General features: G+C 58.3%; 67 protein-coding genes (2 of these 67 running past the window's edge). 20 read left to right on the forward strand and 47 right to left on the reverse strand.

Translation table 11 applies throughout. The features are described from left to right. A protein-coding gene (locus HF945_RS12365) for a SelT/SelW/SelH family protein (protein ID WP_290522899.1) crosses the window boundary here: on the forward strand, positions 1-167 show its 3' portion. 109 nt of this gene lie to the left of the window's left edge; only the last 167 of its 276 coding nucleotides appear in the window; its start codon lies off the left edge, out of view; it ends in the stop codon at positions 165-167. Between the two features lie 150 nt (positions 168-317). Here HF945_RS12365 and HF945_RS12370 read toward each other — a convergent pair whose 3' ends face one another. From HF945_RS12370 to HF945_RS12380, 3 genes are read right to left on the reverse strand one after another with little or no spacing between them, the layout of a single operon-like run. Further along, positions 318-512 (reverse strand): CPXCG motif-containing cysteine-rich protein, encoded by a 195-nt coding sequence (locus HF945_RS12370; protein WP_290522900.1) that lies wholly within the window; start codon positions 510-512, stop codon positions 318-320. Continuing rightward, complete coding sequence (locus tag HF945_RS12375; RefSeq protein WP_290522901.1) at positions 509-919, reverse strand: HIT family protein; 411 nt, start codon at positions 917-919, stop codon at positions 509-511. The genes HF945_RS12370 and HF945_RS12375 overlap by 4 nt, the downstream gene beginning before the upstream one ends. A gap of 26 nt (positions 920-945) precedes the next feature. Continuing rightward, positions 946-1,962 (reverse strand): AraC family transcriptional regulator, encoded by a 1,017-nt coding sequence (locus HF945_RS12380; RefSeq protein WP_290522902.1) that lies wholly within the window; start codon positions 1,960-1,962, stop codon positions 946-948. Between the two features lie 163 nt (positions 1,963-2,125). Here HF945_RS12380 and HF945_RS12385 point away from each other — a divergent pair, with 163 nt between their 5' ends. Both HF945_RS12385 and HF945_RS12390 read left to right on the forward strand, forming a co-directional pair. Further along, positions 2,126-2,959 (forward strand): NAD(P)-dependent oxidoreductase, encoded by an 834-nt coding sequence (locus tag HF945_RS12385; protein WP_290522903.1) that lies wholly within the window; start codon positions 2,126-2,128, stop codon positions 2,957-2,959. A 161-nt stretch (positions 2,960-3,120) separates the two neighbouring features. Beyond that, positions 3,121-3,327 carry a hypothetical protein gene (locus HF945_RS12390; RefSeq protein WP_290522904.1) on the forward strand — a complete coding sequence of 69 codons (207 nt, stop codon included), beginning with the start codon at positions 3,121-3,123 and terminating at the stop codon, positions 3,325-3,327. 6 nt (positions 3,328-3,333) lie between these two features. Here HF945_RS12390 and HF945_RS12395 read toward each other — a convergent pair whose 3' ends face one another. Beyond that, positions 3,334-3,714, reverse strand: coding sequence for a hypothetical protein (locus HF945_RS12395; protein WP_290522905.1), 381 nt, complete (start codon positions 3,712-3,714; stop codon positions 3,334-3,336). A gap of 290 nt (positions 3,715-4,004) precedes the next feature. On the opposite strand from HF945_RS12395, the gene HF945_RS12400 reads away from it, so the two are divergent. Beyond that, positions 4,005-4,433, forward strand: coding sequence for a hypothetical protein (locus HF945_RS12400; RefSeq protein WP_290522906.1), 429 nt, complete (start codon positions 4,005-4,007; stop codon positions 4,431-4,433). 332 nt (positions 4,434-4,765) lie between these two features. After that, positions 4,766-6,103, forward strand: a complete 1,338-nt coding sequence (locus tag HF945_RS12405; RefSeq protein ID WP_290522907.1) for an AarF/ABC1/UbiB kinase family protein — start codon at positions 4,766-4,768, stop codon at positions 6,101-6,103. Between the two features lie 149 nt (positions 6,104-6,252). On the opposite strand, the gene HF945_RS12410 is transcribed toward HF945_RS12405, so the two are convergent. Further along, the gene (locus HF945_RS12410; RefSeq protein ID WP_290522908.1) at positions 6,253-6,804 is read right to left on the reverse strand and encodes a porin family protein; all 552 of its coding nucleotides are present in this window, start codon (positions 6,802-6,804) and stop codon (positions 6,253-6,255) included. Between the two features lie 205 nt (positions 6,805-7,009). Between HF945_RS12410 and HF945_RS12415 the strand changes: the two genes are divergently transcribed. Further along, a complete protein-coding gene (locus HF945_RS12415; protein ID WP_290522909.1) occupies positions 7,010-9,424 on the forward strand; it encodes a hybrid sensor histidine kinase/response regulator in 2,415 nt (804 codons plus the stop codon). On the opposite strand, the gene HF945_RS12420 is transcribed toward HF945_RS12415, so the two are convergent. From HF945_RS12420 to HF945_RS12445, 6 genes are all read right to left on the reverse strand, one after another. Next, positions 9,421-10,812: a VWA domain-containing protein gene (locus HF945_RS12420; protein ID WP_290522910.1), complete on the reverse strand. Its 1,392-nt coding sequence runs from the start codon at positions 10,810-10,812 to the stop codon at positions 9,421-9,423. The genes HF945_RS12415 and HF945_RS12420 overlap by 4 nt on opposite strands. Continuing rightward, complete coding sequence (locus HF945_RS12425) at positions 10,812-11,741, reverse strand: MoxR family ATPase (RefSeq protein WP_290522911.1); 930 nt, start codon at positions 11,739-11,741, stop codon at positions 10,812-10,814. The genes HF945_RS12420 and HF945_RS12425 overlap by 1 nt, the downstream gene beginning before the upstream one ends. Positions 11,742-11,880: 139 nt before the next feature. Next, positions 11,881-12,249, reverse strand: a complete 369-nt coding sequence (locus HF945_RS12430) for a putative quinol monooxygenase (RefSeq protein ID WP_290522912.1) — start codon at positions 12,247-12,249, stop codon at positions 11,881-11,883. Positions 12,250-12,324: 75 nt separating this feature from the next. Then, a complete protein-coding gene (locus tag HF945_RS12435; RefSeq protein ID WP_290522913.1) occupies positions 12,325-13,002 on the reverse strand; it encodes a nitroreductase in 678 nt (225 codons plus the stop codon). A 118-nt stretch (positions 13,003-13,120) separates the two neighbouring features. Further along, positions 13,121-13,447, reverse strand: a complete 327-nt coding sequence (locus HF945_RS12440) for a hypothetical protein (RefSeq protein WP_290522914.1) — start codon at positions 13,445-13,447, stop codon at positions 13,121-13,123. A 127-nt stretch (positions 13,448-13,574) separates the two neighbouring features. After that, positions 13,575-14,207: a TetR family transcriptional regulator gene (locus HF945_RS12445; RefSeq protein ID WP_290522915.1), complete on the reverse strand. Its 633-nt coding sequence runs from the start codon at positions 14,205-14,207 to the stop codon at positions 13,575-13,577. A 213-nt stretch (positions 14,208-14,420) separates the two neighbouring features. On the opposite strand from HF945_RS12445, the gene HF945_RS12450 reads away from it, so the two are divergent. From HF945_RS12450 to HF945_RS12465, 4 genes are all read left to right on the forward strand, one after another. Continuing rightward, positions 14,421-16,475 (forward strand): SDR family oxidoreductase, encoded by a 2,055-nt coding sequence (locus tag HF945_RS12450; RefSeq protein WP_290522916.1) that lies wholly within the window; start codon positions 14,421-14,423, stop codon positions 16,473-16,475. A gap of 346 nt (positions 16,476-16,821) precedes the next feature. Next, positions 16,822-18,780, forward strand: coding sequence for a GMC family oxidoreductase (locus tag HF945_RS12455; RefSeq protein ID WP_290522917.1), 1,959 nt, complete (start codon positions 16,822-16,824; stop codon positions 18,778-18,780). Continuing rightward, positions 18,777-19,217 (forward strand): hypothetical protein, encoded by a 441-nt coding sequence (locus HF945_RS12460; RefSeq protein ID WP_290522918.1) that lies wholly within the window; start codon positions 18,777-18,779, stop codon positions 19,215-19,217. The genes HF945_RS12455 and HF945_RS12460 overlap by 4 nt, the downstream gene beginning before the upstream one ends. Beyond that, on the forward strand, positions 19,217-20,194 hold the full coding sequence (locus tag HF945_RS12465) for a hypothetical protein (protein WP_290522919.1): 978 nt from the start codon (positions 19,217-19,219) through the stop codon (positions 20,192-20,194). Before HF945_RS12460 ends, HF945_RS12465 begins: the two co-directional genes overlap by 1 nt. Positions 20,195-20,273: 79 nt before the next feature. On the opposite strand, the gene HF945_RS12470 is transcribed toward HF945_RS12465, so the two are convergent. Beyond that, complete coding sequence (locus HF945_RS12470) at positions 20,274-20,774, reverse strand: nucleoside triphosphate pyrophosphohydrolase family protein (RefSeq protein WP_290522920.1); 501 nt, start codon at positions 20,772-20,774, stop codon at positions 20,274-20,276. Beyond that, positions 20,755-21,726: an alpha/beta hydrolase gene (locus tag HF945_RS12475; RefSeq protein ID WP_290522921.1), complete on the reverse strand. Its 972-nt coding sequence runs from the start codon at positions 21,724-21,726 to the stop codon at positions 20,755-20,757. Before HF945_RS12475 ends, HF945_RS12470 begins: the two co-directional genes overlap by 20 nt. Positions 21,727-21,898: 172 nt before the next feature. Here HF945_RS12475 and HF945_RS12480 point away from each other — a divergent pair, with 172 nt between their 5' ends. Together HF945_RS12480 and HF945_RS12485 are read left to right on the forward strand one after the other, a co-directional pair. Then, positions 21,899-23,392: an adenylate/guanylate cyclase domain-containing protein gene (locus HF945_RS12480; protein WP_290522922.1), complete on the forward strand. Its 1,494-nt coding sequence runs from the start codon at positions 21,899-21,901 to the stop codon at positions 23,390-23,392. Next, entirely contained in the window at positions 23,376-24,392 is a 1,017-nt protein-coding gene (locus HF945_RS12485) for a hypothetical protein (protein WP_290522923.1), read from the forward strand. Before HF945_RS12480 ends, HF945_RS12485 begins: the two co-directional genes overlap by 17 nt. 379 nt (positions 24,393-24,771) lie before the next feature. Here the strand turns inward: HF945_RS12485 and gspD are convergent, their stop codons facing one another. The 5 genes from gspD to HF945_RS12510 all read right to left on the reverse strand — a co-directional run bounded on the left by gspD (position 24,772) and on the right by HF945_RS12510 (position 30,570). Beyond that, positions 24,772-26,844: a type II secretion system secretin GspD gene (gene gspD, locus HF945_RS12490; RefSeq protein ID WP_290522924.1), complete on the reverse strand. Its 2,073-nt coding sequence runs from the start codon at positions 26,842-26,844 to the stop codon at positions 24,772-24,774. A 12-nt stretch (positions 26,845-26,856) separates the two neighbouring features. Continuing rightward, positions 26,857-27,711, reverse strand: coding sequence for a type II secretion system protein N (locus tag HF945_RS12495; RefSeq protein ID WP_290522925.1), 855 nt, complete (start codon positions 27,709-27,711; stop codon positions 26,857-26,859). Positions 27,712-27,843: 132 nt separating this feature from the next. Continuing rightward, the gene (gene gspN, locus HF945_RS12500) at positions 27,844-28,575 is read right to left on the reverse strand and encodes a type II secretion system protein N (protein ID WP_290522926.1); all 732 of its coding nucleotides are present in this window, start codon (positions 28,573-28,575) and stop codon (positions 27,844-27,846) included. Positions 28,576-28,584: 9 nt separating this feature from the next. Continuing rightward, the gene (gene ssb / locus HF945_RS12505; protein ID WP_290522927.1) at positions 28,585-29,106 is read right to left on the reverse strand and encodes a single-stranded DNA-binding protein; all 522 of its coding nucleotides are present in this window, start codon (positions 29,104-29,106) and stop codon (positions 28,585-28,587) included. A 96-nt stretch (positions 29,107-29,202) separates the two neighbouring features. Next, positions 29,203-30,570, reverse strand: a complete 1,368-nt coding sequence (locus tag HF945_RS12510) for an MFS transporter (RefSeq protein WP_290522928.1) — start codon at positions 30,568-30,570, stop codon at positions 29,203-29,205. A 336-nt stretch (positions 30,571-30,906) separates the two neighbouring features. Between HF945_RS12510 and HF945_RS12515 the strand changes: the two genes are divergently transcribed. The 5 genes from HF945_RS12515 (at position 30,907) to HF945_RS12535 (ending at position 37,199) form a co-directional block, all read left to right on the forward strand. Beyond that, the gene (locus HF945_RS12515) at positions 30,907-31,557 is read left to right on the forward strand and encodes a response regulator transcription factor (RefSeq protein ID WP_290522929.1); all 651 of its coding nucleotides are present in this window, start codon (positions 30,907-30,909) and stop codon (positions 31,555-31,557) included. Positions 31,558-31,676: 119 nt separating this feature from the next. Then, positions 31,677-34,502, forward strand: coding sequence for an excinuclease ABC subunit UvrA (gene uvrA, locus HF945_RS12520; RefSeq protein ID WP_290522930.1), 2,826 nt, complete (start codon positions 31,677-31,679; stop codon positions 34,500-34,502). Between the two features lies 1 nt (position 34,503). After that, entirely contained in the window at positions 34,504-35,304 is an 801-nt protein-coding gene (locus HF945_RS12525; RefSeq protein ID WP_290522931.1) for a hypothetical protein, read from the forward strand. A 113-nt stretch (positions 35,305-35,417) separates the two neighbouring features. Next, positions 35,418-36,683 (forward strand): glycerophosphodiester phosphodiesterase family protein, encoded by a 1,266-nt coding sequence (locus HF945_RS12530; RefSeq protein ID WP_290522932.1) that lies wholly within the window; start codon positions 35,418-35,420, stop codon positions 36,681-36,683. Positions 36,684-36,821: 138 nt separating this feature from the next. Continuing rightward, positions 36,822-37,199 carry a hypothetical protein gene (locus HF945_RS12535; protein WP_290522933.1) on the forward strand — a complete coding sequence of 126 codons (378 nt, stop codon included), beginning with the start codon at positions 36,822-36,824 and terminating at the stop codon, positions 37,197-37,199. A 9-nt stretch (positions 37,200-37,208) separates the two neighbouring features. On the opposite strand, the gene HF945_RS12540 is transcribed toward HF945_RS12535, so the two are convergent. From HF945_RS12540 to rpsJ, 29 genes are all read right to left on the reverse strand, one after another. Next, positions 37,209-37,544: a DOPA 4,5-dioxygenase family protein gene (locus HF945_RS12540; RefSeq protein ID WP_290522934.1), complete on the reverse strand. Its 336-nt coding sequence runs from the start codon at positions 37,542-37,544 to the stop codon at positions 37,209-37,211. A gap of 199 nt (positions 37,545-37,743) precedes the next feature. Next, positions 37,744-38,127: a 50S ribosomal protein L17 gene (rplQ, locus tag HF945_RS12545; RefSeq protein ID WP_290522935.1), complete on the reverse strand. Its 384-nt coding sequence runs from the start codon at positions 38,125-38,127 to the stop codon at positions 37,744-37,746. 50 nt (positions 38,128-38,177) lie between these two features. After that, positions 38,178-39,185 carry a DNA-directed RNA polymerase subunit alpha gene (gene rpoA / locus HF945_RS12550; protein WP_246974353.1) on the reverse strand — a complete coding sequence of 336 codons (1,008 nt, stop codon included), beginning with the start codon at positions 39,183-39,185 and terminating at the stop codon, positions 38,178-38,180. A 20-nt stretch (positions 39,186-39,205) separates the two neighbouring features. Then, positions 39,206-39,832 carry a 30S ribosomal protein S4 gene (gene rpsD / locus HF945_RS12555; RefSeq protein WP_022986473.1) on the reverse strand — a complete coding sequence of 209 codons (627 nt, stop codon included), beginning with the start codon at positions 39,830-39,832 and terminating at the stop codon, positions 39,206-39,208. A gap of 16 nt (positions 39,833-39,848) precedes the next feature. After that, on the reverse strand, positions 39,849-40,247 hold the full coding sequence (gene rpsK / locus HF945_RS12560; RefSeq protein ID WP_161316869.1) for a 30S ribosomal protein S11: 399 nt from the start codon (positions 40,245-40,247) through the stop codon (positions 39,849-39,851). A gap of 35 nt (positions 40,248-40,282) precedes the next feature. After that, a complete protein-coding gene (gene rpsM / locus HF945_RS12565) occupies positions 40,283-40,639 on the reverse strand; it encodes a 30S ribosomal protein S13 (protein ID WP_161316867.1) in 357 nt (118 codons plus the stop codon). A gap of 115 nt (positions 40,640-40,754) precedes the next feature. Continuing rightward, positions 40,755-40,871 (reverse strand): 50S ribosomal protein L36, encoded by a 117-nt coding sequence (gene rpmJ / locus HF945_RS12570; protein ID WP_008928865.1) that lies wholly within the window; start codon positions 40,869-40,871, stop codon positions 40,755-40,757. A gap of 17 nt (positions 40,872-40,888) precedes the next feature. After that, positions 40,889-42,271, reverse strand: coding sequence for a preprotein translocase subunit SecY (gene secY, locus HF945_RS12575; protein WP_290522936.1), 1,383 nt, complete (start codon positions 42,269-42,271; stop codon positions 40,889-40,891). 11 nt (positions 42,272-42,282) lie between these two features. Then, positions 42,283-42,717, reverse strand: a complete 435-nt coding sequence (gene rplO / locus HF945_RS12580; RefSeq protein WP_290522937.1) for a 50S ribosomal protein L15 — start codon at positions 42,715-42,717, stop codon at positions 42,283-42,285. A gap of 2 nt (positions 42,718-42,719) precedes the next feature. Further along, a complete protein-coding gene (rpmD, locus tag HF945_RS12585) occupies positions 42,720-42,902 on the reverse strand; it encodes a 50S ribosomal protein L30 (protein ID WP_022986478.1) in 183 nt (60 codons plus the stop codon). Between the two features lie 23 nt (positions 42,903-42,925). Continuing rightward, positions 42,926-43,423: a 30S ribosomal protein S5 gene (rpsE, locus tag HF945_RS12590; RefSeq protein WP_290522938.1), complete on the reverse strand. Its 498-nt coding sequence runs from the start codon at positions 43,421-43,423 to the stop codon at positions 42,926-42,928. Positions 43,424-43,435: 12 nt separating this feature from the next. After that, entirely contained in the window at positions 43,436-43,786 is a 351-nt protein-coding gene (rplR, locus tag HF945_RS12595; protein ID WP_035234276.1) for a 50S ribosomal protein L18, read from the reverse strand. A 17-nt stretch (positions 43,787-43,803) separates the two neighbouring features. After that, positions 43,804-44,337 (reverse strand): 50S ribosomal protein L6, encoded by a 534-nt coding sequence (gene rplF, locus HF945_RS12600; protein WP_290522939.1) that lies wholly within the window; start codon positions 44,335-44,337, stop codon positions 43,804-43,806. A gap of 31 nt (positions 44,338-44,368) precedes the next feature. After that, a complete protein-coding gene (rpsH, locus tag HF945_RS12605; RefSeq protein WP_290522940.1) occupies positions 44,369-44,761 on the reverse strand; it encodes a 30S ribosomal protein S8 in 393 nt (130 codons plus the stop codon). A 37-nt stretch (positions 44,762-44,798) separates the two neighbouring features. Then, positions 44,799-45,104: a 30S ribosomal protein S14 gene (gene rpsN, locus HF945_RS12610; RefSeq protein ID WP_290522941.1), complete on the reverse strand. Its 306-nt coding sequence runs from the start codon at positions 45,102-45,104 to the stop codon at positions 44,799-44,801. An 11-nt stretch (positions 45,105-45,115) separates the two neighbouring features. After that, entirely contained in the window at positions 45,116-45,655 is a 540-nt protein-coding gene (gene rplE / locus HF945_RS12615) for a 50S ribosomal protein L5 (protein ID WP_290522942.1), read from the reverse strand. A 12-nt stretch (positions 45,656-45,667) separates the two neighbouring features. Continuing rightward, positions 45,668-45,976, reverse strand: a complete 309-nt coding sequence (gene rplX / locus HF945_RS12620; RefSeq protein WP_290522943.1) for a 50S ribosomal protein L24 — start codon at positions 45,974-45,976, stop codon at positions 45,668-45,670. Positions 45,977-45,991: 15 nt separating this feature from the next. After that, positions 45,992-46,360, reverse strand: a complete 369-nt coding sequence (rplN, locus tag HF945_RS12625) for a 50S ribosomal protein L14 (protein WP_022986486.1) — start codon at positions 46,358-46,360, stop codon at positions 45,992-45,994. A gap of 50 nt (positions 46,361-46,410) precedes the next feature. Then, positions 46,411-46,674: a 30S ribosomal protein S17 gene (rpsQ, locus tag HF945_RS12630; RefSeq protein ID WP_161316849.1), complete on the reverse strand. Its 264-nt coding sequence runs from the start codon at positions 46,672-46,674 to the stop codon at positions 46,411-46,413. A gap of 2 nt (positions 46,675-46,676) precedes the next feature. Beyond that, positions 46,677-46,868, reverse strand: coding sequence for a 50S ribosomal protein L29 (gene rpmC, locus HF945_RS12635; protein ID WP_290522944.1), 192 nt, complete (start codon positions 46,866-46,868; stop codon positions 46,677-46,679). A gap of 3 nt (positions 46,869-46,871) precedes the next feature. Continuing rightward, positions 46,872-47,285, reverse strand: coding sequence for a 50S ribosomal protein L16 (gene rplP / locus HF945_RS12640; protein ID WP_290522945.1), 414 nt, complete (start codon positions 47,283-47,285; stop codon positions 46,872-46,874). A gap of 13 nt (positions 47,286-47,298) precedes the next feature. Beyond that, positions 47,299-47,997 carry a 30S ribosomal protein S3 gene (rpsC, locus tag HF945_RS12645; protein WP_246974369.1) on the reverse strand — a complete coding sequence of 233 codons (699 nt, stop codon included), beginning with the start codon at positions 47,995-47,997 and terminating at the stop codon, positions 47,299-47,301. A gap of 4 nt (positions 47,998-48,001) precedes the next feature. Beyond that, positions 48,002-48,346, reverse strand: coding sequence for a 50S ribosomal protein L22 (rplV, locus tag HF945_RS12650; RefSeq protein WP_022986491.1), 345 nt, complete (start codon positions 48,344-48,346; stop codon positions 48,002-48,004). A gap of 10 nt (positions 48,347-48,356) precedes the next feature. After that, a complete protein-coding gene (gene rpsS / locus HF945_RS12655) occupies positions 48,357-48,632 on the reverse strand; it encodes a 30S ribosomal protein S19 (protein ID WP_290522946.1) in 276 nt (91 codons plus the stop codon). Positions 48,633-48,654: 22 nt separating this feature from the next. Next, positions 48,655-49,479 (reverse strand): 50S ribosomal protein L2, encoded by an 825-nt coding sequence (gene rplB / locus HF945_RS12660; protein ID WP_290522947.1) that lies wholly within the window; start codon positions 49,477-49,479, stop codon positions 48,655-48,657. Positions 49,480-49,497: 18 nt separating this feature from the next. Further along, on the reverse strand, positions 49,498-49,794 hold the full coding sequence (rplW, locus tag HF945_RS12665) for a 50S ribosomal protein L23 (protein WP_290522948.1): 297 nt from the start codon (positions 49,792-49,794) through the stop codon (positions 49,498-49,500). After that, positions 49,791-50,393 carry a 50S ribosomal protein L4 gene (rplD, locus tag HF945_RS12670; RefSeq protein ID WP_290522949.1) on the reverse strand — a complete coding sequence of 201 codons (603 nt, stop codon included), beginning with the start codon at positions 50,391-50,393 and terminating at the stop codon, positions 49,791-49,793. The genes rplW and rplD overlap by 4 nt, the downstream gene beginning before the upstream one ends. 14 nt (positions 50,394-50,407) lie before the next feature. Next, the gene (rplC, locus tag HF945_RS12675) at positions 50,408-51,043 is read right to left on the reverse strand and encodes a 50S ribosomal protein L3 (RefSeq protein ID WP_290522950.1); all 636 of its coding nucleotides are present in this window, start codon (positions 51,041-51,043) and stop codon (positions 50,408-50,410) included. Between the two features lie 45 nt (positions 51,044-51,088). Further along, positions 51,089-51,400: a 30S ribosomal protein S10 gene (gene rpsJ, locus HF945_RS12680; RefSeq protein ID WP_022986497.1), complete on the reverse strand. Its 312-nt coding sequence runs from the start codon at positions 51,398-51,400 to the stop codon at positions 51,089-51,091. Between the two features lie 400 nt (positions 51,401-51,800). On the opposite strand from rpsJ, the gene HF945_RS12685 reads away from it, so the two are divergent. The 3 genes in view from HF945_RS12685 to HF945_RS12695 are tightly spaced (each overlapping or abutting the next) and all read left to right on the forward strand, a layout consistent with a single transcriptional unit that may run on beyond the window. Further along, positions 51,801-53,234, forward strand: coding sequence for a mannose-1-phosphate guanylyltransferase/mannose-6-phosphate isomerase (locus tag HF945_RS12685; RefSeq protein WP_290522951.1), 1,434 nt, complete (start codon positions 51,801-51,803; stop codon positions 53,232-53,234). Next, complete coding sequence (locus tag HF945_RS12690; RefSeq protein WP_290522952.1) at positions 53,231-54,595, forward strand: phosphomannomutase CpsG; 1,365 nt, start codon at positions 53,231-53,233, stop codon at positions 54,593-54,595. The genes HF945_RS12685 and HF945_RS12690 overlap by 4 nt, the downstream gene beginning before the upstream one ends. Then, positions 54,592-54,847: the 5' end (the start) of a right-handed parallel beta-helix repeat-containing protein gene (locus HF945_RS12695; protein ID WP_290522953.1), read on the forward strand. Its footprint extends 1,043 nt past the window's final position; only the first 256 of its 1,299 coding nucleotides appear in the window; its start codon is at positions 54,592-54,594; its stop codon lies beyond the right edge, outside the window. The genes HF945_RS12690 and HF945_RS12695 overlap by 4 nt, the downstream gene beginning before the upstream one ends.

Below are 54,847 nucleotides of genomic sequence, written 5' to 3' on the forward strand. Positions count from 1 at the left end.
CACTGCAACCGGGAACCGGCGGCGTTTTCCGCATCACCGCCAACGACCAGTGCATCTGGGAACGCAAAGAAGAGGGTGGCTTTCCAGAGATTACCGAGCTGAAGCGGCGGGTCCGGGACGCCCTTTTCCCGGAGCGGGATCTGGGCCACATCGACCGCAAGGGCTGAGTTGAAAGTTTAAAGTTCAAAGTTTAAACGCGGAGTCTGCCCCAGTTTTTTGAATGCCGTGCCCGCGCTTGCCGGTAATGGCGCGGGCACGGCGGCTTAGAACCCAAGCAGCTCTGGCGCGCTTTTCAACTTTGAACTTTAAACTTTGAACTACTCATTCTCCGGCCTCACATCGACTACCGGCTCATCACCGCCAAACGGCACCTGCACCGTAAATAGCAAAGGCCGGCAGCAGACCTGACAATCCTCCACGTACTCCTGCTCGTCCACCGACGTATCGATCAGCACCTCGATGGTTTCCCAGCAGCACGGGCATTGCACAGACAGCGGATACAGGCCGCTCACAGACCCTCCAGTGCCGACAGATCCAGCTTGTCCAGCCAGCCCGGCTGTTCACCCTCCGCCCAGGGCTCCGGCTGTCCCTGCCCCCATACGGGCCCGGGCCAGCACGGGTCGCCCTCGAAACGGGCAATGACGTGAATATGCAGCTGGGGCACCATATTGCCAAGCGCGCCGATATTGATCTTGTCGGCCCCGGTCACCCTTTCCAATTGGCCCGCCAGGGCATTCACCTGCGTCAGCAACTGGCGCTGCTCGTCCGTGGGCAGATGATGCCACTCACGGAGCCCATCACGTTTGGGCACAATGATCAGCCAGGCAAAGCGCTGGTCATTCATCCAGCGCAACCAGCACAGGCCGGTCTCTCCAAGTGCTCGGGTATCCGCGGCCAGGCGGGGGTGGAGTGAGGGCATGTTGATCTCCATAGGCAGGCAGGTCGCTATGTCCGGTAATCGGAAGGGCTGCGGCTGGTCCAGCGCCGGAAGGCACGCGCAAAGTTTGAGGCATCGGAGTAGCCCAACGACATGGCAATCTCGTCGACCGTGTGATCAGACTGGGTAAGAAACTCCACCGCCAGCCCTTTGCGCAAGCCATCGAGGATTTCCTGATAGCTGGTCCCCAACTGCTGGAGCTTGCGCTTCAGGGTCCGTGAGGACATGTGCAAATCACTGGCAACTTCTTCAACACTGGGAAAACGTCCACCACCGGCAAGAATAATCCGGCGCACCTGCCCCAACAGTGCCGGCGGCGCCTTGATAGTGGCCATCTCCTGCTCACACTGGTCCGCCGCCATCCGTGCAAGACGGGGGTCCGCAAACTGCAATTCACGGTCCATCCGCTCCACCGGAAAGCGCATCTGGTTGTAGGCACAATCAAAATATACCGGCACCGGCATCAACGGCCGCATACGGTCAAAGTAATCCGGCTCGGGATAGGAAAAACGCAGCTCCCCCAGCACATCCAGCCCGGGCAACAACTTCTGTCCCATGAAATGAAAGCTGGAGAACAAGCTCTCCATGGTCAGCGGCGTAAGCGCCCCCAGGGAGAGCAGCTCATTGACCTGCAACACCGCCATGTCGCCTTCCTGGAAGGTTTCCAGCTGCACCATGGTGCTGCGGGTACGAAAATACTTCACCGCCAGCTCCAGGGCTTCGCCCAGGGTAGCGCTGCTCATGGCAGCGTAGCCAAGAAAGCCGTGGGAGGAGAGCGTCATGGACGCGCCCAACTCCCAGCCGATCCAGGGCTCGCCCGTCATGCGGATCGCACGGCTGGCCACCCTTTCGAAATCCTGGGCAGACACTCTTGCCTTCGGGTCGCGCCAGCAACCGGCATCGATCTGGGTGCCGACCAGCAGCTCTTCGCTGGGAATACCGCGCCGCGCCATCACTTCCAGCATCAGGGAAAGATATTCCGCAGAGACCGAATACTCCGCCGGGTCCATCTTCAATATTGTCATCGCTATTATCCTGATCAGGCCACCATGGCCCCAAATGACCGAGCAAGACACCTTAGCCTGCCATTCCTTTTGTGACAAGTGACCACAGGACACTGCCACAAGGCGCTATTGCCAATAAACCAAGCGCTTGGTAGGTTTGCAGCCTGATTCACGGGAGAGCACCATGACCAACCCACTGCACAACAAGACCCTGTTCATTTCCGGCGCCAGCCGGGGCATTGGCAAGGCCATCGCCCTCAAGGCCGCCCGGGATGGCGCCAATATCGCCCTGTTTGCCAAGACCACCGAACCTCACCCCAAGCTGCCCGGCACTATCTACACTGCCGCCGAGGAAATACGCGAGGCTGGCGGCAATCCGCTGGTCTGCGTGGGTGACATCCGCCATGAGGACCAACTGCTGGCTGCGGTGGACAAGACCGTTGAGACCTTCGGCGGCATCGACATCCTGGTCAACAACGCCAGTGCCATCGCCCTCACCGGCACCGAAGCCACCAGCATGAAGTCCTACGATTTGATGCACCAGATCAACAGCCGCGGCACCTTCATGGCCAGTAAACTGTGCCTGCCGCACCTGAAAAAGGCGGATAACCCACACATCCTCAACCTGGCACCACCACTCAATATGGCCCCCCACTGGTTTGGTCGGCATGTGGCCTACACCATGGCCAAGTACGGCATGAGCCTTTGCGTTCTGGGTATGGCCGACGAGTACAAGGGCAAGGTGGCAGTCAATGCGCTGTGGCCAAAGACCGTGATCAATACCGCCGCCGTACAGAACCAGCTGGGCGGCGTCCCGGCGGTACAGGCCGCCCGCCAACCCTCCATCATGGCTGATGCGGCCTATGCGATCCTCACCCGGCCCGTGTCCGCCGCCAGCGGACAATTCTTCATTGATGAAGACATTCTGCGAGATACCGGGACCACGGATTTCAGCGCATACCGGGTCGACCCCAATCTGGAAGATGACAAACTGTTGCCGGACTTCTTCCTCGACTGAGGCGGGTTACAAAAATTGTCACATGCTGCCGAGCGCCGGCCCCCTGTCCGGCGCCCAGCCGGCAGAAAAAACATAACCCACTGAAAACAAAAAGAAAAAACATCCTTCCCAAGCTGGCACGGTTCTCGCTTTTGAGTGCTTAGACACACGGGGATCGCATCATGAGCAGGATACTGACACTCAGCACACTTCGGCCGGAAACCGCACTGGAGAATCTGAACCGACTTACCGGACTGGATTTTCAGGAATGGCCACAATCGCTATTAAATGAGCCGGTGGCCTCAGGGGCAGGCATGAACGAACAACAAGATCCCGCCCGGGACATGACCGGGCAGAATCTGGAGATTAAGTGCCGTCAGCAGGGCTGACCGCGTTCAGAAATTGGAAATCAGCTTGTCGGAGGCGCCCAAGGCAGAACCACGGCGCTGCATGAACAGTTCTTCCACCACGAAGTTCATGGCCGGATCCGACAGACGCAGGGATACCTGCACCTGCTCCACATCCGCACTCAGGCGCAGCATGACCGAGCCTGAAAGCAAGGCACTGCCTTCCCCGGTCACCTCGGCCGTATCCACCAGCACAGCGCGGTCATTGCTTTTGTCCACATAACGCACCACCAGCTGGACCTGCCCGGAGGCCCCGGCCACTCTTACCCAGGACGCCACATTGAATTCAGCTTCCCATTGTCTGGCTTTGCCGGGACGGCCTTCTGCCCAGATCCGCGACGGCACTTTCGCGATGAACTTTTCTAGCATTCTTCTCTCTCTGTCTCACGAACCCCAAAATATGAACGTCTTGCTCCAGGACTTCCACAGCCCTTTCTTGCCAGTGTACGCATGAGAAAAAAGCACGACCATGCGGTGATTGGCTTACTGACTTTGATGGATATCACACCTTGAAGCATGAACACCATCCGCCCTGTGTATAATTGTCTGACAAATAAGGCGCCTCCGCCCCGCAATCCCTCTTACTCTTCTCATCACGCAGCGCCAATTTACCGCTGCACTTTTTTCTCACACCGGACAAATTGAAGGAAGCAAGCATCATGGGCGAGCTGAAAGATCTGCGTGAACAAAGCGAATCTCTGGTTAACCGTGCCAAGGACCTGGGTAACAAGCTTTACCTGGCCGGCCTGGGTGCCTATGACAAGGCAGAGGAAAACTCTGAAGAGCTGCTGAACAAGTATGTGGCTGCAGGCACCGAGGCCTTTGGCGAAGACGCTGAAAGCAAGCCGAAAGCCCTGCTGGCCGGCCGTGGCGCCCTGCAGGCTGCCCGCGAACTGCTGGACAGCGCGCCGGAGAAACGCCAGGAAATCTACGAGAAACTGGTAGAAGCCGGCAAGAAAGAGCGTGGCGAGAAAGCCGACGCAACCAACGAATTCGTGCTGGCCGGCCTGGGCGCCGTTGCCACCGCACGCGAAGAAGGCGAGAAACTGTTCAACGAACTGGTTTCTGCCGGTCAGAACCGTAGCTGATTCTGAACCCTTTTTGTTGTTACTCTCCTTTCGGGGGCCTTCTTGGCCCCCTTTCTTTTGTTGCCGCTCTGCGGCCGCAACAGGCAACAACCAGAACCCTGCTTGAAGCCATCAGATAGCGGCACCACTCTGCTTTGGCCTCTTTGACCCTTTCGATTTTCGCCTCTCGCGCCTCGTGACCCGCCCCTGAATGGCCGGCTGACCGCTCCTGTCGACCATTGAGACGGGAACTGTCCCTTTCTACCCTGTACAGCCTTCACTCCGCAGCGCTAAGTTAACGGCTACAACACTCAAAATATAAATAACACCACTACAGCGCTACGAGAGAGATCATGGCCGAGAAACGCCGTCGCAAACGCCCCACCACCACTACCGGGCGCCTTTTTCGCCTTACCGGCATGACCACCTCCATTGCCACTCGGGTAGCTGGCCACCAGGTAAAGGGGCTGTTCCAGTCAGACACCGCCAAGGCTGCAGACAGGGAAAAACTGATGCAGCACATCGGCAAGGAAGTGGCGGCCACCTTGGGAGAAATGAAGGGGGCCGTGATGAAAGTGGGGCAGATTGCCTCACAGATGCAGGACATCCTGCCGCGAGAAATCAGTGAGCAACTCAAGGTCCTGCAGAACGCCTCGGCGCCCATGCCATTTCACGTGATTCGCCGTCAGCTGGAAAAGGAACTGGGGGACAGTATCGATGCCCTGTTCGCCCAGTTCGAGGACACCCCTTTCGCGGCTGCGTCCATTGGCCAGGTGCACCGGGCCACCACCCATGAGGGCGACGAGGTCGTGGTCAAGGTACAGTATCCGGCGGTAAAGGAATCCATCGACTCGGACATGAAACACCTGCGCCGTATCCTCCGCCTTGGCAGCCTGCTTAAAGTGGATGAAGCCGCGCTGGACGGCGTCTTCCTTGAAATTCGCAACCAGCTGGAAGAAGAGCTGGACTACCATCAAGAAGCCAGCAACCTGAACCAGTTCCGGGAATTTCACCAGCACCAACCCTGGCTGATCATCCCCCGGGTTTACCCGTCACTGTCCAGTGAGAAAGTGCTCACACTAAGCCTGGAGCGGGGCACACCACTGGAGCAGACCAATGATGAAAATGGCTTCGACCAGGACACCCGCAACCTGCTGGGCACGCGCCTGTTTGATGCCATTGGCGAACAGATCTTCCGCTTTCGCACCGTTCACTGTGATCCCCACCCGGGGAACTTTGCCTTTCGCACCGATGGCAGCATCGTGATGTATGACTTTGGCGCCGTGAAACGCCTGCCGGACGACGATGCGGAATTGCTTCGCAGCATCGTGAAAGCCGCTCTACAGGAAAACTGGGGACAACTGGACAACCTCCTGCAAACCCTGGGCGCTCGCAAACCGGATAGCCAGGTCAGCGATCAGTTCTATGCCACCTGGATCGAAATGCTGCTGCGCGCCTTTTCCAGTGATCCCTTTGACTTTGCCCAGTCCCGACTGCATACCGACATCATGAAGCAGGTCCGCAAGACGCCATTGGAACAGATGATGAAGTTTCAGCCCTCACCGCGCTCGCTGCTCATTGAGCGCGTAGTCAGCGGCCACTACTGGACCCTGATGAACTTGGGGGTCAATGCGGCCTTTCGCCCCAATCTGGAAAGGGCCCTGAACAGTGAAGAACGGGCCAGCGCCTGACGGCCAGGGAGCCTGGCGCAGGGTGCCGATCAAGACTCCAGAGAGCCTCCGGCACCCCGCAGGAAATCAGCCCCTTGAGTGGTTTTTCGCAATACAAGAGGCAGGATTTTGCGGCCTCAGCGTCAAGCATTGGGCGCTACCCAAGGTAATCAGAATGCAGAGCGCAGCCCCACACTGATACCTGAAATTTCCTCTTCATCGGTATCGATGTAGCGCATGTACTCCAGATTGGCACCCAGCGTATCGGTGATATTGAAATCCAGACCGGCGCCGTAAGATTCATCCTCAAAGTTTTCACTATCGCTGAAGGAGTAGCTGACACCGGCCACATCACCCTCCGCCGATACGGTTCCCTTGGCCTTGGTGTAACCACCAATCACATAGGGGCGCAGGGTCTCGCCGATGGGCGCACCCAACTTCAGGTAACCGCCATAAAGGTGATCCAGCTCAAAATCGGCAATGCCTTGGGAGTCTTCATCGAAACCCATTCCACCCCGGGCCTCCAGGGCGATAAATTCGGAAAACTCAAAACCCGCGCTCACCGTGGCAGCATCAATTTTCAGGGTATCCGTATCGAACTCTTCGTTGTCATACTGAATCTGGCTGTAGTTACCGCCAATGTACGGACCTGCTGCCCAGGCTCCCGGCGCAGCCAGCATTGAACAGGACAACATCAGTGCACCACGCATCATGACTTTCATTCGAGACTCCTTTTCCAATTAAGTCAGGTATTTGGAGATGCGGTCAGGCGAAATGTTCCTGTTATTCCGGTAAATTCTGTAAAATCAGCCAAGAAGAGGGCTCCGAGGCCGCAAACCGCCAGCCACACCGGCGCCAACTCCGACACCCAAGGTCTCGGCACCGCTGACCAGCAGGTCCACATAACAGCGAAAAACAGGATCGGGAATGAGAAAGGGACGCCGCTTGCCAATCGGGCTTGTAGTGATGGCACTATTACTGCCGTTGCTGGGCCACTGCCTTACCCTGACGGAGGACCAGCAGGAGTATCAGGCCGCTTCGGGCATGCAATGGCTGCCGGACCCGGACCACAGCCTGACCCCCAGCTCCGCCCTCAAGGCCCTGCAAGACGGCAAAGGCACCACACTGACCTCACGCTACCCTTCACAGGGCTTCCGGGATGGCCTGCAATGGTTTCTGGTGACGCTGGACAACAACACCCGCTTTCCCAACTGGTTCCTGCGCATCAGCCGCCCTCATCTGGATTTTCTGGACATTTACCTGTTTGACCGGGATGGCAATGCCATTGACCACCAGCGTATGGGCGATCGCATCCCCTTCAGCCAGCGGGAATTTCGCCATTATCACCTGATCAGCCTGCAGAGCTTCCCCCCCCAGGACCGCAGCTACCTGCTGATCCGAGCCCAGGGCGACAACGTCATCGAAATGCCCGTCAGCATCAAAACGCCAGTGGCTTTCAGCCAGCAGGACAACCAGATATCCCTGCTCTACGGCATCTACTATGGCGCCATCATCGCCATGTGCATCTTCAACCTGATGATCTTCCTGTCCATCCGTGAACCCAGCTATCTGCTTTATGTGCTCTATCTGGGCACCTTTGGACTCAATCTGTTCACCCGGGAAGGCTTGAGCTATCAGTGGTTATGGCCTGACTCCCCCATGTGGAATCATTACTCCCTGCCCATCTTCAACTTGCTTACCCTGGCATTCTCGATGCTGTTCGTGCAGCACTTTCTTGAACTTCGCACCCGTTTACCGTTCATGAACCGGGTGATCACCATCGTCACCGTGCTGGCCCTGCTCGCCATCCCCTTCACCCTGATCAGCTTCCACTACAGCATCCAGATCACCACGGCGGCGGTGCTTCCCTGGCCCTTCATCATGCTGGTGCTGTCCCTTTGGCTGATTTATCAGGGTTACAGCCCTGCCCGCTATTTCCTGCTTGCATTCCTGTCCGTGGCGGTGACCACCACGATTTTCATCCTCAAGGCATTCGGGGTCGTGGAAGGCAGCTGGCTGATCGAGAACATCATGCAATTGGGCACCTTCCTGGAAGCCGTACTGCTCTCCTTTGCACTGGCCCACCGCATGACGGTACTGAAAAGCGAGAACGCCCGTATTCAGCGCGAGGCCACAGAGGCCCTCGAACAACGGGTGGAAGAGCGGACCCAGGAACTGAACAGTGCCCTCAGTGCCCGCAGTGAATTCCTGGCCGTAATGAGCCACGAAATCCGCACACCGCTAAACGGCATTATCGGCACCGTGGACATGCTCAAGACATCACCGCTGAACAACGAACAGCAGCACAACCTCAATATCATTGAGCAATCCGGCAACAGCCTGCTCAACCTGATCAACGATATCCTGGATTACTCCCGGATCGAGGCTGGCAAGATGCCCATCGAGCAGACCCGCTTTGATCTGCATGAACTGGTCAATGACTCCCTCGGCCTGTTCCAGCACAAGGCCCGTGTGCAATCCAATTTGCTCACCCGTGAAATGGGCAAGGACCTGGGGCACTATTGCGTGGGTGACCCGGTGCGATTGCGTCAAATCATTGTCAATCTGATCAGCAACGCCGTGAAATTTACCGATAACGGCACCATCACCCTGGCGGCCACTCGCGATAGCGACAATCCCGACTATGTGCTGTTCGAAGTCATCGACACCGGCATCGGCATCAGCCCGGAGCAACTGACCAACCTGTTTGACTACTTCCAGCAGGGAGACAGCTCCACCAGCCGCCGCTATGGCGGCACCGGTCTGGGGCTGGCCATCTGCAAGCAGCTGGTGGAGATCATGGGCGGCGAGATCGGTGTCGACAGTCGCCGCAATGAAGGCTCCCGATTCTGGTTCCGCCTGCCGCTGCCTAAAACCGATGCCAGCGCTAACCTGCCTTCCATCCACGACGACATTGACGATCTCACCCATTCCGGCGGAAGGCTGCTGATCGTGGATGACAACCACATCAATCTGATGGTGGCCGAGGGGCTCTGTAAAAAGCTGGGCTATGCCACGGAAGTGGCAGAGAGCGGCATGGAAGCCATTGCCGTGTTGCTCTCGGCCGACGAGCCTTTTGACCTGATATTGATGGACTGCGAAATGCCGGAAATGGACGGCTTCGAAACCTCCCGCTCCATCATCAAGCTGCAGAAGGAAGGGCGGCTGGTCAAGGTGCCAATCATTGCGCTCACCGCCCATGCGGTGCCAGACAAGATTCAGGCCTGTCACGATGCAGGCATGGTCGGCCATCTGGCCAAACCCATCAACAGCGAACGCCTGCTGATGACACTGAAACGGGTGCTCCGCGACCCGGACCTTCGCATCAAAGGGCAAGCCTAGACAGACCGGAGACTGCCCAGCAGACTATCGACCACCTGCTCCAGATCATTGAGGTTGGCACAACGCCGGGCCACCCGGCAGTGGGGCAGATAACTGGCCATCACCGCATCACCGCTGTTCCACTGACTTCGGGCTTCCGGGTTCAACCACCAGATCTGTTTCACCCGCCGGCGAATCTGCGCCAGCAGCTCTGCCCGCTCCGGAAGATAATTGTTGCGCGCATCCCCCAGAATGATCACGGTGGTATGCCGATCCAGCTGGCCCTCGCACATGCCCAGAAAGCCTTCCAGCATTTCACCGTAGTCGGTACCACTGCCTGACAGCCTGTCGAGCACACGGGCGACCGCCACATCCGGCGCATAACGTTGAAAGTCCTCGCTGATTTCATCAAACCGGGATGCAAAGGCAAAACTGCGCACCCGCGGCAGCACATCGCTCATGGCATAGAGGAATTGCAGCAGAAATCGCGCCGGTTCACTGACCGAACTGGATACATCACAGATCACCATCACACGACTCTTGTGCGGCGGCTTGCGGCGCCAGACAAGAGAGGCCGGCACCCCGTCATGACGGATGCTCTTGCCCAGCGTACGGCGGGCATCCAGCTGGCCGCGCCGGGCCACTTTCATGCGGCGCTGATGGGCACTGGCAAGGCGGCGCGCCATCTTTCGCACCAATGATTTCACCTCACGAAATTCCCGCAGATCCCGGAAGGCAACCTGTCGCATAGTGTGCTCGCGCAGTTCCCGGCCCCGCGCTGCGCCGTGCAACAGAAACTGCCGGCGCACCAGGCTAGCGGCCTGCTCGCGAACCTGCCCTCGCCATTCGCGCAGGGCATCGGCACGGGCCTCGTCAACGCCACTGCCCCGGGAAAGCTGCAGCACGCGCTCATCCACCGCCCCCATCCCCATGTTCATCAACAATCTACGGGTATACAGCCCCTGCTGGGTAATCACCTGCATGGCGGTAAAATCCATGGCGGCAGCCGCCTCGGCCATGCGTTGCTGCAACTGCTCTGCAGACGAAGCCAGCAGGGCATCCAGCTCGGCATTTTCCCCTGACTCGCCCGCGCCCTCCACCGCTTCACTGTCGGCCAGCGCCAATGACGGCGGCATCTGCGACTGACCCGGGGCCGACTCGTCCTGCTCCCCCCCTCCGTCGCGGGCCCGTTCCCCACCCTGAAAGTAACGGGCAAAGGTCTCTTCAAAGGCTTCCCGATGGTGCTCTTCCTTGACCAGACTCACCGACAGCGCATCATGAAAACGCTGGCGCGAGTCGTACCCCACCAGGGCCACAGCCTGCATGGCAATGGCCGCCTCATCCGGGGAAATTCGCAATCCTGCCCCGCGCAGCGCCTGGACAAATTCCGACAGTCGGCGGGACAGCATCAGCGCTTCCCGAACTTGCGCAGCCAGGCAGGCAACAACTCCCGAGCCAACGTCACATCCTGCTCGGTCTTCAGCACCAGGTTGAGCGTATCCGCCACCATGGCCTGATCAAGGCTGTCGGCATGCAGCAGCACCAGCGCCCGGGCCCAGTCCAGGGTCTCGGATATGGCCGGCAGCTTCTTCATCTCCTGTTCGCGAAGGTACTGGATAAAGGCCACCAGCTGTTCGCGCAGCGCTGCCTCCAGTTCCGGCACGCGAGCGGCCACGATGGCGGCCTCATGGGCTGGCTCCGGATAGGGAATGTAGAGATGCAGACAGCGTCGCTTGAGGGCGTCGGACAGTTCGCGCTGGTCATTACTGGTGAGCAACACCAGCGGTTGATGACGCGCCTTGACCGTGCCCATCTCGGGAATGGATATCTGGAAATCCGACAGCAACTCCAACAGAAACGCCTCGAACTCCTGGTCGGCCTTGTCGATCTCATCGATCAACAGCACCGCCGGCTCGTCGCTGCGCAGGGCCTGCAGCAATGGGCGCGGCTCCAGAAAGGTATCGCTGTAGAAGGCCTCGCCCAGATCGCCAAGACGGGCCATGCTGGCATCCAGGCTGTCGGTATCCGCCAGCATGCCGCTGAGCTTGTCGCGCAACAGCTGGGTATAGAGAAGCTGCTTACCGTATTTCCATTCATACAGGGCACGGCTTTCATCCAGCCCTTCATAACATTGCAGCCGGATCAACGGCGCCTCGAGAAAAGCGGCAGCGGCTTTGGCAAGTTCAGTCTTGCCCACACCCGGCGGCCCTTCCACCAGCACCGGCTTGTGCAGCTGGGCCGCCAGATAAATCGCCAGAGCAATCTGGTCACTACAGATATAGCCCTGTTCGGCAAAATTGCGAGTGATGTCTTCTATGGAATCAATGCGGGTCTTCATGAAGGCTCCTGTACCGGAACCTCAAAGGGTACCTCAGTACAGGCAATACAGACACGGGCCGGAAACGACACGCACATGTCCCGACACGCACACGTGTCCGGGAAAAACGGAGGGAGGAGAAGGAAGGTCTATAATGCCGTTAATGCAGGGTAATATTGCCGGCCAGCACCACCGGGGCAATATCCTGAACCTCTTCCACCACCGGCTCACCATCCACACTGCTCACGTCATAGCGTGCTGAGTGCACCTCGCCGTCAATCAGATCAGGAATGGCATCCAGAAACGCATCCACATGCTCGGAGCCAAAGTGCACTTCCAGTGCATCCAGGCTGCTCCACTGCTGCAGCACCATGATCACCCGGGGCTCATCCGCCTGCACATAGACCTCATAGGACAGACAGCCCGGCTCCTTGCGCGAGGCACTGGCCAGTGCCTGCACCAGATCCAGCGCAACGGGCTGCTGGTCGGCCTTGATGGGAAAGGAGCCTTTGACAATGATCATGGACATGAAGGGGGAACCACTTCTTCAGTAAAACGACCATTGTAGCATATTTTTCATGCAGCTGCCGGGCTCATGCCAGCCTCAGCCACAGAAGCGCACAGACTCCTTCAGGGGGACCCGCCCTACCCGGGTCTTGTTGGCCGCAATGTCCGGATCCTCATAACCGAAGCTGATCCCCAGCACGATGGCGGCGCTATCCGGAATGCCAAGAATCTCGCGCACATCGGCGGGGTAATAACGCATGCTGCCCTGGGCACAGGCGCCCAGCCCGTAAGCGCTCATGGTTAGCAGCAGGGACTGGATATACATCCCCACATCCAGTGCTACGGTGACCCCGAAGGCTCGGTCCATCCCGATGAAAGCCACATGGGGAGCATCAAACAGTTGAAAATTGCGCAGTTCCGCACGGCGGCGACCTTCACGGTCCTCCCGGGCAATCCCCATGCTGCCGTACAGGGCCATGGCACAATCTACCTGCCGCTCCCGGTACACCCCTTCGAAGCGGGGCAGACTGTCATAGTCTGGCTCGAACGGTACTCCACGGCTGACCTTGTCCACCATTCGCTCACGCAGGGTATCGCGGGACTGGCCACTGGCCACCCATACCTGCCAAGGCTGGATATTACAGTTGGAAGGGGCATGTTGCGCCAGTGAAAACACCTCATCCAGAACCGATTGGGGAACCGGCTTGTCCAAAAAACCACGGACAGAACGACGCTGCTTGAGGGCATCGGCGAGAGTGACGGAATCGGCGTTCATGTGAGCTCCTGACTGCATTGGACGGCGGATTGGCTGATTGCCAATGACAGTCTAGCGAGTCGGCAAAACCAGAGCGATGACAGTAACGCTCAGCCGGCTGGACAGGAGAGCAGCGGTCTCAGGAAGCCTTGAGCATGGCTTCGCAGATCTGATCAATGATCGGCTCAGCGCACTCCAGTCGCCCCTCTCCCCCCTCTCCCCCCTGCACACCCAGTCGGTCGGCACAGGACGGGCACAGGACGGTGAACACCAGCTCGCCCCCCTGGCTGGGGGCGGGCAGCACAGCCCATTTCTCCTGACGGGCACGCTGTCCGATGCGGTGGTAGTAATCGAGATTGATCTGCCCGCCGGGCTCGAAATCGAAAGTGGTCGGGCAGCGGCTACAATTGAGCCACATGTCATATAACGCGGCCGCGTCATACGGGTCTCTTGAATCGAATGCCATTGCCACCTCCAATTTGTGGCTCGCCTTCATCCCTGTGAGGGCGCAAAGATTCCAACGCCCGGTTTGCCTGCCCCCTTATAGAGCAATGGCCGATAAAAGCCCGTGACATCCATCACAGCGTGTCCGTTTACAGCCGTTCGCCTGAGGCCATGGCTCGCCCGCCCAGGACCAGCATTCGCAGTTGCAAACAGGCATGATCCGCCAGCACCTTGCGCGCTGCCAGGCTGCTATCCAGCATGGAAATACCGGCCCCGAACATGATCGCGATCGCCGCTTCTGCTTCCTGTTCCGCCGGCACTTCGGCGCCCCCGCGGGCAGACACCGCCTGGCGCACGTCCTCCGCCAGTTCATCCACCAGCAACTGCAGCTCGCGCTGTATCCTTAACCGGTAACGGTCATGGCTGCCCAGACGCTGCTGCACCAACAGGCGAAAATCGTTACTGTGTTCCTTGAGGTAGCGCACAAATCGCGCCACCAGCTCATCAACCGCCCGGGCAGCACCAATCTCGATCATGCTGCGCCGCTCGTACTCCATGGCCGAACGTAAACGGAAACAGCAGGAATCAATCAACGCCAGCCCCAGGGCATCCATGTCCGGGAAGTGGTTGTAGATCGAGGTGGCGGCCAGTCCACACTCCCTTGCCACCTCACGCAGCCCCAGGCTATCCAGCCCGCGCCCCCCTTCCATCAGCGTACGCGCCGCCGCCAGGATCCGCTCCCGGGTTTGCCGCTTCTGGCGCTGTCGCACTGTCTCTGCCATAACCGTACCACTAACAACTGTTAGCTTTAATAGTCCCATGAAATAAGCCCATATAGCAACAAAAAGCGGGTTACAAAATAACCTTTGACAAACACTTGTTAGCTGAAACAAAATTCGCCTTACAAATGTAAGGCGAGGTGATTTGTCACCTGCCGCCTTGGCGGCGCATTATCTTGGAGGGCCTCCGAACCACTCCTCGAGGCGCTACAACACATGACTGTCGGATCATCCCGACAGCAGGGAAGCTACAAGGGGCTAAACATGAACTACTTCGTTACCGGTGCCACAGGTTTCATTGGCCGTTTTCTGGTTGCACGCCTGCTCAAGCACAGCGACGCCCGCGTCTTTGCGCTGGTGCGCGCAGGATCGGAATACAAACTGGACGCGTTGCGCCGCCGCCTGGGCGTGGATGCTGACCAGTTGGTGGCTATTCATGGCGACATCAACGAGAAACTACTGGGCGTCAGCAAGCGCGATCAGGATGACCTCACCGGCCTGGTTGATCACTTCTTCCACCTGGCCGCCATCTATGACCTGACCGCGGACGAAAACAGCCAGCGCTATACCAACATCGAAGGAACCCGCCAGACGCTGAAACTGGCCGAAAAGCTGCAAGCCGGCTGCTTTCATCATGTTTCTTCCATTGCTGCCGCCGGCCTCTACGATGGCGTGTTCAGCGAGGACATGTTCGAAGAAGCCACCGGCCTGGACGACCCCTACCTGCTCACCAAGCATGAATCAGAAGCACTGGTACGCCAGGAAAGTGCTATTCCGTGGCGCATCTATCGCCCCTCCATGGTGGTAGGACATTCCGAAACCGGGGAAATGGACAAGGTGGACGGCCCCTATTACCTGTTCAAGTTCATCCAGAAACTGAAGGATGTGCTGCCGAACTGGATCCCACTGGTGGGCGTGGAAGGCGGCAAATTCAATATCGTGCCGGTGGATTTTGTGGCCGATGCCCTGGACCACATAGCCCATCAGGAAGACGGCAACGGCCAGTGCTTTCATCTCACCGCCGACCGCTCCTACAGCCTGGGCGAGATGATGGACGTGATCGCCGGGGCAGCCCAGGCGCCACGCTGGGCCGTGAAACTGGACAACAGCCTGTTCAGCGCGGTGCCCGGCATCGTCAAGAAGGGGGTCAGCGCCATGACCCCGAAGATGGTCCTCAATGCGGCACTGGAGAATCTGGACATTCCGCCGTCTGCCATGCAGTTTCTCACCTTCCCCACCGAATACGACAACCGACGGGCCCGCGCGGCACTGGCCGACAGCGGCATTGAGGCACCGGAACTGCAGAGCTATATCCAGCAGCTGTGGGACTTCTGGGAAAACCATCTGGACCCGGATCGCGGCGAGCGCAAGGATGAATTGCAGCCCCTGCCGACCCTGCCTGAACGGGTTGAAGGCAAGGTCGTCATGGTAACCGGCGCCACCTCCGGGATCGGCAAGGCCACCGCCCTGAAGCTGGCCCGGGCCGGTGCCACCGTACTGGTGGTGGCCCGCACAGCGGAAAAACTGGACGAGACCCTGCACGAAATTGATCAACTGGGTGGCACCGCACAGTCATACAGCTGCGATGTATCCGATCTCAACAGCGTGGACCAGTTGGTGCAGAAGGTGATCGCGGACCATGGTCACGTGGACATACTGGTCAACAACGCCGGCCGCTCCATCCGCCGGTCGGTGGTGCATTCCTTTGAGCGTTTCCACGATTACGAACGCACCATGCAGCTCAACTACTTCGGCGCCCTGCGCCTGATCATGCAACTGATGCCAGCCATGATCGAGCGCGGCGGCGGCCATGTGATCAACATTTCCAGCATCGGGGTGCTGACCAACGCCCCCCGCTTCTCTGCCTATGTCGCCTCCAAGGCAGCGCTGGATGCCTTTACCCGCTGTGCGGCCAGTGAGCTGGCCCATGAAGGGATTCGCTTCACCACCATCAACATGCCGCTGGTGCGCACGCCGATGATCGCGCCCACCAAGATCTACAACCATGTGCCCACCATCAGCCCCACCCAGGCCGCCGACATGATCTGCGACGCCATCGTGCGGCAACCCAAGCGGATTGCCACCAACCTGGGGATCATGGGGCAGGTGATGCACTTCCTTACCCCCAAGGTAACAGAAACCATCATGAACACCGGCTACAAGCTGTTCTCCGATTCGGCAGCAGCCCTGGGCGGCAAGGAAAACACCCCGAAGAAGATCAGCCGCGAACAAGCAGCCTTCTCCCGGTTGTTCAAGGGGATTCATTGGTGAGGACGCCTGACGCCTGACGCCTGACGCCTGACGCCTGACGCCAATAATGAGACCTTGAGGAGAAAACCGGCAATGCCGGTTTTCTTTTGTTTTGCTTTTAGCGTCAGGCTTCCGGCATCAAGCGTCCAGCATTCATAAAGAAAAGGCCCCGCAAGCGGGGCCTTAAACGTTCCGGAAACTATCCGGAAGCATACGCAGCGGGACCATGTCCCGCAGTTATAGTCTCGCACCCACCCACTGGCCGCCTTGACTCAGGTCAGTTTTTCCCCGGTTTGCCCGAAACCACCCTTTTCCAGGGTTGCCGCAGTCAAGTCCTGCGCCAGTCCACACTTCTATACTGGCAGGCATGAAAACAACAACGCTTCGTCAACACCCGGTGGCCATTGCCCTGTGCCATACCCTGTTCCCGGCGGGCAAGACCTTGCCGGCGGCCAATGTGGATGAGCTACTCACCACCCTGGAGCAACAACTGCAGCACCACCCTCACCTGCGGCGTAGCCTGTTTGCCGGACTTGCCTGGCTGGATCAGCGCCATCGCCTGCTCAACGGTCGTGCCTTCCGCAACGCCCACCCCGCACAGCAACGTCGTTTTATTGACAAACTGGCGGGCACTCCGGTTTCCGGCAAGCTGTTGCGTGTGCTGTGTCTGCCCTTCAAGGCGGTTTACCTGCTTGATGAGGCGGTTGCCGAGGCCACCGACTGCCGTCCGCCGGTCCAGGTGCCCGCCCAGATCGAACGCTTCCGCTGGCAACAACAGATCTGTGCAGCTGCAGACTGTGAAGAAGACCAGCACCTGGAAGCGGATGTGGTGGTTATCGGCAGCGGCGCCGGCGGAGCAGCCGCCGCCTATGAACTGGCCTGTCGCGGGCTGGCGGTAGTGATTCTGGAAGAAGGCGAGTATCTGGACCGGCGGGACTTCACCGGCAAACTCAGCGATGTGATCCCCAGGCTTTATCGCAGCAATGGCGCCACCGTTGCCACCGGCAATGCGGTTATCCCGGTACCAGCAGGCTGCAATGTGGGCGGCACCACCACTATCAATTCCGGCACCTGTATGCGAACGCCGCAGGCAGTACTGGATGCCTGGCAAGCCCGGGGGCTGGGACAGTTTGATGAAGACAACATGGCACCCTGGTTCGAGCAGGTGGAAGCCATGCTCAAAGTTCAGCAGGCCAGCGCAGAGGCTGTCGGCCCCATTGGCGAGATCATCGACCGCGGCGCTGCCATCAACGGCTTTCAACAACGCCACCGGCTGATGCGCAACGCGGAGGGCTGCGACGGCCAGGGGCTTTGCCAGTTCGGCTGCCCCACCGATGCCAAGCAATCGACCAACGTGAGCTATATCCCCCGCGCCCTGGAAAGGGGTGCCTTCCTGTTCTGCGGGTTCCGTGCCGATCGCCTGCAGCGTCAGGGCAACACCATTACCGGCGTGGTTGCCACCGGCCGCAACCAACAGGGCCATAAGGTGCGCCTCACTCTTCAGGCACGCCATGTGGTCGTTGCCATGGGCACCCTGTTCACTCCACAGTTCCTCAAACAACAGGGCATCCGCAATCGTCATCTGGGTCGCCATCTGACCCTGCACCCCGCCGGCGTGGTCAACGCCCTGTTCCCGGAACAGCCCCTGGGCAACAGTCGCAGCATTCCCCAGGGCTTTGGTGTGGCCGATCTGGCCGAACAGGGATTGATGTTCGAAGGCGGTACTGTGCCCCTGGCCGGCCACGGCCTGCTCAACAACCTCTACGGTCAGCAATGGATCAACCACGCGGAAAACTACCCCCACACCGCCTACTTCGGCTTCATGATCCGTGACACCAGCGAAGGGCGCGTCTTGCGGGGCCCAAGCCGCGGCCTGCCCCTGATTCGCTACCACATGAACCGGCATGACTTCCGCCTGTTCCTGCGCGGCATTGAGACCCTGGCTAACTGGTACTTCGATGCCGGCGCCAAAGAGGTGCAGATTCCCGGCCCGAACCACATTGAAACCCTCACCAGCAAACAGGCGCTGGCCCGTTTCATGAGGCAGCGCCACAAACCCGGCGACTTTCTGATCACCGCCTACCACCCATTGGGCACCGCCCGACTGGGCGCCAATGCCGAGCAAGGTGTCTGTGATCCGCAACATCAGGTGTACGGTTATCAAGGGCTATCCGTCATGGACGGTGCCTGCATACCTTCCAGTCTGGGGGCCAATCCCCAGATCACCATCATGGCCCTGGCCAGCCGCGCGGCCAGCCAGCTGGCCGAACGGTTACTGGCCGACAGCCAGCCACAAACTGCCACCCCACAAGGAGAATGCGCATGAGTCTGGGATTACTACTGAAAGAACGCATGAGCGGCTGGTTGCAGCTGGAGAATGAACCCCGTCAGACCTTCGCGTTCGAGATTCGCGCCTTCACCACCCAGGTGTTCAGCCTGTCCGCCCCACGCTACTTTCAGGGCATGGTGACCCTCGGCAACCAGACCCTGCCCTGCGAGGGGGAGCTGACCATTCTCCTTTCCGGCCCCCATTACTGGCTGACCTTTGACCACCCCTCTCTGGGCCGGGTCCGTGCCGAAGGCAAAAAGCACTACGGTCGCAATGGCCTGATCGCCTCCCTGATTACCTGCCCGCTGACGCTCACCCGGGACCGCCAGCCCATCGGCACGGCGGAGGTGGCATACCGGGACAGCATGCTGGCCTTCCCGTTCCGGGCCCTGCGCCTGGTCAGGGAAGACAAGGCCTACGGGAGCCTGAGCTGATGATTCCCTTCTACGGCCTGCAGGCCCCCGCCCGCGGCGGACACTATGAATCCTGGTTTGTCCGCGCCAACCACCCTACTCGCCCCCTGGCCCTGTGGATCCGCTACACCCTGTTTCGTGCCGCCGACGCTCGCCCGGCCCTGGGGGAAGTGTGGGCCATCTGGTTTGATGGTGAGCAACAGCGCACCGTCGCCGCCAAGCAGGAGTTTCCGCTCAGCGACTGCCGCTTCGCTACCGACAGCATGGCGGTGAATGCCGGCGACAACCAGCTGCGCCCCGGCCAGCTCAGCGGCCAGCTCCAGCACCGTGAACAGAGCCTGCAATGGGATCTGTACTACGATGACGGTGAAGACACCCTGCTGTTTTTACCGGAATCGTTCTATCGACGCCCCCTGCCAAAAGCCAAGTCTCTGGTCAGCCGTCCCATGATCCGGCTGCACGGCACTCTCAACGTCAATGGTGAAACAATCCGGCTGGATGGCTGGCGAGGCAGCGAGAACCACAATTGGGGAAGCCAGCATACTGACCGCTATGCCTGGGGGCAGGTAGCAGGGTTTGATGACGCCCCGGAAGCCTTTCTGGAATGCGCCACGGCACAGATCAAACTCGGACCACTGTACAGCCCGAGGCTGTCCATCGCTGCCCTGAGCCTGGACGGACAACGCTTCCTCTTCAATCAACTGGGCACCGCACTGAAAGCCCGGGCACGGTACCGCCCCTTCCAGTGGACCCTGGACACCGCCAACCGGGACGCGCAGCTACAGATCAGGATGGAGACGAGCAAGGAACGGGTAGCCGCCCTGACCTATTACAACCCTCCGGGGGGCAACAAGATCTGCCTGAACAGCAAGCTGGCCACCGTCACTGCCACCCTTAAACAAACAGGCAAGCCTGAACGAGTTCTGCGCAGCCGCCATGGCGGGGCTTTCGAGATTCTTACTGACACCTTGCCGGCGGGGATGGAATTACAGGTATAGGTACGAGTTTCGAGTTTCGAAGATCAAAACACAGGCTTTGAACGCTGCAACGGTTTTGCCTTTCGCTACTCGAAACTCCTCACTCGCAACTGGGCTTGTTTCCCTGCGCTGCCAGAACGTCTTCCAGGGACGGCGGAGAATAGTCCGGCCCTTTGAGCACCTTGCCACGCTCATCCTTCACTGGCTTGCCGTCCGCGCCCAACTTGCTCATGTTGCTGCGGTGCACTTCCTCACAGGTCGCATTCAGATCGATGCCGAAGGTATGGCCTGCGCCGTAAGTCACATAGTTGATATCGGTCAGCGCATCCGCCACACCCACCAGATCCACGTCGAAGTGGCTCAGCCCTTCAAGCTGCTCCCGGGCGGCCTCCAGCGTATTCAAAAACGCCTGCTGGGCGGCATTCGGGGACTGACAGGTTGCTTCCGCCAGCTCATGAAATTCTTCCAGCAACAGGGCGAGTCGCAGGCGCACGGTGCGGTCATCCGGGACCACCGGCCGCGACTCCACCGGCAGTGAAAAGCAACGATGAAACTCCCCTACGCGATGAAAATTACTGCGTTCACTCGGCGCTTTTGCCATTCACTTCCTCCAGAAAGGCGAGAATTTCCCGGTTCACTTCCGACGCCTGCTCCATCTGAATCCAGTGACCGCACTGGTCAAGCAGCACGGTGCGCAGGTCAGGCACATAGTCCGGCATGCGCTGCAGGGCTTTCTGGTTGAACATCAGCACCGGATCCTGCAAGCCGCCAATGAACAGCACCGGCATACCCAGCTGCCAGCTGTCATCCTCCCGACTCTCCGCCCAGGACAGATCCATGGCCCGATACCAGTTGATCGGGCCGGTGAAACCACTGTCCTCGTAGCGTTCGGTGTAGTAATCCAGATCTTCCTGGCGCATCCAGCGCGGCGGCGTCTCCGGCGCCTGCATGGAATCCAGCAACCCGCTATCGTTCTTGCCCACGCGGTACTCCGCAATTCCGTCGGCGGATAAGCAGTGGAAGATCTTGCGCAGGGAGTCGCGCACGTTCTTCTCCAATTCCTGCTCAGGCAACGCCGGCTGCTGGAAGTAAAGCATGTAGAAGAAATGATCGCCGAACACCCTCTTCATGGCCTCAGTGGGCGCCTCCGGCGCAGGGCCGCCATAGGGAATGGACATGCCAACCACTGCTGTAACAGTTTCAGGGTATTGCCTTGCCACCTGCCAGGCCAGCGCGCAACCCCAATCATGGCCCACCAGAATGACCTGGTCATGGCCCAGTGCTGTTATCAGTGATCGCACATCCTCCACCAACACAGACATGCGGTAATCATCCACCAAACGGGAACCGCCTGTCTGCCCAAACCCCCGCAGGTCGGGAGCCACAGCGTAATAACCGGACTGGGCCAGCATCGGCAATTGATAGCGCCAGGAGGCCCAGCATTCCGGGAACCCATGCAGGCACAAGACCAGTGGCTGGGCGCGCTCTCCGGCCTCTGCCACGAACATCTCCAACCCGTTGGCAACCACCTTGCGCTCTCGAATAAACGCCATACTCATTTCCTGGTTTGGGCGGGTGTAAAAACCAATTTACGGCTACTTACCCAGCACGACGAAAATGCTATTGTTAGCATACGAAACATGACTTATTACCATGAATTTGACAGCAAGACCTGCCGCAGGCAAGTCTGCATCAATCACGTTACGGCAATAACAGGGATGGACCGTGACTGAACCGACCGAACCAAAACAGACCGCGCGCACTCGCCTCGGCGAACTGCTGGCACCCTATGTGCCGGACTACTTCCCCGTTGCCTGGAAACTGGGGCTGTCCATTTCCCTGCTGATCCTTTGCGGGATGACCGTTCTGGGCACCCTGTTGCTCAACAACCAACTCAGCCGCATGCGCGACCAGGCGGATACCTTCGGAGTCGCCATTGCCCAGCAACTGGCCAACACGGCCCGTGAACCCATGCTGGCGGAAGACACCTTTCTGCTCAAGGTACAGCTCAACAACCTGACACGCAGTGAAAGTGTGCGTGGTGCTGCTCTGTTCGACCGCGATGGCAACCTGATCGACAAGGCCGGGATCCTGCCGCTGGCCGCCAGCCCTTTGCAGGAGCAGATCAAGCGCTGGGAACTGGAACGTGAGCCGGTCACCACCTATTACTACACCATCAAGGTTGGCGAGTCCGCCGCCGGCCATGTGGCCGTTTCCCTCTCGGACCGGCCTATCATGGCGGCCCGGGAAGCGGTGCAGGACACCATGATCACCGCCACACTGATCATGAGCGTCATCGCCATCATCGTGTCCTTCCTGATCAGCCGTCGGCTTGCACAGCCGATTCAGGATCTGCTCGCAGCCACCAGCGCCATGCGGCGCGGGGACCTCAACTACCGCATTCAGGATCGTCGTAACGACGAGATTGGCGGCCTGATCGAGGCCTACAACACCATGGCCCACGGTATGCTGGAAAAGGACCAGGTGGAAAAGGTGCTACAGCGCTTTGTCAGTCCGTCCGTGGCCCGCAACATGATGGCGGATCTGGACCAGGTACAACTGGGCGGCCGGGATGTGCAGGCCACCGTGGTCTTTGCGGATATTGTGGGCTTCACCCGCCTTTCTGAAAGCCTGTCGCCGGAAGCCATCGCCGACATGCTCAACGTCTATTTCGATGCCATCACCACCGCAACCGGCTTTTACCGGGGCACCATCGACAAATACATGGGTGACTGTGCCATGATTGTGTTCGGTGTGCCGGAGAAGGACGACGAGCACCTGTTCCATGGTCTTTGCTGTGCGGTAATGATCCAGCGCCTGGTGGAGCGTCTCAACGAGTATCGCCGAGCCCACCACCAGACCACCGTGGAGTTTCGTATCGGCATCAATTCCGGTGCCATGCTGGCCGGCAATCTGGGCTCCCGTGACCGCATGCAATACACCGTGGTCGGCGACGCGGTGAATCTGGCGTCACGGCTTTCCAACATGGCCGCCGGCAATGAAATCATTGCCGCCGCGCCACTGCTGTCCAACCCCAACATTGGTTCTCGGGTACGCGCCACCGAATACGGCGCCATGCGTATCCGTGGCAAGTCGGAGCCGGTGCGTACCTTCCGTATCGACGGGGTGCATGCCCTCTCTGAAACCCTGATGGAACAGCGTATCGCCCAGTTCCTGGCCAACCTGAACACGGAGCAGCAACGTGCACAAGGCGAGTAGCCTGCTGTTGGCCGCTTCCCTGATCAGTGGTTGTGCCAGCCTCGGCAACCCGGAACAGGATGTGATCGCAGCACTGGATGAACAGGATTATGCCCGCGCCATTCAGGTCATCAACGAGACCCCTGAAAGCCACGATCAGTATCCGTTATTGCAGGAACAATACGCCGGCATCCTGCAAGCCAGTGAGGAATACCGACAGCATCTGATGCAGGAAGCCGAAGCGTACGGGCGTCGGCAGCAGTGGGCGGACGCCTTTGCCTTGCTGGAAGCAAACCGTAGCAAGGTGGTCGCCCCCTATGCCATTGACGAGCTCACCGCCTCTCTGGCCATTCTCGAGGGCCGCCAGCTCAATGAACTGTTGGCCGACCGTCGTTCCGCCCAGGCACAGGCCATGCTGAAAAGCACCCAGCTTTCAGACACCCTGGCCAGCTTCCATGACCCTCGCGCGGTAGAAGAGAAGCAGCGACTGGATGCGGAATTTGAAAGACTGAGGAGCGACCTCACCCGGCTGGGCGAATACTTTGCCGAACAGCAGAAATGGACCCAGGCCAGGGACCTGCTGCGTTACGCCCACCAACTGGCACCGGATCAGCCGCCGTCACCGCAACTGGCCAGGGCTCAACAGGTTCTCAATAACGCCGATCAGCGCGCCCGAGCCAAACGCAATCAGGCCCTGCAAACGGAAGCCGAACAATTGATGGCCCGCTATCAGCGCGACGGCACCATGGATTCCCTGCTGGCAGCACGTCACTTTCTGGACAAGCACAAGGGCAATCCCACCCTGGATCAGCATCGCGACCGCCTGGAACAATGGTCTCGCCGCCGCTTCAATGAGGAAATGAATACCGGCGAAGCCCTCTATGCCCGCGGGCAATACAAGGAGGCTTATCGCATCTGGAAGCAACTGGCACCGCTCTACCCCAACGACGAAGAACTCAACAAGAAACTGGAACGCAGCCGCCGGGTACTCTCCAATTTGAAAAGCCTGCAACAATCGTGAACAGAGACGCATCATGCTGCATGCCTGATGCCTGATGCAAAAAGGCCCGCCCGGGTTACCGGGCGGGCCTTTTTGCATCAATAAAACACTCGCTATACCCCGCGTAGGAGCTCAGCTTGCCTGAGCGATCCGAGCCTAAGCGAGGCAAGGATTCCAGAAGCGCATCTCGAAACTGATTACCTCGCTGTCGCTCGGATCGCGGTCGAACGACGGTTATTCGCTACGCTCACCCTTCGGGCCGCACTGCGTGCGTGACTCCGCTTCGCTACGTTCCTACAGCGGCTTCGTAGAGAGCTGAAAATCAAGCGCAGCGCGTAGCTCAGCCCATAAAAAAACGCGCCCTTGTGGCGCGTTTTTTTATGGGAGGGGAGGCGGCTGCTTACGGTTCGCTTTGCGCCTCTTCCCCCGCGTCCGCTTCTACGGCTTCGGGTTTCAGTTCACCGTTACTCTGGTCCGCATCGTAGGCATCACGGAAGGCCTGATCCACGGGGGCACGGCCCTCGAAGACCTTGTCCACCTGCGGGGGCAGCGGATGCTTGACCACCTGCTCCAGCTCACCGTCATCATTCACCTCAAACTGCAGCGCGGTGATGCCCATGTATTTCTCGCGGCTCATCTTCACCAGACGCGCATTGTCGGCCAGGATCGTCGGACGCAAGAACACCATCAGGTTGCTCTTCTGACGGGAGTTACTGGTGGAGCGGAACAGAAAGCCCAGCAGCGGAATATCGCCCAGTATCGGCACCTTACGTACCACCTTGCGAATGTCATCCTTGATCAGGCCGCCCAAAGCAATGGTTTCCCCATCATCCGCCAGCACCGTACTCTGCAGCTTGCGGGTGGTGGTCACGATATCCACCGCCTCACCGGACGACTCCTTCACTGCAGAATTTTCCTGCTCCAGCTCCAGGCGGATGGTGGACATACCGGCCACATGGGGGGTGACTTTCAGGGTCAGACCCACGTCTTCACGCTGAATGGTGGTGAACGGGTTGGACACCCCGGAACCCGTGCTGGTGCTCTGGCCGGTCACGAAAGGCACATTCTCACCCACGATGATGGACGCTTCTTCGTTATCCAGGGTGAGAATGCTGGGCGTGGACAGCAGGTTCACATCAGTGGAAGAGGCCAGTGCCTGCATCAGGGCGCCCCACTTCAAGTCACCATTGGCATCCGTCTCACCTACCCCGAACGCCAGGCCATCCCCCAGGGACAGACCGGAAGGATCGTCGGTGGCCAGCGCCTGCAGGATGGAGTTCACGCTCAAACCTGCATTATTGAAGTTCACCGCGCCGACTCCGGACTCGTCACTGCCAGCCACATACTGGAAGCCCAGCGACTTGGCGTTCTCTCCGGTCACTTCCACGATCGCTGCTTCAATCAGAATCTGGGCACGCCGCACGTCAAGCTGACTGATGATGGACTGCAGCTCCTTCATCATGCCCGGCTCGGCACGGATCACCAGCGCATTGAGGGACTCGTCCGCCTGAATGGAAACCTTGCTGGAAGAAGAGGACGACACCGTCGACTTGCCATCGGCACCCGGCTTGGCGGCAGAGGCGCCGTCAGCAAAGTTCTTGAGAATCTCCGCCAGGGTCTTGGCATCACCGTGGGTCAGGCGCACCACATTGACACCACTGCTGGCACTGTCCGGTGTATCCAGGCTGCGCACCATACGAGCCATGCGCTCACGGGTAATCCGGTCGCCCTTGATGATCAAGCGGTTTGTGCGTTCGTCCGCCACCACGGTTACCGCCCCCTCCTTGGCCTTGGAGCGACGGGATGCTGTTTGCGGCGTCAGCGACTCCAGCATCTTTACCATGTCACCGGCAAAGGCATGCTCGAGCTTGATGACCATGACATCTTCGGACTCGGCATTATCCAGATTGGCAATAATCGCTTCCATGCGACGAATGTTGTCCAGGTGATCACTGATGATCAGGGCATTGGCCGACCCCACCGCAGCCAGATGGCCATACTGCGGCACCAGCGGACGCAATACCGGCACCAGCTCTTCCACGGGTGAGTTTTCCACGGCGATCACGCGAGTGACCAGTTCTTCGCCGGTACCCTGACCTTTCTCCACCAGCGGCAGGTTGCTTTGCTTGGCCGTGGTATTGGGAACAATCTTGATAATGTCGCCAGCGGGAACGGCGGCATAGCCGTGAACCTGCAATACTGACAGGAACAACTCATAGACCTCGTCGGCAGACAGTGCCTTGGTAGACACCACCGTCACATCGCGAGCCCGAACCCGGGGATCCACCACGAAATTCTTGCCGGTCATGTCAGCGATCTGACTGATGAAGGCCTGAATGTCCGCGTTGCGAATATTCACTGTCCAGCTCTTGCCGTCATCGCTGGCCTTCACCTGGGCCTGGGCTGGCAGCACGGCCACTGACAAAAGCGCCGCGAGCAGAATGTTAAGCACTGAGGCTCTGAAAATGGACATTAGTAACACCATCTAGGGCGGATAATTCACAGTAAATTGCTGGTCACCACGCTGCACCACAATCGTGGCCTGCTGGGTCTGCTTGAAAGACTCCAGTGCAGCAATGTCGCCGTCTTCGGTTCCCAGGCCGTGACCGTTCACGGAGAGAATCACATCATCAGTCTTCAGTCCCACCTGACTGATCAGCTGTTTGGGAGCCCGCTTGCCCAGCTTGTAGCCTTGGTTTGATCCCTGGGAGACCGGAGTCAGTGCAAGCTGGCTGATGATGGTCTTGCGCTGGCGCGCCATATCATCGGGGCCACCTTCCTGCACCACTGGCGACGGGCTCTGCCTTGACCGGGCCGGCGGTGAGACTTCACTGACGCCCCCCAGAGCAGTATCAGACCAGCGCAAGGCTTCCAGTCGCCCCGCTCGGCGTAGAATCACACGATCCGGATAGACTTCCTCAAGGCTGGCATTGCCCGGAATACTGTCACCAATGTGATACAGCTCCCCTTCCTTGCCTTTCTCGGCAATGATGGCACTGGACAATTCCGGTACCGGACTCTGGAACACCCCCAGCAGTTCAAGACGGAGCCGGGTTTCGGGCGCGTCGGTGGGCGTGTCATCCTTGGGTGCCGCGACCGCCTGGTATTCACCAAACAGCTGCCAGCCATCCACCTGATTCTGGGAAAGGCTATCGCTCTGGCGAGCACCGGAAACCTGCAGGCGGGTACGATCGGATTCGGGAATCGGCTGATTGGGGCCGTACATCAGCAGCCAGACGGTTTCCGCCAGCAGCCAGGCCAGCGCAACCACCAGTACCACGGCGATCACCCCGCGAACCGGTTTGCCCCACTTACCCATTTCTGACAACTGCGACTTCACGCTCCCGCTCTTCCTTATCGTTATATCTTCGTCGCGGCGACAACCGGCATCAACGGATTGAAAAGATACCGGATCCGAAAAGCAATTTATTGCTGTGTCGTGTTACCGACAACAGGAATTTCTTTACAGGATTCAGCCACCACCCAGGGCAAAGGGCTGGGACATCTGGAAAACCACATCATCCGCACTCCCACCCTGACTGACACCCAGCAGCTGTGGCCAGGCACGCAATACCGCCAGCTTAAAGCGCCCATCCGCCAGGCTGGCATTCATCAGAGACTGCCCCTGCGGATCACTAACCTGCAAGGTGGGAACCTGCCCTTCCATACTGACCTTGCCCTGCAGCACCGGGACGGTGGCCGAGCCGTTATTCCCCCAGGTCACCGTACCCCCACTGTATTGTAGCGTAGCACGGGCATCTTCAACCTGACCGGAGGACACGACCAGCGACATGATAGTGGCGTCTACCCGGCCATCCGCATTACCTTGGGGAATGCGCTCGGCAACCAGAGCCACCGGCACCGCCAGCCGCAATTGCGATACAGACCAGTCCGCCTGACCGGTACCACCCAGCCAGCCACTGATACGGGCGTCGTCACCCGCGGTAGTGCGCGCAGCGATGTGCATGCCCGGTGTCAGGCCCTGCCAATCCAGCCGCCAGTCAAGAACACCCTGCAGCTGCTGCCAGCGCCAGTTGACCTGTCCCTGCCACCAGGGCCCGCGGGGGGAGTGCAGCATCAGCGGCGCGCCACCGGGACGCAGGGCTGGCACCCGTTCCACCAGCACTGCCGCCGGCATCAACACCACCAGAAAGACTATCAGGCTGACCACAAAGCACAGGGCCAGTATCCACTTGCGAGGCATCAGACCGCCTTAGAACGGAATGTCGTCATCAAAGTCGTCTGCCGGGCCACTGAAGCCGCCGCCCTGGTTCTGGTTGGACTGGGGCGCATTGCCACCCCCGCCACCACCAAAGTTGTCGTTGCCATAACCGCCCTGGTTGCCGCCGCCCTGATTACCCTGGGGAGCAAAACCACCGCCCTGGCCACCGCCATCACCACGGCCATCGAGCATCTGCATTTCGTTGGCGACAATCTCGGTGGTATAGCGGTCCTGTCCATCCTGGCCCTGCCATTTGCGGGTGCGGATGGAGCCTTCAATGTAAACCTTGGAGCCTTTCTTCAGGTATTCGCCGGCAATTTCACCCAGCTTGTTGAAAAACACCACCCGGTGCCATTCCGTGCGTTCCTGCATCTGGCCGCTCTGACGATCTTTCCAGGATTCACTGGTGGCCAGACGAACATTGGTGACCGCACCACCACTGGGCATGAAACGGGTTTCCGGATCCGCACCCAGATTACCAATCAGAATTACCTTGTTAACGCCGCGCGCCATTGTTTCTCTCCGTGACTCTCATGGTCAGTATTCAGGGAACACCCAGGATTTGTGTCCCCGGCTTCATCTCGGAAGCAGGGCAAGTTCGCTATTGTGTCAGCTTTGCGCTACCGCGGCGAGTCCCTGCAACCGGCCCTCATCAAACGAGCCAGTATCAATCTTCAGCAGCACCATGGCCTGGGTTTCCACCACGACCACTTCCTCCACACCCGGCACCTGGTGCAGACGCTGACTCAGCGCCAGCCAGTCCTGCCCAGGCTGCAGATGCAGCACCCGGTTCTCCAGACGGGGCAACTCCTGCATGCCGCTCAACACCAGCAACCAGACCACCGCCAGCACCATGCAACCATAGAACACCGCCTCCGGGCCCAGCCACTGATACAGTGCGCCGCCCAACTGCCCGCCAACAAACACCCCCATAAACTGGGAGCTGGAATACACCCCCATGGCCGTCCCGCGGGTACCCGCAGGTGCCGCCCTGCCGACCAGTGAGGGTAGCAGGGCCTCGAGCAGGTTGAAGGCGGCAAAGAACACCAGCAAGGCCACCACATAATGCCACAGCGCGGCATCCGCCAGAGCCAGCAACACCTGGGAAACCGCCAGCAGCACAATAGCCAGGCGCTTGACCGGGATCGCTCCCCGCCGCTCAGCCCGGATGACCAGCGGCACCATGGCAATAAAGCCCACCACCAGCACCGCCAGATACAGCAGGCTGTGGCTCTGCAAACTGAGGCCAAGGCGCTCGGAGAGCAGTGCCGGCACCACCACGAAAGACGCGGTCATGATCATGTGCAAGGTAAAAATACCCACATCAAAACGCAGCAATGTCTTACTCGCCAATACGCGACGGAAGCGTTCCCTGGCCGGCAAAAGCTCACCCTGATGGGCTTTGGGTGCCGGCACCACACAGGCCACCACCAGTGCCAGCGCCCCCAGCACGGAGGTTGCCCAGAAAAGACCTGACAACCCCAGCCAGGCCGCCAGCAGCGGCCCCAGAATCAGGGCAAGGATGAAGGACCCACCCACCGACATGCCAATTAGCGCCATGGCCCGGGTGCGGTTCTTTTCGCTGACCACATCGCCAATCAGCGCCATGATCACACTGGCGATGGCGCCTGCGCCCTGCAGGGCACGCCCGGCAATCACGCCATAGATATGATCACTCAGGGCAGCCACCACCCCACCGGCGATGAACAGCAACAGACCGATCAGCAGCAACGGCCGGCGACCGAAGCGGTCCGACATCATTCCAAAAGGGATCTGCAAGAGAGCCTGCATCAGGCCATAGGCACCAATGGCAGTCCCGATCAGCAGCGGAGAGGCGCCTTCCAGTTCCTGCCCGTACACGGCGAAGATTGGCAGAATCATGAACAGGCCAAACATCCGCAGGGCAAAAATGGTGGCCATGTAACCGGTGGTTTTCAGCTCTGTGCGCTGCAGCGTCTGGGAAGAGGGTGCTGTCATTGAAACCTGGGTGCTCCTCACCACTCTGGCCTCGGGGCCAGTTATTAGGGGGCGGGCAGTGTAGCAGATTCCCGCCGGGGCGGGACATTATCACGCGCTCAGCCCCGCCTCCCACAAGGACAAGCCGGTCACAACAACACAAGAAAATTACCAATCTTGACGAAAACTGGCCCCGGTAAATTGAACCCCCGTCAAAGCGGTGATAAATTCACACGCTGGTAAGTTTTTTTTCTTAGGCTAACGCCTAGGGAGACCGTCATTGATCCTGCGCATACGTCACAGCACGCTGAACGCGCACAGGGCCCCTGAATCTCCCAAGCAGTCATGGACAGGACAATGAATACCCAACAACAAAGCCAGCAGGTCTACGTCGTCGGTGGCCAGCAGTTGCAGAATGCGCTGCTCACCGAATTTCTGGTCAAGGAAGACGTCGCTACCCACTCTATCCCCTCCGTGGCGGATATCACGGTGGAGACGCTGCGCACCAATGACCAGAACCTGTTTCTGGTGGATTACCACAGTGTGGACGTGAATGAAGTCATCGCTCATTTGCTGGAAGCAGACCAGGAAGTGGAAAACGATGTGCTGATTGCCGTGTTCAACGTGGACGATGAAGAATCCCTGTCCAAGCTGGCCGGCCTGCCCATGGTCAACGGCGGGTTCCAGTTCGATTGCCCGCAGGCCCTGCTGAGCAAGGGCATCAAGGCCATTTTCGATGGTGAGCTGTGGTTCCCCCGCGCGGTGCTGCAGACCTACCTGATGAAAAGCCGTACCTTCAACAAGACCTTCTCGCGCAGTGAGGTGAACCTCACCGACCGGGAAGTGGAAGTGCTCAAGGTCATGGCCACCGGCGCCAAAAACTCGGAAATCGCCAGCAGCCTCAACCTGAGCCCGCACACCATCAAGACTCACATCTACAACATCTTCAAGAAAATCAACGCCTCCAACCGCCTGCAAGCGGTGAACTGGGCGCAGGAAAACCTGTAAAGCGCCTGATGCACGACGCCTGCAGCCAGACGCGGGGTTTTCGCGTCCTGCATCTGGCGTCAAGCATCCAGCGTCCCTTATACTGCCCTGTTCATTTTGACAGTACTCAGGGGCAGTAGATGGATACCATTCTGGTTCGCGGGGCGCGCACCCATAACCTGAAGAACGTGGACCTGGATATTCCCCGGGACAAACTGGTGGTAATCACCGGCCTGTCCGGGTCGGGGAAGTCCTCGCTGGCGTTCGACACCCTCTATGCAGAAGGCCAGCGCCGCTACGTGGAGTCTCTCTCCACCTATGCCCGCCAGTTCCTGTCGATGATGGAAAAGCCCGATGTGGATCACATCGAAGGGCTCAGCCCGGCCATTTCCATCGAACAGAAGTCCACCAGTCATAACCCGCGCTCCACCGTGGGCACCATTACCGAGATCTACGACTACCTGCGCCTGCTGTTCGCCCGCGTCGGCGAGCCGCGCTGCCCGGAGCATGACACTCCGCTGGCTGCGCAGACCATCAGCCAGATGGTGGATCAGGTACTGGCCATGGAAGAAGGCAGCAAACTGATGCTGCTGGCCCCGGTGATTCGCGAAAAGAAAGGTGAACACCTGCATCTGTTCGAAGAACTGCGGGCCCAGGGCTTTATCCGAGTGCGGGTGGATGGCCGCATCTATGACATGGACGACACCCCGACCCTGGAAAAGAACAAGAAGCACACCATCGAAGTGGTGGTGGATCGCTTCAAGGTACGTGACGACCTGCAGAACCGGCTGGCCGAGTCTTTCGAAACCGCCCTGAACCTGGCGGATGACATTGCCATCATTGCGCCCATGGACGGCGACGGCGAGGAAACCACCTTCTCCGCCAAATTCGCCTGCTCCCACTGCGGCTACTCCATCCCTGAACTGGAGCCGCGCCTGTTCTCCTTCAACAATCCGGCCGGCGCCTGCCCCAGCTGTGACGGCCTGGGCATGAAGCAGTTCTTTGACGAGGACAAGGTGATCAACTCCGCCGAGCTCTCCCTGTCGGAAGGTGCTATCCGCGGCTGGGACCGCCGCAACGTTTACTACTTCCAGATGCTCAACTCCCTGTCACAGAGCATTGGCTTTGATATGGACCTGCCCTTCCAGGACCTGGACAAGGGCACCCGCAAGAAAATTCTCTACGGCACCGGCAAGGAAAGCATCGAGTTCCGCTACCTGAATGATCGCGGCGACATCATCAAGCGCAACCATCCCTTCGAAGGCATCATTCCGAATATGGAACGCCGCTACCGGGAAACCGAATCCGATGCGGTGCGCGAAGATCTGCTCAACTACATGTCCACTTCCAGCTGCCCCAGCTGTAACGGCTCCCGCCTGCGTGAAGCCGCCCGGCATGTGTTCATCGAGCAGACCACCCTGCCCGACGTGGTCCGCCTGGCAGTGGGCAAGGCGCATAACTATTTCAGTGAACTGAACCTGCCTGGCAGCAAGGGCGAGATCGCCGACAAGATCCTCAAGGAAATTCGTGACCGGCTGCAGTTTCTGGTCAACGTGGGCCTTGAATACCTGACTCTGGAACGCAGCGCGGAAACCCTGTCCGGGGGCGAAGCCCAGCGGATTCGCCTGGCCAGCCAGATCGGCGCCGGCCTGGTGGGCGTCATGTACGTGCTGGATGAACCCTCCATCGGCCTGCACCAGCGAGACAATGAGCGACTGCTCAACACCCTCACCCGGCTTCGCGATCTGGGCAATACCGTGCTGGTAGTGGAACATGACGAGGATGCAATTCGCCTTGCCGACCACGTCATTGATATCGGCCCCGGTGCCGGGGTTCATGGAGGCACCGTGGTCGCCCAGGGCACCGCAAAGCAGGTGTCAGACAACCCGGACTCCCTCACTGGCGACTATCTGTCTGGCCGCAAGCAGATTGCGGTGCCAAAGCAGCGGCGGCAGAACAAGGACGACAAGTGGCTGACCCTGCTGGGCGCCACCGGCAACAACCTCAAGGGACATCCACTGAACATCCCCGTGGGCCTGCTCACCTGCATTACCGGCGTGTCCGGCTCCGGCAAGTCCACCCTGATCAACAGCACTCTGTACCCGCTGGCCGCCACCAAACTGAACAAGGCCACGACCCTCAAGGCATCACCCTATGAGGCCATCGAGGGGCTGGAGCACTTCGACAAGGTGGTGGATATCGACCAGAGCCCCATCGGCCGCACCCCACGCTCCAACCCGGCCACTTATACCGGCATCTTCACGCCGGTGCGCGAACTGTTCGCCGGCACCCAGGAAGCCCGCGCCCGGGGCTACAAGCCGGGCCGCTTCAGCTTCAACGTCAAGGGTGGCCGCTGTGAAGCCTGTCAGGGCGACGGCGTCATCAAGGTGGAAATGCACTTCCTGCCGGATATCTACGTGCCCTGCGAAGTGTGCGAAGGCAAACGCTACAACCGGGAAACCCTGGAAATCCTCTACAAGGGCAAGAATATCTTCGAGGTGCTGGACCTGACCATCGAGGAAGGCCGCGAGTTCTTTGACGCGGTCCCCTCCCTGGCACGCAAGCTACAGACCCTGATGGACGTGGGGCTCAGCTATATCAAACTGGGCCAGGCCGCCACCACCCTGTCCGGCGGGGAAGCCCAGCGGGTGAAGCTGGCCAAGGAATTATCCCGTCGGGATACCGGCAGCACCCTCTACATTCTTGATGAGCCCACCACTGGCCTGCACTTCCAGGATATTCAACTCCTGCTGGACGTGCTCAACCGATTGGCAGACCACGGCAATACGGTAGCCGTGATTGAGCACAACCTGGATGTGATCAAGACCGCGGACTGGATTGTGGATCTGGGCCCGGAAGGCGGTGACGGTGGCGGCGAGATTATCGCCGAAGGCACCCCGGAAGAGGTGGCCAGGGAAAAGGGAAGTCATACCGGGCGTTTTCTGAAAACCATGATAGGCAAATAAAATGTGGCTATTCACCCGAACAGCCCTGGCTGTGACCTTGGCAGTCCTTCTCAGTGCATGCTCGAGATTCCAAAATCTGAGTGAGCATTTCAATTGCTCCGCAGAACATTGCCTGCGCACCTACCCCGCTGTGGATATTACTCAACAGGATTACGAGGCTTTTGACACCATTACCATTCTTCCTCCTGATCTTGCGATGGAAGAGAAAACGCTCAGTGGTGAGGTGACCGGCGCCACCAAGCGCACAGGCTACGGACAGGCATTACTGCTCGAACAGCTTACCCCTGTGGCCAAGAGTTATGAAATAGAAAGCCTTACTCTCACGATTGACGCCCCAATCGCCGATGCTATCTCACAACTTTACACCAAGGCCTGGGCGGACGATTTAAGCCCGCAACAGGTAAAAGAGTCGACGCCTTTTTTCGGTTTACCTGAACTGCCAGCCCCGGTGCAACAGGCGTCCCTTGGCCTTCCTGAATCATTGGCAAAATACCAGGATGGAAGCTGCTGTTATCTGCTTACCCGCTTTTCGGGCTGGCATCATACAGATGGCGCCAAGGCGGCCAAGATCACCTCAGCCGCGCTCTTCAGCACGTTTTCCGGAGGTAGTGGCTATGCTGGGAGTTTTGGCAGTGCAATCAGCGACATGGCCGTTGTTCGAAAAAGCGATGGAAAAGTGCTTTGGAGCGCACGGATGATTAGTGATGGCAGACCCAGACAACTGCGCATGACAGTCGCCGAGTTTTTTAGCTCTGTTTACAACGCCAACGTAATCCGCGAACAAGATCTTTCCAAACAGTGAACCAGAGGGAGATCACATTTTCATGGCCTGTCACCTGTTTGAATTATCCTGCCCACCTTAACGTCATCAATCAGCGACATGATCAGCCTAACCACTCGCTATGGAGGTTGATCATGAAACGGATCTGGGCACTACGAGGCGTTATCACTGCGGCTGCGCTGGCAGCGACCACCGTTGCCTGTGCCGGCAATAACACGAAGGCACCAAAAGGCACTGTGGAGCTGGGGCCTCGCCCCTTCTACCTCTTGACTGACATGGACGAGGGGCCGGTGAAACAGGTGTTGCAAGCCTGTGCACGCAACCCACGGCCCATGCAGCCCAGCGACTTCTCCATCGGCCATCGCGGAGCCCCCCTACAGTTCCCGGAACATACCGAAGAATCCTACCGCGCAGCTGCGCGTATGGGCGCCGGCATCCTGGAATGTGATGTGGCCTTCACCAAGGATCAAGAGCTGGTATGTCGCCATTCCCAGTGCGACCTGCACACCACCACCAATATCCTGGAAACAGACCTGGCCAGTCAGTGCAGCCAGCCCTTCAGCCCCTTTGATGGCAGCAACCCGGCCAGCGCGCAATGCTGCACCAGCGATATCACCCTGGCTGAGTTCAAGACCCTGAAAGGAAAAATGGATGGCGCCAACCCCCGGGCCACCACTGTGGAAGGCTATTTGCAGGGCACGCCACCGTACCGTACCGATCTCTACAGCGCCAGGGGCACCCTGCTCAGCCACCGTGAAAGCATTGCGCTGTTCCAGCAACTGGGCGTCAAGATGACCCCGGAACTCAAAACTCCGTCTGTCCCCATGCCCTGGCAGGGTACTTACACCCAGCAGGACTATGCCCATCAGTTGATTCAGGAATACCGGGACGCGGGCGTCCCGCCCCAACAGGTCTTTCCCCAGTCTTTCCTGCTGGAAGATGTGCGCTACTGGATTGACCATGAAGGCGCCTACGGCCGTCAGGCCGTTTATCTGGACGGTCGGGACAGCCAGGGACTGGATCCACAGAACCCCGGCACCTGGCAACCGGACATGGCCACTCTGGCCGGTTACGGGGTGAACATCATTGCCCCGCCACTATGGATGCTGGTCACCACTGATAGCCACAACCAGATTGTTCCCAGCCCCTATGCTGAAGCCGCACGTGCTGCAGACCTGGATGTGATCGCCTGGTCACTGGAGCGTTCCGGGCCACTCACGGGCGGCGGCGGCTGGTATTACCAGAGCGTGGCCCCGGCCATCGACAATGACGGCGACACTTTCACCTTGCTCGACGTGCTCGCCCGCCAGGTTGGGGTCATTGGTGTTTTCTCTGATTGGCCCGCCACAACCACCTTTTACGCCAACTGCCTGCAGCGATTTCGCAGCGCCTCAAAATAACCCATGGGTAGCACCAATCTGGCCGCCCTGCCCCCGCCCGGGGCAGCCAGGCTGGCCCTACGCCATATTTCGTAGTGGCACGATTTCTGCTTAAACCCTGTTATTCGCAATACACAGACTGGGTCTGAGGAGTATGTGATGAGTAACGCTACCGACCACCGTTGGTTAATGCAGTACAACATTGTCAATCTGGTCAACCAGTGTCGCCGTCTGATTCGTGCGGAGTTTGATGCCAACCTTTCTCTGACAGATCCGGAACTGCGCCACAAGCTGGCACACTATGCCGGACGAACCCGCTCCCAGGGAATGCAGCGTTTATACGGAGAGATCAGATTGGCTCTGATCGAACTGGAAGGGCCAGATGAACTCATAACCCCGGAAGAAGCGCTACCTGTGCGGTTCTATCGTGGTCAGCCGGTCGACATAGCCGAACACCGCAAGAAGCGCCCCGAACAAGAGGGAAAGTCGAAATCAGGCAAACCCCTCATGTATCGCGGGCGGGTCGTCGCCCAGTAAGGAGGCAGATCAGGCTGAGAATTGAAAGATACTCAGATCCAGTGGCTGGCTGTCCCCCAGCCACATCACCAACTCGGTGTGATCACGCAGATCATCGCCACTGAGTCCATGAATAAATATCGTCAAACCGTTACGACTGGCCATTAACCAGGGAATCACCTCACCAGCCAGTCGCCGTGGAATAGTGAGCTGACAGCTCCAGCGAGGATGCGGACCGACCCGCTTCCGGTGCATCTGCCCCATGGTCAGATCGAATTTCTGTCTTGCAGACTGGCACAGCGCAGCGGCCTGGCTGAAGGTGTCCGCGTCGTAATACACGTGCGCATGAAAACCCTTGATTGCCATAGACCTCCCCGCCCGTTGCGATATCTGAGAACCCGGACTGCCAGCGCATCTCCCCAGCCATCGCCAAAGAATGGAGCGAAAATGACACAACGCCTTCCACAAAGCCTCTGTATCAGCATAGTACAGCCGTGCGGGCTTGCAACAGACATAAAAAAACCGGGCCTTTGGCCCGGTTTTTTTGATCACTGCAACTCGGCGCTTATTCAGCGTCGGCGTCAGCAACCTCAGGACGGTCTACCAGCTCAACATAGGCCATCGGTGCGTTATCACCGGCACGGAAGCCCATTTTGAGGATACGCACGTAACCGCCAGGGCGGCTCTTGTAGCGCGGACCCAGCTCGTTGAACAGCTTGCCAACCACTTCCTTGGAACGGGTGCGGTTGAAAGCCAGACGACGGTTGGCTACGGAATCTTCCTTTGCCAGGGTGATCAGCGGCTCAGCCACACGACGCAGCTCTTTAGCCTTGGGCAGAGTGGTCTTGATCGCCCCGTGCTCCAGCAGAGACACGGCCATGTTACGGAACATCGCCTGACGATGAGAGCTGTTCCGATTCAGTTTTCTGCCGCTTTTGCGATGACGCATGATTCTGTTCCTATGTTCAGGGGCGCTTCACAGCGTCCACAACAACTAACTTAGCGCAATTTGGTGTTCAGCCGGTCGTCGTCACGAAGGCTGACCGGCGGCCAGTTCTCCAGACGCATACCCAGCGACAAGCCCTTGGAGGCCAGCACGTCCTTGATCTCGGTGAGAGACTTCTTACCCAGGTTCGGGGTCTTGAGAAGCTCTACCTCGGTACGCTGAACCAGATCGCCGATGTAGTAGATGTTCTCTGCCTTGAGACAGTTGGCAGAACGAACGGTCAGTTCCAGGTCATCTACCGGGCGCAGCAGGATCGGATCGATCTCTTCGCGCTCTTGCTTCGGCTCAGGCTTGGCGTCCTGTTCCAGATCCACGAATACCGCGATCTGCTGCTGCAGGATAGTCGCAGCGCGACGAATCGCTTCTTCCGGATCGATGGTACCGTCGGTTTCCAGATCGATAACCAGCTTATCCAGGTCGGTGCGCTGCTCAACACGGGCAGCTTCGACCACGTAGGCTACGCGACGAACCGGGCTGTAGCTGGCATCCAGCTGCAGACGGCCAATACCGCGAGTCTCGTCTTCATCAGTCTGACGGGAATCGGCAGCTTCGTAGCCACGACCCTTCTGCACTTTCAGCTTCACACGCAGTTCGGTGTCGCCGGTGATGGTGCAGATCAGGTGATCCGGGTTGACGATCTCAACACTGTGATCACGCTGAATGTCATCCGCAGTGACTGCCCCGGGGCCTTTCTTGACCAGTTCCAGGGTAGCTTCTTCGCGGTCTTCCATCTTCAAGGCTACGCCCTTGAGGTTCAGCAGGATGTTGATCACATCTTCCTGAACACCTTCGATGGAAGAGTATTCGTGTTGTACGCCCTCGATCTCCACTTCGGTGATCGCGCAGCCGGGCATGCTGGAGATCAGGATGCGACGCAGCGCAGTCCCCAGGGTGTGGCCAAAACCACGCTCCAGCGGTTCCAGAACCACCTTGGCGTGGGTCTGGTTGATCGCGTTTACAGCGATCGAGCGGGGCGTGAGAAACTCGTTCACGGCGGTCATAGAGATCCCTCAGGCAGTCCTTACTTGGAGTACAGCTCGACGATCAGGTTTTCGTTGATCTCGGCAGGCAGGTCGATACGCTCCGGCTTGGACTTGAAAGTCCCTTCCAGTTTCTTCTCGTCCACCTCAATCCACGGCACGAAACCACGCTGCTGAGCCAGTTCCATGGCGTTCTTCACGCGCAGCTGGTTCTTGGACTTCTCGCGAACGTTGATCACGTCACCCGGCTTCACCTGGTAGGAGGCCACATTGACGGACTGACCGTTAACCAGGATGGCACGGTGGGATACCAGCTGACGCGCTTCAGAGCGGGTAGAGCCGAAGCCCATGCGGTATACCACGTTATCCAGACGACCTTCCAGAAGCTGCAGCAGGACTTCGCCAGTTGCACCCTTGGAGGAAGCTGCCTTCTTGTAGTAGCTACGGAACTGCTTTTCCAGCACACCATAGGTACGACGAACTTTCTGCTTTTCGCGCAGCTGTACGCCGTAGTCGGAAAGACGACCCGGGCGACGACCGCCAGCAGCCTGACCCGGCGCCTGCTCAGCCTTACACTTGGAATCGAGCGGACGAATGCCACTCTTCAGGTACAGATCAGTGCCTTCACGACGGGAAAGCTTGCACTTGGGACCGATGTATCTTGCCATCTTGCTTTAACTCCCGTTACACGCGACGCTTTTTAGGCGGACGGCAACCGTTGTGCGGAATCGGCGTAACGTCCTCAATATGGGTAATCTTGTAGCCACAGCCATTCAGGGCACGAATGGAGGATTCGCGGCCCGGGCCAGGGCCCTTCACGCGAACTTCAAGATTCTTCAAACCGTAGTCCTTGGCAGCGTTACCCGCGTTCTCGGCAGCCACCTGGGCAGCGAACGGGGTGCTCTTGCGGGAACCACGGAAACCGGCACCACCGGAGGTCGCCCAGGACAGAGCGTTGCCCTGACGATCAGTAATGGTGATGATGGTGTTGTTGAAGGAAGCGTGCACGTGAGCGATGCCGTCCGCTACGCTGCGCGTTACCTTCTTGCGACGTGCGCCACTATCTTTCTTTGACTTAGCCATAATGCCTATCCAAATCCAGCCGCTGACGTTTCAGCTTACTTGCGAATCGGTTTACGCGGACCTTTACGGGTCCGAGCATTGGTTTTGGTGCGCTGACCGCGAAGCGGCAGGCCGCGACGATGGCGAATACCACGGTAACAACCGAGGTCCATCAGACGCTTGATGTTCATGTTGATTTCCCGGCGCAGGTCACCCTCGGTAGAGAACTTGGCAACTTCGCCACGAATGACGTCCAGCTGCTCACCGCTCAGGTCACGAACCTTTGCGGTTTCCTCAATACCGGCCGCGGCACAGATTTGCTGTGCACGGGTACGACCGACCCCGAAGATGTAGGTGAGTGAAATCACCGTGTGCTTATTTTCCGGGATGTTAACGCCTGCAATACGGGCCATCCGAATATCTCCGATTCACAAAACGGGTGCGCCAGGCTCTATGGCGCCGAAAGGCGGCAGAGTCTAGCGCTACGCCGACTGAATTTCAACCAAACACTTAAAAGAAGACTGAACCTTAACCCTGGCGCTGCTTGTGCCGGGGTTCGGCACTGCAGATCACCATGACGCGACCCTTACGACGGATCACTTTGCAGTTACGGCAGATCTTCTTCACAGAAGCCTGAACTTTCATCGCACTCGCCTCGTTCGTTAACGCACCAGTCCGGTGCCGCCATACCCTTTCAGGTTGGCTTTCTTCATCAACTTCTCGTACTGGGTGGACGTCAGGTGCGAATTAACCTGCGACCAGAAGTCCATGACTACCACCACAACGATCAGCAGAGAGGTGCCGCCCAGGTAGAAGGGCACATTGGCAACAGCTTGCAGACCCAGTGGCAACAGACACACCAGCGTCATGTATACCGCGCCGATCAGGGTCAGACGGCCCATCACGGTGTCGATATAGCGAGCGGATTGCTCGCCCGGGCGGATACCCGGTATATAAGCGCCGGATTTCTTCAGGTTGTCAGCGACATCCCTCGGATTGAACACCAGCGCTGTATAAAAGTAGCAAAAGAACACGATAGACAGGGTAAACAGCAGTACATACAGCGGCGTACCCGGCAACAAGGCATCACTCACGCTACGCAACGTCTGCCCCCACCACGAATCCGGATTGGAATCACTGAACCACTGGGTCAGTGAAGCCGGAAACAGCAGAATGGAGCTGGCGAAGATAGCCGGAATAACCCCTGCCATGTTCACTTTCAGCGGCAGATGACTCTGCTGCGCTGCATACACACGACGGCCTTGCTGGCGGCGTGCGTAGTTCACCGTAATACGGCGTTGCCCGCGTTCCACAAACACCACACCGAAAATAACGGCCAGTGCCACCAGGAACACAAACAGCATCATGATCAGACTCAGGTCACCAGTACGGGCAGACTCGAAGGTCTGAGCCACCGCACCAGGCAGGCCTGCCACAATGGACGCGAAGATCAGCATGGAAATACCATTGCCAATACCCCGCTCGGTGATCTGCTCACCCAGCCACATCAGGAACACGGTACCGGTCAGAAGGCTGGTAACTGCCACGAAATAGAAGCTGGCCACCTGCATGGAGGTTGCCGCTTCGGGCAGCAGGGTAATACCCTGGCTCTTCAGACCTGCGCATACACCGAAGGACTGAACTGCACCCAGTGCCACGGTGAGATACCGGGTGTACTGGGTAATCTTGCGTCGGCCCTGTTCACCTTCCTTTCGGAGCTGCTCCAGAGTCGGCACCACTGCAGACATCAGCTGAATGATGATGCTGGCAGTAATGTAGGGCATGATGCCCAGCGCAAAAATACTCATGCGCTCCAGGGAGCCCCCGGAGAACATGTTGAACAGGCCAAGAATGGTGTCCCGGTTGTTGTTGAACATCTGTTGCAACGCTTCCGGGTTCATGCCCGGAACCGGGATGTGTGCCCCGATCCGGAACACCACCAGGGCGCCCAACAGAAAACCGATTCGCCGCCACAGCTCGCGCATAGCGCCACTGTCTACTTTCGGCGCGCCACCATTCAATGTCTGAGCGCGATTCTTCGCCATAAAGCGTCGCCTTATTCTTCGACTTTGCCGCCGGCCTTCTCAACCGCTTCGCGGGCACCTTTGGTGATACCAACACCACGAACAGTCACTGCACGGTCAATTTCACCTTGCAGAACGATCTTCGCGCGCTTCATATCACGACGAACCACGTTGGCAGCTTTCAGGGAAGCCAGGTCGATCACATCGCCTTCCACCTTGGCCAGCTCGGCCAGGCGAACTTCGGCAGTGCCCATTGCCAGCTTGGACGTGAAGCCGAACTTCGGCACACGACGCTGCAGTGGCATCTGACCACCCTCGAACCCGGGCTTCACAGTACCGCCGGAACGGGACTTCTGACCTTTGTGACCACGGCCACCAGTCTTGCCCAGGCCAGAGCCGATACCACGACCGACACGTTTGCCGTCCGGGCGGGAACCTTCAGCAGGATGCAGATCATTCAGACGCATCACTATTCTCCCTCTACCTGTACCATGTACGCGACCTTGTTGATCATGCCGCGTACCGCAGGGGTATCTTCAACTTCCACGGTGTGGCCGATACGGCGCAGACCGAGACCACGCACACAGGCCTTATGCTTTTCCAGCCGGCCGTTGGTGCTCTTAACCAGCTTTACCTTGATCTTTTCAGCCATCGTAACGATTCCGTTATCTGCGCTTAGTTCAGAATGTCTTCGACAGACTTGCCACGCTTGGCGGCCACAGACTCCGGAGACGCCATGGACTTCAGGCCATTGAAGGTAGCCCGAACCACGTTAACCGGGTTGGTGGAGCCATAACACTTGGCCAGTACGTTCTGAACGCCTGCGACTTCCAGCACGGCGCGCATCGCACCGCCGGCAATCACACCGGTACCTTCATCGGCCGGCTGCATGTACACCTTGGAGGCGCCGTGACGGGCCTTCATCGGGTGCTGGATGGTGGAACCGTTCAGCTCCACCTGAATCATGTTGCGGCGGGCAGCTTCCAGGGCTTTCTGGATAGCGGCGGGCACTTCACGTGCCTTGCCACGACCAAAGCCAACCTTGCCCTTGCCGTCACCCACTACAGTCAGCGCGGTAAAACCGAAGATACGGCCGCCTTTAACAACTTTAGCAACCCGGTTTACCTGAACCAGCTTTTCCTGCAGACCTTCGTTGGGATCAACTTTCGACATAACCAAGCACCCTTAGAATTCAAGCCCGTTTTCACGCGCGGCGTCTGCCAGCGCCTTTACGCGACCGTGATATTTAAAACCGGAACGGTCAAAGGCAACGCGCTCTACGCCCGCTTCTTTGGCACGCTGAGCGATCAGCTGACCAACCTTGGCCGCTGCGTCAGTGTTACCGGTAGCTTCAGCACGCAGATCTTTCTCTACAGTGCTAGCGGAAGCCAGTACCTGGCCGCCGTTCGCAGAGATTACCTGCGCATAGATATGACGCGGAGTACGGTTTACGCAGAGACGAACTTCGCCCAGTTCACGGATCTTCAGGCGAGTACGTTTTGCCCTGCGCAGACGTGCAACTTTTTTGTCTTTCATGGCATTAATCTCGACGATTATTTCTTCTTGGCTTCCTTACGGCGCACTTGCTCATCAGCATAGCGCACCCCTTTACCCTTGTAGGGCTCAGGCGGACGGAAGGCCCGAACATTGGCAGCAACCTGACCTACCAGTTGCTTGTCAATGCCCTTGATAACGATCTCTGTCTGGCTCGGGGTTTCGGCAGTAATCCCTTCAGGCAGCTCGTAAGCAACCGGATGGGAGAAGCCGAGAGTCAGGTTAAGGACTTTACCCTGAGCCTGGGCACGGTAACCAACACCGAGGAGTTGAAGCTTGCGCTCAAAACCTTCGGCAACACCCGTTACCATGTTGTTCAATACTGCACGGGTAGTCCCGGCCAGGGCCCACGCCTTTTGGGAATCATCGTGAGGCTTCACAGAAACCACACCTTCCTCAACAGACACGGCTACCAGCTCGTGAACTTCGTGCTCCATGCTGCCCTTGCTGCCTTTGATGGCAACATTCTGGCCGTCGACCTTAACTTCGACGCCCTTCGGCAGGTTTACCGGACTTTTTGCTACTCTAGACATTGCTGCACCTAACCCGTCTACGCCGCTTCTGTTAGGACACTTCGCAGATCAGCTCGCCACCAACATTGGCTTTGCGCGCTGCGCGGTCAGAAATAATGCCCTGATTGGTGGATACAATCATCACACCCAGGCCGCCTTTGACCTTCGGAATCTCGTTTGCGTTCTTGTAGACACGCAGACCAGGACGGCTAACACGAGCGATCTTGTCGATCACCGGCTTACCTTCGAAATACTTCAGATCAACCGTCATTACCGGTTTTTTCTCATCGCTGACCTTGTAACCAGCAATGTAACCCTCGTCCAGAAGTACCTTGGCAATCGCTTCCTTTGCCTTGGAGGCAGGAATCTCAACCTGTACTTTCTTGGCCATTTGGGCGTTACGGATACGAGTAAACATATCCGCCAGGGTATCTTGCATGCTCATGCCGCAATCGCTCCGCTACTCATGCCTGTTTCTTGGCTTACCAGCTGGACTTAACCAGACCGGGAACATCACCGCGCATTGCTGCTTCACGCAGCTTGATCCGGCTCAGGCCGAATTTGCGGTAGTAACCGTGCGGACGACCGGTAATACGGCAGCGGTTACGCTGACGTACCGGCGAAGAATCGCGCGGCAATTTCTGCAGCTGAAGCTGAGCATCCCACTTCGCTTCAGGTTCTGCATTGGGATCCTGGATGATCGCCTTAAGCGCTGCACGCTTGGCGGCAAAACGCTTGGCCAGTTTGGCGCGTTTTGCTTCCCGGTTTTTCATGGATTCTTTAGCCATGATAAATCCTCTTAGCCCTTCAGCGGGAAGTTGAAGGCGCGCAGCAGCGCCCGTGCCTGGTCATCAGTCTTCGCATTGGTGGTGATGGTGATATCCAGACCACGCAATTTGTCGACCTTGTCGAAATCGATTTCCGGGAACACGATCTGCTCACGAAGACCCATGGAGTAGTTACCACGGCCATCGAAGGATTTCGCATTCAAACCACGGAAGTCACGAATACGCGGGATCGCGATGGAAACCAGGCGCTCCAGGAATTCGTACATACGATCGTTGCGCAGGGTTACCTTGCAGCCGATCGGCCAACCTTCACGGATCTTGAAGCCGGCAACAGACTTACGAGCCTTGGTTACCAGGGGCTTCTGACCGGAAATGGCAGTCATGTCGGCGAGAGCGCCGTCCATTGCCTTACGGTCGGCAGAAGCTTCACCAACACCCATATTCAGGGTGATCTTGGTGATCTTCGGCACTTCCATGATGTTATCGAGACCCAGCTCGTCTTTCAGCTTGGGCACGATTTCGTCTTGATAAATCTTTTTCAGATCACTCATGGGTCACCTAACCTACAGCGTTTCGCCGTTGGACTTGAAGAAACGCACTTTTTTGCCGTCTTCAAAACGGAAGCCCACACGATCCGCTTTCTGCGACTTGGGGTTCCAGATGGCAACGTTGGAAGCATGAAGTGCCGCTTCCTGTTCTACGATGCCGCCTTGAGTACCGCGGTTAGGATTGGCCTTAACATGCTTTTTCACCATGTTAATGCCGCCAACGATTACGCGACCATTGTCCAGAACCTGCTGAACAGTGCCACGCTTACCTTTGTCCTTGCCCGCGATTACGATGACTTCGTCATCACGCTTGATCTTAAGCATTACCTTCACCCGCCTTTACAGAACTTCAGGTGCCAGGGAGATGATCTTCATAAACTGCTCGGTGCGCAGCTCGCGCGTTACCGGGCCGAAGATCCGGGTACCGATCGGTGCTTTGTTGTTGTTCAACAACACCGCGGCATTTTCGTCGAAACGAATCAAAGAACCATCGGGGCGGCGTACACCTTTACGGGTACGCACAACCACGGCGGTCATTACATCACCTTTCTTTACACGGCCGCGCGGAATTGCTTCCTTCACTGTGACCTTGATGATGTCACCAATGCCTGCATAGCGGCGGTGAGAACCACCCAGTACTTTGATGCACTGTACTCGACGGGCGCCGCTGTTATCGGCAACTTCGAGCATGCTTTCGGTCTGAATCATCGCTAACTCTCTCCAACTCTGCCTTTACAGGCAGCCACAGCAACGGTCCGTTAGGCCTTGTTGGCCTGTTCGACTACATTTACCAAAGTCCAGGTTTTCCGCTTGGACATCGGACGGCATTCCTCGATGGTAACCAGGTCACCTTCGTTACACTGGTTTTGCTCATCGTGCGCCATCAGCTTGCTGGAACGCTTGATGATCTTGCCGTAAATCGGGTGCTGAACCCGGCGCTCTACCAACACAGTGATAGTTTTTTCACCCTTGTTGGAGATCACTTTGCCGGTAGCGGTCCGGCGCATTTTTGCCTCTGCCATGACTAGTTACCCTGCTTCTCTCTCAGAATGGTTTTTACGCGCGCAATGTTACGGCGAACCGTCCCAAGCTCGTGGGTTTTGGAAAGCTGGCCGGAAGCAGACTTCATACGCAGCTTGAACTGTTCCTCAAGCAGGTTGATTTGCTCCTGTTGCAGCTCTTCAACACTTTTATCTCTCAGCTCGCTCGCTTTCATGGCTTACATCACCGTCCGAGTTACGACACGGGTGCTTACCGGCAGCTTGGCCGCGGCCAGACGGAACGCTTCACGCGCCACGTCTTCAGAAACACCTTCCATTTCGTAAAGCATCTTGCCCGGTTGAATCTGGGCAACCCAATACTCTACAGAACCTTTACCTTTACCCATCCGCACTTCCAGCGGCTTGTTGGTAATCGGCTTGTCCGGGAAAACCCGGATCCAAATCTTCCCGCCACGCTTGATGTGACGAGTCATGGCACGACGGGCGGCTTCGATCTGGCGTGCGGTGATACGACCGCGGCCAGTTGCCTGCAGACCAATAGTGCCAAAAGACACTTTGCTGCCCCGCTCTGCCAGGCCACGGTTGCGGCCCTTATGAACTTTCCGGAATTTGGTACGCTTCGGCTGCAACATCGTTCGTTACCCTTTAACCGCGGCCGCGCTTCTTCGCGCCCTTGGACTGCTTCTGCTGCTCTTCCTGCTGAACCTGCTCCATGCCACCAAGCACTTCGCCACGGAAGATCCACACCTTGATACCGATGGTGCCGTAAGTCGTTTCAGCACGTACGCTTGCGTAGTCGATGTCAGCACGCAAGGTGTGCAGCGGCACTCGGCCTTCGCGGTACCATTCGGTACGCGCAATCTCTGCACCACCCAGACGACCAGACAGCTGAATCTTGATACCTTCAGCGCCGGACTTCATGGCGTTCTGTACGGCACGCTTCATGGCGCGACGGAACATCACACGACGCTCCAGCTGGCCAGCAACGTTATCGCCTACCAGACGCGCATCCAGGTCGGGCTTGCGCACTTCCTCGATGTTGATATGAACCGGCACACCCATTTTGGCGGCCACATCGCGACGCAGGCGCTCGACATCTTCGCCCTTCTTGCCGATTACGATGCCCGGGCGAGCGGTAGCGATCGTGATGCGTACGTTTTCGGACGGACGCTCGATCTTGATCCGGCTCACAGAGGCATTCTTCAGACGCTTGAACAGGAACTCACGTACCTGCAGGTCGGTAACCAGGCAGTCTGAATAAGACTTCGGTCCGGCATACCAGAGCGAGTTATGCTCTTTAACGATGCCAAGGCGAATACCGACCGGATGAACTTTCTGACCCATCTGGTTACTCCTGACCTTCCGAGACTTTCACAGTAATGTGGCAAGTACGCTTGAGGATCCGGTCAGCGCGGCCTTTGGCGCGCGGACGGATACGCTTCATGGTCATGCCTTCGTCCACAAAAATTGTGGATACCTTCAGCTCGTCAACGTCAGCGCCGTCGTTGTTTTCCGCGTTTGCAATTGCGGACTCCAGCACTTTCTTAACGATTTTTGCCGCCTTCTTCGGGCTGAATTCCAGAAGATTCAGCGCCTTCTCGACTTCCAGGCCTCGGACCTGGTCCGCTACGAGGCGTGCTTTCTGAGCCGAAATTCTTGCACCGCGCAGACGGGCTGCAACTTCAGTAGCCATGGCTGTCACCTTATCGCTTAGCCTTTTTGTCCACGATGTGCCCGCGGTACGTGCGGGTCAGGGCGAATTCGCCCAGCTTATGGCCCACCATGTGCTCGGAAACCATAACCGGCACATGCTGTTTGCCATTGTGAACAGCAATAGTCAGACCCACCATCTCCGGAATAATCATGGAGCGACGGGACCAGGTTTTAATCGGCTTACGGGAGCCGGCTTCCACCGCATCTTCCACCTTGCTCAGCAGGTGGTGATCCACAAAAGGACCTTTTTTGAGTGAACGTGGCACAGCCTGAACCTCTCTTTATCCCTTACTTACGACGGTCGCGCACAATCATCTTGGAAGTGCGCTTGTTTGTACGGGTCTTGTGACCTTTGGTCGGCACACCCCAGGGGGTCACCGGATGACGGCCACCGGAAGAGCGACCTTCACCACCACCATGTGGGTGGTCTACCGGGTTCATTGCCGCACCACGTACAGTGGGGCGAACACCCCGCCAACGTGTGGCACCCGCCTTACCCAGTGAGCGCAAGCTGTGCTCACTGTTGGACACTTCGCCCAGGGTCGCCTTGCAGTCAGCGTGCACCTTGCGCATTTCGCCAGAGCGAAGACGCAGAGTGACATACTGGCCATCTTTGGCGAGCACCTGGATGGCAGTACCAGCAGAGCGTGCCAGCTGGCCACCCTTGCCCGGCTTCAGCTCCACGTTATGAACCGTGGAACCCAGCGGAATGTTGCGCAGCGGCAGGGCATTACCTACCTTGATCGGCGCATCTTCGCCGGACTGAATCCGATCATCAGCCTTCAGGCCCTTCGGAGCCAGAATGTAACGACGCTCACCATCCAGGTACTTGACCAGGGCAATGTGCGCAGAACGGTTCGGATCATACTCCAGGCGCTCAATGATGCCCGGGATCCCGTCCTTGTTACGACGGAAGTCGATTACACGGTACTTCTGCTTGTGACCACCACCCTTGTGACGAGTAGTGATGCGACCGTTGTTGTTACGACCACCGCTCTTGCTCTTGGCTTCCAACAGAGGCGCATAGGGAGCACCTTTGTGCAGATCTTCGTTGACCACCTTGACTACAAAGCGGCGGCCCGGAGAAGTCGGCTTGCACTTTACAATCGCCATTATTCCTTACTCCCTTCCTTACTCTGCGCCCAGGAAGTCAATGTCCTGGCCTTCCTCAAGGGAAACGTAGGCCTTCTTCCAGTCAGCGCGCTTACCCGCAACACGACCGAAGAATTTGGACTTGCCTTTCACTTTGGCGGTACGAACAGACTTCACTTTCACTTCAAAAAGGGTCTCAACGGCCTTCTTGATTTCCAGCTTGTTCGCATCGGTAGCAACCTTGAATACAAAGGTGCCGTTTTCATCAGCATTAACTGTCGCTTTTTCAGAAACGTGCGGAGCACGCAGCACAGTCAGGATACGCTCTTGATTCATGCCAGTGCCTCCTCAAGTTTCTTCAGAGCCGGCACAGTGATCAGCACCTTTTCAAAAGCAATCAGGCTGACCGGATCGACGCCCTGTGCGTCGCGCACATCCACCTTCGGCAGATTGCGGGAACCCAGAAACAGGTTCTCATCCACGTTATCAGTCACGATCAGCACATTGCTCAGCTGCAGATCTTTCAGCTTGGCCGCAACAGCTTTGGTCTTGGGTGCATCAACGCTGAATTCGTCAACAACAACCAGACGCTCCTGGCGAACCAGCTCGGACACGATGCACTGCAGCGCGCCACGGTACATCTTGCGGTTCACCTTCTGTGAAAAGTCACGGTTGGTCGCAGCAAACGTTTTGCCGCCGCCACGCCAGATCGGGCTGCGGATGGTGCCAGCACGAGCACGACCGGTGCCCTTCTGACGCCACGGTTTGCGACCACCACCACTCACATCGGAACGGTTTTTCTGAGCCTTGGAACCCTGACGGGCACCAGCCAGAAACGCAGTTACAACCTGATGAACCAGAGGCTCGTTAAAGTCCTTGCCGAAGGCGACTTCGGAAACGCTAACGGTACCTCCAGAGGCAGTATTGAGATTCATCCTCTATTCCTCTTTCAGGCCTTCGCCTTCACTGCCAGACGCACGATCACATCACCACCGGTAGCACCGGGGACCGCACCTTTAACCAGCAACAGATTCTTCTCAGCGTCTACACGCACCACTTCCAGATTCTGGACAGTCACACGCTCAGCACCCATGTGGCCAGCCATCTTCTTGCCCTTGAATACGCGGCCCGGGGTCTGGTTCTGACCAATGGAACCCGGAGCACGGTGGGACAAGGAGTTACCGTGGGTCATGTCCTGGGTGCTGAAATTCCAGCGCTTAACGCCGCCAGCAAAACCCTTACCCTTGGAGGTGCCGGTCACATCAATGATTTGACCTGCTTCAAAACCTTCAACGGTTACTTCGGAACCGGCCTGAAGCTCACCAGCCTCAGCACGGAATTCCCAAACGCCACGACCTGCTTCGACACCAGCCTTGGAAAAGTGACCGGCCTGAGCCTTGGTCACACGGCTGGCACGGCGCTCACCCACCGTTACCTGCACGGCCTGATAGCCATCTGATTCTTCGGTCTTAACCTGAGCAACCCGGTTGGGGGTCACTTCGATGACGGTCACAGGAACACTGACACCTTCTTCAGTGAACACGCGAGTCATGCCACATTTTCGACCGATCACACCAATCGCCATTGTTTACCTCTTCACAACCTGTCGCGGTTATTAACCCGCCCGTTGTTAACCCAGGCTGATCTGCACATCCACACCAGCAGCCAGATCAAGCTTCATCAGAGCATCCACGGTTTTATCCGTCGGCTCGACAATGTCGACCAGTCGCTTGTGAGTGCGGATCTCATACTGATCTCGCGCATCTTTGTTTACGTGCGGAGAGATCAGCACAGTAAAACGCTCTTTACGCGTGGGCAGCGGGATCGGACCCGTCACCTGCGCGCCTGTCCGTTTGGCCGTATCCACGATCTCTTGAGCAGACTGATCGATCAGACGATGATCAAATGCCTTGAGTCGGATGCGGATTCTTTGGTTAGCCATAGCTAACAAACTCCAGACTGTTTCGAACCATAATTTATATGGCAAAAAGCCCACCCACCTGATCTCCATGGATAGGTACGTGGTGTCAAAACAAGCCCGGGAACAATGCCCCGGTTGGTTACTGCCCGAAGGCAGGGCGCGAATAATAGACAGGGTATTCGGGGTTTGCAAGGGGTAATTTCAATCAAAGTGCAAATTAGCCTTTTGTATACCCCATTTTCCACCAAACCCACCCTTATGTAGCGTTACCAAACTACCCATCGGAGCGGAATTTCGTAAAACCTGCCGCCACACTCTTCCCTGAATCCCTCCTCGCGGCGCATGTTTGAACCCAAGGATCGCTTGTATACCGCGCCTGCTGGCTTGCGGGTTTGCTCCATAGATAAGGAAGGGATTTCTGATGTTGATTCCAGTGATTATTGCCGGCGGCAATGGCTCTCGCCTGTGGCCGCTGTCACGCTCTCACTATCCCAAGCAGCTGCTGCGCCTTAATGGTGAGTACAGCATGCTGCAGGCCACCCTATTAAGGCTGCCAGCCGACCTGCGTAGCGTTAGACCCATTGTGGTCTGTAATCAGGAGCATCGCTTCCTGGTGGCGGAGCAACTCAATGATATCGGCATTGAAGCCGACATCCTGCTCGAACCCTGCGGCCGCAACACGGCTCCTGCGGTGGCACTGGCTGCGCTGCAGGCCCGTCAGCGCGACACCAACGCCAAAATCTTTGTCTGCCCTGCCGACCACGCCATCCGCAATCCGGAAGCACTGGAAACGGCCATTAATGCGGCTTATAAAGCGGCAGACGATGGCCTGCTGGTCACCTTTGGCATCCAACCCGACCGGGTAGAAACCGGTTATGGTTATATATGTATGGGCGAACCCTGCGGCGATCACCACCTGATCGACCGTTTCGTGGAAAAACCCGACGCGGCCACCGCCCAGCAGTTTCTTGATGACGGCAATTACCTGTGGAACAGCGGCATGTTCCTGTTTCGGGCCGAGCGTTACCTGCAGGAACTCCGCGAGCACCACCCGCAAATGCTGGCACACTGCACCCACTCCCTGTTGCAGGGGAAGGCAGATCTGGACTTTATCCGACTGGATGAATCCAGCTTCGCGCGCTGCGAAGACCTGTCCATTGATTACGCCATCATGGAACACACCCAGGATGGTGCCGTGGTCCCGGTTGAACTGTTCTGGAACGATCTTGGGTCCTGGCAATCTCTCTGGGACCACCTGGACAAGGATGGGGATGGCAACCACCTGCGCGGGGACATCATTGCCCACTCCAGCAACAACAACCTGGCCATCAGTGATGAGCGACTGGTAGCCCTGCTGGGCGTGGAAGACCTTGTGGTGGTAGACACCCCGGATGCGATTTTGGTCGCGCACAAGAGCCAGGCCCAGGAAGTGAAACGCATCACCGATACCCTCAAGGCCCGCAAACGCCCGGAAACCGAGGATCACCGCCTGGTGCACCGCCCCTGGGGCAAGTACGACTCCGTGGACAAGGGCAACCGCTATCAGGTGAAGCACATCACCGTGAAACCCGGAGAACAGCTGTCGGTTCAGATGCACCATCACAGAGCCGAACACTGGATTGTGGTCTCCGGCACCGCCAAAGTCACCTGCGGAGAGAACACCTTCCTGGTAGCAGAGAACCAGTCCACCTTCATCCCCATCGGTGAGGTGCACTCGCTGGAGAATCCGGGCCGCATTCCGCTGGAGCTGATCGAAGTGCAGTCCGGCACTTACCTGGGGGAAGACGACATCATCCGCATCAGTGACCGCTATCACCGTGAGGACGCCACCGAGAAAGTGGCGCAGCTGCCATGAGTGGGGCCTGCTTCAAGGCCTATGACATCCGCGGCAGAATCGGCGAAGAACTCAATGAAGACATGGCCTGGCGCATTGGCCGGGCCATGGCCGACTGGCTGAACGCCAGCCGCATTGTGGTGGGCGCAGATATGCGCCTGAGTTCCCCTGCCCTCTGCAACGCACTCAGCGAAGGCATCATGAGTAGCGGCGCCGAGGTGATTGATATCGGCCTTAGCGGCACCGAGGAAGTGTATTTCGCCACGGTGCATCATCAGGCCGATGGCGGCGTGCAGATCACCGCCAGCCATAACCCGGCGGACTATAACGGCATGAAGCTGGTGCGTCGTGGCGCCAGCCCCATTAGCGGCGACACCGGACTACACGAGATCCGCGACCGGGTACTGGAAAACCGCTTTCCGGACACGGGACGCCGCGGCACCCGCAAACGCATCACCGACAAACATCCGTATATCGAACACCTGCTTCACCTGGTGGATTGCCAGCCCCTGGACGGCTTCTGCATGGTCAGCAATGCGGGTAATGGGGCCATTGGCCCGGCACTGGATGTGCTACTGGAATGCCTGGGCGAGCGGGGAATCCGCCCATTACTGCATCGCTACCATGATACGCCGGACGGCACCTTCCCGAATGGCGTCCCCAACCCCCTGCTTCCGGAAAACCGGGCAGAGACCAGCCAGGCGGTGATCAAGCATGACGCCCAGCTGGGCGTGGCCTTCGACGGAGACTTTGACCGCTGTTTCTTTTTTGATGAGCATGGCGACTTTGTCGAGAGCTACTACATTATCTCCCTGCTGGCCCATGCCCTGCTGGCGCAGCAACCGGGCAGCACCATCATTCATGATCCACGGCTGACCTGGAGCACCATCGACACCGTACTGGAGGCCGGCGGCCTGCCCATGCAGAGCAAGACGGGCCACGCCTTCATCAAGGAGCGCATGCGCAAGGACAATGCCCTGTACGGGGGCGAAATGAGCGGCCACCACTATTTCCGTGATTTTCACTACTGTGATTCCGGCATCCTGCCCTGGCTGCATCTGTCCCGGTTACTCGCCGCGTCCGGCCAGACCCTGTCATCACTGGTAAGGGACCGCGCCAAACGCTATCCGGTATCCGGCGAAATCAACTTTTCCGTGCCCGATAGCGGCGAAGCGCTGCGCAAGATCCTTGATCAATACGGCCACATTGCTCTCGACCAGGACAATACCGATGGCGTGAGCCTGGAGTTCAGTGACTGGCGCTTCAACGTCCGCGCTTCCAACACCGAACCCCTGGTCAGACTCAATGTGGAAACCCGCTCTAACCCGGAACTGCTGGCCAGCAAGACACGGGAACTGAGCACCTTGCTACGGAGCGCATGATGAAGACCATCCTCGCCGGACTGTTGATGATGCTGGCCTTCCAGCCCGCCCTTGCCGCTGTTCGCCTGACCCCGATCTACGCCAACGAGGCCAGCAACTGGCCCCTGGAAACCTTTGCGGCCAACGGACTGTTCCGGCAGATTGCCCGCTACCAACAGGGCCATCCGCAAGCGGTAGTGCTCAATGGAGGCGACTACACACTGGCATCGCTGTCAAAGCAGCTTGGTCCGAGCGCGCTCACCGCCACCGAGT

The sequence above is a fragment of the Alcanivorax sp. genome (assembly GCF_017794965.1).
GTDB lineage: Bacteria > Pseudomonadota > Gammaproteobacteria > Pseudomonadales > Alcanivoracaceae > Alcanivorax.

Coding starts and splice junctions, on each gene's coding strand:
- HF945_RS12375 (WP_290522901.1), bottom strand. CDS start 919: ATGCCCTCACTCCACCCCCGCCTGGCCGCGGATACCCGAGCACTTGGA.
- HF945_RS12380 (WP_290522902.1), bottom strand. CDS start 1,962: ATGACAATATTGAAGATGGACCCGGCGGAGTATTCGGTCTCTGCGGAA.
- HF945_RS12385 (WP_290522903.1), top strand. CDS start 2,126: ATGACCAACCCACTGCACAACAAGACCCTGTTCATTTCCGGCGCCAGC.
- HF945_RS12390 (WP_290522904.1), top strand. CDS start 3,121: ATGAGCAGGATACTGACACTCAGCACACTTCGGCCGGAAACCGCACTG.
- HF945_RS12395 (WP_290522905.1), bottom strand. CDS start 3,714: ATGCTAGAAAAGTTCATCGCGAAAGTGCCGTCGCGGATCTGGGCAGAA.
- HF945_RS12400 (WP_290522906.1), top strand. CDS start 4,005: ATGGGCGAGCTGAAAGATCTGCGTGAACAAAGCGAATCTCTGGTTAAC.
- HF945_RS12405 (WP_290522907.1), top strand. CDS start 4,766: ATGGCCGAGAAACGCCGTCGCAAACGCCCCACCACCACTACCGGGCGC.
- HF945_RS12410 (WP_290522908.1), bottom strand. CDS start 6,804: ATGAAAGTCATGATGCGTGGTGCACTGATGTTGTCCTGTTCAATGCTG.
- HF945_RS12415 (WP_290522909.1), top strand. CDS start 7,010: ATGAGAAAGGGACGCCGCTTGCCAATCGGGCTTGTAGTGATGGCACTA.
- HF945_RS12420 (WP_290522910.1), bottom strand. CDS start 10,812: ATGCTGTCCCGCCGACTGTCGGAATTTGTCCAGGCGCTGCGCGGGGCA.
- HF945_RS12425 (WP_290522911.1), bottom strand. CDS start 11,741: ATGAAGACCCGCATTGATTCCATAGAAGACATCACTCGCAATTTTGCC.
- HF945_RS12430 (WP_290522912.1), bottom strand. CDS start 12,249: ATGTCCATGATCATTGTCAAAGGCTCCTTTCCCATCAAGGCCGACCAG.
- HF945_RS12435 (WP_290522913.1), bottom strand. CDS start 13,002: ATGAACGCCGATTCCGTCACTCTCGCCGATGCCCTCAAGCAGCGTCGT.
- HF945_RS12440 (WP_290522914.1), bottom strand. CDS start 13,447: ATGGCATTCGATTCAAGAGACCCGTATGACGCGGCCGCGTTATATGAC.
- HF945_RS12445 (WP_290522915.1), bottom strand. CDS start 14,207: ATGGCAGAGACAGTGCGACAGCGCCAGAAGCGGCAAACCCGGGAGCGG.
- HF945_RS12450 (WP_290522916.1), top strand. CDS start 14,421: ATGACTGTCGGATCATCCCGACAGCAGGGAAGCTACAAGGGGCTAAAC.
- HF945_RS12455 (WP_290522917.1), top strand. CDS start 16,822: ATGAAAACAACAACGCTTCGTCAACACCCGGTGGCCATTGCCCTGTGC.
- HF945_RS12460 (WP_290522918.1), top strand. CDS start 18,777: ATGAGTCTGGGATTACTACTGAAAGAACGCATGAGCGGCTGGTTGCAG.
- HF945_RS12465 (WP_290522919.1), top strand. CDS start 19,217: ATGATTCCCTTCTACGGCCTGCAGGCCCCCGCCCGCGGCGGACACTAT.
- HF945_RS12470 (WP_290522920.1), bottom strand. CDS start 20,774: ATGGCAAAAGCGCCGAGTGAACGCAGTAATTTTCATCGCGTAGGGGAG.
- HF945_RS12475 (WP_290522921.1), bottom strand. CDS start 21,726: ATGGCGTTTATTCGAGAGCGCAAGGTGGTTGCCAACGGGTTGGAGATG.
- gspD (WP_290522924.1), bottom strand. CDS start 26,844: ATGTCCATTTTCAGAGCCTCAGTGCTTAACATTCTGCTCGCGGCGCTT.
- gspN (WP_290522926.1), bottom strand. CDS start 28,575: ATGCCTCGCAAGTGGATACTGGCCCTGTGCTTTGTGGTCAGCCTGATA.
- ssb (WP_290522927.1), bottom strand. CDS start 29,106: ATGGCGCGCGGCGTTAACAAGGTAATTCTGATTGGTAATCTGGGTGCG.
- HF945_RS12510 (WP_290522928.1), bottom strand. CDS start 30,570: ATGACAGCACCCTCTTCCCAGACGCTGCAGCGCACAGAGCTGAAAACC.
- HF945_RS12515 (WP_290522929.1), top strand. CDS start 30,907: ATGAATACCCAACAACAAAGCCAGCAGGTCTACGTCGTCGGTGGCCAG.
- uvrA (WP_290522930.1), top strand. CDS start 31,677: ATGGATACCATTCTGGTTCGCGGGGCGCGCACCCATAACCTGAAGAAC.
- HF945_RS12525 (WP_290522931.1), top strand. CDS start 34,504: ATGTGGCTATTCACCCGAACAGCCCTGGCTGTGACCTTGGCAGTCCTT.
- HF945_RS12530 (WP_290522932.1), top strand. CDS start 35,418: ATGAAACGGATCTGGGCACTACGAGGCGTTATCACTGCGGCTGCGCTG.
- HF945_RS12535 (WP_290522933.1), top strand. CDS start 36,822: ATGAGTAACGCTACCGACCACCGTTGGTTAATGCAGTACAACATTGTC.
- HF945_RS12540 (WP_290522934.1), bottom strand. CDS start 37,544: ATGGCAATCAAGGGTTTTCATGCGCACGTGTATTACGACGCGGACACC.
- rplQ (WP_290522935.1), bottom strand. CDS start 38,127: ATGCGTCATCGCAAAAGCGGCAGAAAACTGAATCGGAACAGCTCTCAT.
- rpoA (WP_246974353.1), bottom strand. CDS start 39,185: ATGACCGCCGTGAACGAGTTTCTCACGCCCCGCTCGATCGCTGTAAAC.
- rpsD (WP_022986473.1), bottom strand. CDS start 39,832: ATGGCAAGATACATCGGTCCCAAGTGCAAGCTTTCCCGTCGTGAAGGC.
- rpsK (WP_161316869.1), bottom strand. CDS start 40,247: ATGGCTAAGTCAAAGAAAGATAGTGGCGCACGTCGCAAGAAGGTAACG.
- rpsM (WP_161316867.1), bottom strand. CDS start 40,639: ATGGCCCGTATTGCAGGCGTTAACATCCCGGAAAATAAGCACACGGTG.
- rpmJ (WP_008928865.1), bottom strand. CDS start 40,871: ATGAAAGTTCAGGCTTCTGTGAAGAAGATCTGCCGTAACTGCAAAGTG.
- secY (WP_290522936.1), bottom strand. CDS start 42,271: ATGGCGAAGAATCGCGCTCAGACATTGAATGGTGGCGCGCCGAAAGTA.
- rplO (WP_290522937.1), bottom strand. CDS start 42,717: ATGCGTCTGAATGATCTGCATCCTGCTGAAGGTTCCCGCCCGGACGGC.
- rpmD (WP_022986478.1), bottom strand. CDS start 42,902: ATGGCTGAAAAGATCAAGGTAAAGCTGGTTAAGAGCACCAACGGCCGG.
- rpsE (WP_290522938.1), bottom strand. CDS start 43,423: ATGTCGAAAGTTGATCCCAACGAAGGTCTGCAGGAAAAGCTGGTTCAG.
- rplR (WP_035234276.1), bottom strand. CDS start 43,786: ATGAAAGACAAAAAAGTTGCACGTCTGCGCAGGGCAAAACGTACTCGC.
- rplF (WP_290522939.1), bottom strand. CDS start 44,337: ATGTCTAGAGTAGCAAAAAGTCCGGTAAACCTGCCGAAGGGCGTCGAA.
- rpsH (WP_290522940.1), bottom strand. CDS start 44,761: ATGAGCATGCAAGATACCCTGGCGGATATGTTTACTCGTATCCGTAAC.
- rpsN (WP_290522941.1), bottom strand. CDS start 45,104: ATGGCTAAAGAATCCATGAAAAACCGGGAAGCAAAACGCGCCAAACTG.
- rplE (WP_290522942.1), bottom strand. CDS start 45,655: ATGAGTGATCTGAAAAAGATTTATCAAGACGAAATCGTGCCCAAGCTG.
- rplX (WP_290522943.1), bottom strand. CDS start 45,976: ATGCTTAAGATCAAGCGTGATGACGAAGTCATCGTAATCGCGGGCAAG.
- rplN (WP_022986486.1), bottom strand. CDS start 46,360: ATGATTCAGACCGAAAGCATGCTCGAAGTTGCCGATAACAGCGGCGCC.
- rpsQ (WP_161316849.1), bottom strand. CDS start 46,674: ATGGCAGAGGCAAAAATGCGCCGGACCGCTACCGGCAAAGTGATCTCC.
- rpmC (WP_290522944.1), bottom strand. CDS start 46,868: ATGAAAGCGAGCGAGCTGAGAGATAAAAGTGTTGAAGAGCTGCAACAG.
- rplP (WP_290522945.1), bottom strand. CDS start 47,285: ATGTTGCAGCCGAAGCGTACCAAATTCCGGAAAGTTCATAAGGGCCGC.
- rpsC (WP_246974369.1), bottom strand. CDS start 47,997: ATGGGTCAGAAAGTTCATCCGGTCGGTATTCGCCTTGGCATCGTTAAA.
- rplV (WP_022986491.1), bottom strand. CDS start 48,346: ATGGCTACTGAAGTTGCAGCCCGTCTGCGCGGTGCAAGAATTTCGGCT.
- rplB (WP_290522947.1), bottom strand. CDS start 49,479: ATGGCGATTGTAAAGTGCAAGCCGACTTCTCCGGGCCGCCGCTTTGTA.
- rplW (WP_290522948.1), bottom strand. CDS start 49,794: ATGAATCAAGAGCGTATCCTGACTGTGCTGCGTGCTCCGCACGTTTCT.
- rplD (WP_290522949.1), bottom strand. CDS start 50,393: ATGAATCTCAATACTGCCTCTGGAGGTACCGTTAGCGTTTCCGAAGTC.
- rplC (WP_290522950.1), bottom strand. CDS start 51,043: ATGGCGATTGGTGTGATCGGTCGAAAATGTGGCATGACTCGCGTGTTC.
- rpsJ (WP_022986497.1), bottom strand. CDS start 51,400: ATGGCTAACCAAAGAATCCGCATCCGACTCAAGGCATTTGATCATCGT.
- HF945_RS12685 (WP_290522951.1), top strand. CDS start 51,801: ATGTTGATTCCAGTGATTATTGCCGGCGGCAATGGCTCTCGCCTGTGG.
- HF945_RS12690 (WP_290522952.1), top strand. CDS start 53,231: ATGAGTGGGGCCTGCTTCAAGGCCTATGACATCCGCGGCAGAATCGGC.